Annotated in this window: 52 protein-coding genes (2 of these 52 running past the window's edge); 27 read left to right on the plus strand and 25 right to left on the minus strand. The window is 61.8% G+C overall.

Annotated elements, in window-relative coordinates; translation table 11 throughout:
* The 9 genes from P3R38_RS04630 to P3R38_RS04670 all read right to left on the minus strand — a co-directional run.
* Positions 1 to 838, minus strand: partial view of a diiron oxygenase gene (locus tag P3R38_RS04630; protein WP_277686866.1) — the 5' portion only. Its footprint begins 89 nt before the window's first position; 838 of the gene's 927 nt are visible here — the first part of the coding sequence; its start codon is at positions 836 to 838; its stop codon lies off the left edge, out of view.
* Positions 839 to 860: 22 nt separating this feature from the next.
* On the minus strand, positions 861 to 1,904 hold the full coding sequence (locus tag P3R38_RS04635) for a SagB/ThcOx family dehydrogenase (RefSeq protein WP_277686867.1): 1,044 nt from the start codon (positions 1,902 to 1,904) through the stop codon (positions 861 to 863).
* A gap of 520 nt (positions 1,905 to 2,424) precedes the next feature.
* On the minus strand, positions 2,425 to 5,469 hold the full coding sequence (locus tag P3R38_RS04640) for a multidrug efflux RND transporter permease subunit (RefSeq protein WP_277686868.1): 3,045 nt from the start codon (positions 5,467 to 5,469) through the stop codon (positions 2,425 to 2,427).
* A 13-nt stretch (positions 5,470 to 5,482) separates the two neighbouring features.
* Complete coding sequence (locus tag P3R38_RS04645) at positions 5,483 to 6,631, minus strand: efflux RND transporter periplasmic adaptor subunit (RefSeq protein WP_186598805.1); 1,149 nt, start codon at positions 6,629 to 6,631, stop codon at positions 5,483 to 5,485.
* A gap of 187 nt (positions 6,632 to 6,818) precedes the next feature.
* On the minus strand, positions 6,819 to 7,916 hold the full coding sequence (locus tag P3R38_RS04650) for a DUF1513 domain-containing protein (RefSeq protein ID WP_104882134.1): 1,098 nt from the start codon (positions 7,914 to 7,916) through the stop codon (positions 6,819 to 6,821).
* Between the two features lie 2 nt (positions 7,917 to 7,918).
* On the minus strand, positions 7,919 to 8,983 hold the full coding sequence (locus tag P3R38_RS04655) for an imelysin family protein (RefSeq protein WP_023378868.1): 1,065 nt from the start codon (positions 8,981 to 8,983) through the stop codon (positions 7,919 to 7,921).
* Positions 8,984 to 8,999: 16 nt separating this feature from the next.
* Positions 9,000 to 10,427, minus strand: a complete 1,428-nt coding sequence (locus P3R38_RS04660) for a di-heme oxidoredictase family protein (protein WP_277686869.1) — start codon at positions 10,425 to 10,427, stop codon at positions 9,000 to 9,002.
* Positions 10,428 to 10,577: 150 nt separating this feature from the next.
* A complete protein-coding gene (locus tag P3R38_RS04665) occupies positions 10,578 to 11,915 on the minus strand; it encodes an imelysin family protein (protein ID WP_023378870.1) in 1,338 nt (445 codons plus the stop codon).
* Between the two features lie 159 nt (positions 11,916 to 12,074).
* Positions 12,075 to 14,126: a bifunctional diguanylate cyclase/phosphodiesterase gene (locus tag P3R38_RS04670; protein WP_023378871.1), complete on the minus strand. Its 2,052-nt coding sequence runs from the start codon at positions 14,124 to 14,126 to the stop codon at positions 12,075 to 12,077.
* A 221-nt stretch (positions 14,127 to 14,347) separates the two neighbouring features.
* Between P3R38_RS04670 and P3R38_RS04675 the strand changes: the two genes are divergently transcribed.
* The gene (locus tag P3R38_RS04675) at positions 14,348 to 14,560 is read left to right on the plus strand and encodes a hypothetical protein (protein WP_158664653.1); all 213 of its coding nucleotides are present in this window, start codon (positions 14,348 to 14,350) and stop codon (positions 14,558 to 14,560) included.
* Positions 14,561 to 14,652: 92 nt separating this feature from the next.
* On the opposite strand, the gene P3R38_RS04680 is transcribed toward P3R38_RS04675, so the two are convergent.
* Entirely contained in the window at positions 14,653 to 15,249 is a 597-nt protein-coding gene (locus tag P3R38_RS04680) for a Fe-Mn family superoxide dismutase (protein WP_003255187.1), read from the minus strand.
* 219 nt (positions 15,250 to 15,468) lie between these two features.
* The gene (locus P3R38_RS04685; protein WP_023378872.1) at positions 15,469 to 16,068 is read right to left on the minus strand and encodes a LysE/ArgO family amino acid transporter; all 600 of its coding nucleotides are present in this window, start codon (positions 16,066 to 16,068) and stop codon (positions 15,469 to 15,471) included.
* Between the two features lie 127 nt (positions 16,069 to 16,195).
* On the opposite strand from P3R38_RS04685, the gene P3R38_RS04690 reads away from it, so the two are divergent.
* From P3R38_RS04690 to P3R38_RS04700, 3 genes are all read left to right on the plus strand, one after another.
* Positions 16,196 to 17,086 carry a LysR family transcriptional regulator ArgP gene (locus P3R38_RS04690; RefSeq protein ID WP_023378873.1) on the plus strand — a complete coding sequence of 297 codons (891 nt, stop codon included), beginning with the start codon at positions 16,196 to 16,198 and terminating at the stop codon, positions 17,084 to 17,086.
* 49 nt (positions 17,087 to 17,135) lie between these two features.
* The gene (locus P3R38_RS04695) at positions 17,136 to 18,131 is read left to right on the plus strand and encodes an NAD(P)-dependent oxidoreductase (RefSeq protein ID WP_023378874.1); all 996 of its coding nucleotides are present in this window, start codon (positions 17,136 to 17,138) and stop codon (positions 18,129 to 18,131) included.
* 87 nt (positions 18,132 to 18,218) lie between these two features.
* On the plus strand, positions 18,219 to 19,043 hold the full coding sequence (locus P3R38_RS04700; protein WP_104882916.1) for an ATPase: 825 nt from the start codon (positions 18,219 to 18,221) through the stop codon (positions 19,041 to 19,043).
* Positions 19,044 to 19,091: 48 nt separating this feature from the next.
* Here P3R38_RS04700 and P3R38_RS04705 read toward each other — a convergent pair whose 3' ends face one another.
* Complete coding sequence (locus tag P3R38_RS04705) at positions 19,092 to 20,141, minus strand: alkene reductase (protein WP_027908094.1); 1,050 nt, start codon at positions 20,139 to 20,141, stop codon at positions 19,092 to 19,094.
* Between the two features lie 13 nt (positions 20,142 to 20,154).
* Positions 20,155 to 20,457, minus strand: a complete 303-nt coding sequence (locus P3R38_RS04710) for a helix-turn-helix transcriptional regulator (protein WP_023378877.1) — start codon at positions 20,455 to 20,457, stop codon at positions 20,155 to 20,157.
* 150 nt (positions 20,458 to 20,607) lie between these two features.
* Here P3R38_RS04710 and P3R38_RS04715 point away from each other — a divergent pair, with 150 nt between their 5' ends.
* On the plus strand, positions 20,608 to 21,183 hold the full coding sequence (locus tag P3R38_RS04715) for an ACP phosphodiesterase (RefSeq protein ID WP_023378878.1): 576 nt from the start codon (positions 20,608 to 20,610) through the stop codon (positions 21,181 to 21,183).
* Between the two features lie 23 nt (positions 21,184 to 21,206).
* Here P3R38_RS04715 and P3R38_RS04720 read toward each other — a convergent pair whose 3' ends face one another.
* Positions 21,207 to 21,995: a lysophospholipid acyltransferase family protein gene (locus tag P3R38_RS04720; RefSeq protein WP_023378879.1), complete on the minus strand. Its 789-nt coding sequence runs from the start codon at positions 21,993 to 21,995 to the stop codon at positions 21,207 to 21,209.
* Complete coding sequence (olsB, locus tag P3R38_RS04725) at positions 21,995 to 22,750, minus strand: L-ornithine N(alpha)-acyltransferase (protein WP_104882128.1); 756 nt, start codon at positions 22,748 to 22,750, stop codon at positions 21,995 to 21,997. The genes P3R38_RS04720 and olsB overlap by 1 nt, the downstream gene beginning before the upstream one ends.
* 135 nt (positions 22,751 to 22,885) lie before the next feature.
* Between olsB and P3R38_RS04730 the strand changes: the two genes are divergently transcribed.
* The 6 genes from P3R38_RS04730 (at position 22,886) to P3R38_RS04755 (ending at position 27,702) form a co-directional block, all read left to right on the plus strand.
* Positions 22,886 to 23,773 carry a hypothetical protein gene (locus tag P3R38_RS04730; RefSeq protein ID WP_023378881.1) on the plus strand — a complete coding sequence of 296 codons (888 nt, stop codon included), beginning with the start codon at positions 22,886 to 22,888 and terminating at the stop codon, positions 23,771 to 23,773.
* 103 nt (positions 23,774 to 23,876) lie between these two features.
* The gene (locus P3R38_RS04735; protein WP_023378882.1) at positions 23,877 to 24,965 is read left to right on the plus strand and encodes a serine hydrolase; all 1,089 of its coding nucleotides are present in this window, start codon (positions 23,877 to 23,879) and stop codon (positions 24,963 to 24,965) included.
* The gene (locus tag P3R38_RS04740) at positions 24,962 to 25,258 is read left to right on the plus strand and encodes a hypothetical protein (RefSeq protein ID WP_023378883.1); all 297 of its coding nucleotides are present in this window, start codon (positions 24,962 to 24,964) and stop codon (positions 25,256 to 25,258) included. Before P3R38_RS04735 ends, P3R38_RS04740 begins: the two co-directional genes overlap by 4 nt.
* Before the next feature lie 44 nt (positions 25,259 to 25,302).
* The gene (locus tag P3R38_RS04745; protein ID WP_023378884.1) at positions 25,303 to 25,884 is read left to right on the plus strand and encodes a YceI family protein; all 582 of its coding nucleotides are present in this window, start codon (positions 25,303 to 25,305) and stop codon (positions 25,882 to 25,884) included.
* Position 25,885: 1 nt separating this feature from the next.
* Complete coding sequence (locus tag P3R38_RS04750; protein WP_023378885.1) at positions 25,886 to 27,043, plus strand: phosphatidylserine/phosphatidylglycerophosphate/cardiolipin synthase family protein; 1,158 nt, start codon at positions 25,886 to 25,888, stop codon at positions 27,041 to 27,043.
* A gap of 80 nt (positions 27,044 to 27,123) precedes the next feature.
* Positions 27,124 to 27,702, plus strand: coding sequence for a DJ-1/PfpI family protein (locus P3R38_RS04755; RefSeq protein WP_023378886.1), 579 nt, complete (start codon positions 27,124 to 27,126; stop codon positions 27,700 to 27,702).
* A gap of 78 nt (positions 27,703 to 27,780) precedes the next feature.
* On the opposite strand, the gene P3R38_RS04760 is transcribed toward P3R38_RS04755, so the two are convergent.
* Positions 27,781 to 28,179, minus strand: coding sequence for a nuclear transport factor 2 family protein (locus P3R38_RS04760; protein ID WP_023378887.1), 399 nt, complete (start codon positions 28,177 to 28,179; stop codon positions 27,781 to 27,783).
* 115 nt (positions 28,180 to 28,294) lie between these two features.
* Here P3R38_RS04760 and P3R38_RS04765 point away from each other — a divergent pair, with 115 nt between their 5' ends.
* Complete coding sequence (locus P3R38_RS04765; RefSeq protein ID WP_023378888.1) at positions 28,295 to 28,885, plus strand: GNAT family N-acetyltransferase; 591 nt, start codon at positions 28,295 to 28,297, stop codon at positions 28,883 to 28,885.
* Positions 28,882 to 29,754, plus strand: coding sequence for a carbon-nitrogen hydrolase family protein (locus tag P3R38_RS04770; RefSeq protein WP_277686870.1), 873 nt, complete (start codon positions 28,882 to 28,884; stop codon positions 29,752 to 29,754). Before P3R38_RS04765 ends, P3R38_RS04770 begins: the two co-directional genes overlap by 4 nt.
* Before the next feature lie 72 nt (positions 29,755 to 29,826).
* On the opposite strand, the gene P3R38_RS04775 is transcribed toward P3R38_RS04770, so the two are convergent.
* Positions 29,827 to 31,350 (minus strand): fumarate hydratase, encoded by a 1,524-nt coding sequence (locus P3R38_RS04775; protein ID WP_277686871.1) that lies wholly within the window; start codon positions 31,348 to 31,350, stop codon positions 29,827 to 29,829.
* Positions 31,351 to 31,599: 249 nt separating this feature from the next.
* Between P3R38_RS04775 and P3R38_RS04780 the strand changes: the two genes are divergently transcribed.
* A complete protein-coding gene (locus tag P3R38_RS04780; protein ID WP_104882125.1) occupies positions 31,600 to 32,520 on the plus strand; it encodes an iron-sulfur-binding ferredoxin reductase in 921 nt (306 codons plus the stop codon).
* 80 nt (positions 32,521 to 32,600) lie between these two features.
* On the opposite strand, the gene pyk is transcribed toward P3R38_RS04780, so the two are convergent.
* On the minus strand, positions 32,601 to 34,055 hold the full coding sequence (pyk, locus tag P3R38_RS04785; protein ID WP_023378892.1) for a pyruvate kinase: 1,455 nt from the start codon (positions 34,053 to 34,055) through the stop codon (positions 32,601 to 32,603).
* Between the two features lie 180 nt (positions 34,056 to 34,235).
* On the opposite strand from pyk, the gene P3R38_RS04790 reads away from it, so the two are divergent.
* The 3 genes from P3R38_RS04790 (at position 34,236) to sbcB (ending at position 36,589) form a co-directional block, all read left to right on the plus strand.
* On the plus strand, positions 34,236 to 34,622 hold the full coding sequence (locus P3R38_RS04790; protein WP_023378893.1) for a hypothetical protein: 387 nt from the start codon (positions 34,236 to 34,238) through the stop codon (positions 34,620 to 34,622).
* Between the two features lie 124 nt (positions 34,623 to 34,746).
* Entirely contained in the window at positions 34,747 to 35,106 is a 360-nt protein-coding gene (locus P3R38_RS04795) for a PilZ domain-containing protein (RefSeq protein WP_027908098.1), read from the plus strand.
* Positions 35,107 to 35,152: 46 nt separating this feature from the next.
* Complete coding sequence (gene sbcB / locus P3R38_RS04800) at positions 35,153 to 36,589, plus strand: exodeoxyribonuclease I (RefSeq protein WP_023378895.1); 1,437 nt, start codon at positions 35,153 to 35,155, stop codon at positions 36,587 to 36,589.
* A gap of 70 nt (positions 36,590 to 36,659) precedes the next feature.
* Here the strand turns inward: sbcB and mvaT are convergent, their stop codons facing one another.
* The gene (mvaT, locus tag P3R38_RS04805; RefSeq protein WP_023378896.1) at positions 36,660 to 37,037 is read right to left on the minus strand and encodes a histone-like nucleoid-structuring protein MvaT; all 378 of its coding nucleotides are present in this window, start codon (positions 37,035 to 37,037) and stop codon (positions 36,660 to 36,662) included.
* A gap of 278 nt (positions 37,038 to 37,315) precedes the next feature.
* Between mvaT and purU the strand changes: the two genes are divergently transcribed.
* Entirely contained in the window at positions 37,316 to 38,167 is an 852-nt protein-coding gene (gene purU, locus P3R38_RS04810; RefSeq protein WP_023378897.1) for a formyltetrahydrofolate deformylase, read from the plus strand.
* Positions 38,168 to 38,181: 14 nt separating this feature from the next.
* Entirely contained in the window at positions 38,182 to 38,415 is a 234-nt protein-coding gene (locus tag P3R38_RS04815; RefSeq protein ID WP_081669750.1) for a hypothetical protein, read from the plus strand.
* Here P3R38_RS04815 and P3R38_RS04820 read toward each other — a convergent pair.
* The 4 genes from P3R38_RS04820 to P3R38_RS04835 form a co-directional block, all read right to left on the minus strand.
* Positions 38,321 to 39,313 carry a lysylphosphatidylglycerol synthase transmembrane domain-containing protein gene (locus P3R38_RS04820; RefSeq protein WP_277686872.1) on the minus strand — a complete coding sequence of 331 codons (993 nt, stop codon included), beginning with the start codon at positions 39,311 to 39,313 and terminating at the stop codon, positions 38,321 to 38,323. The two genes, P3R38_RS04815 and P3R38_RS04820, sit on opposite strands and share 95 nt — an antisense overlap.
* Positions 39,310 to 40,074, minus strand: a complete 765-nt coding sequence (locus P3R38_RS04825) for a DUF2334 domain-containing protein (RefSeq protein ID WP_023378900.1) — start codon at positions 40,072 to 40,074, stop codon at positions 39,310 to 39,312. Before P3R38_RS04825 ends, P3R38_RS04820 begins: the two co-directional genes overlap by 4 nt.
* The gene (locus tag P3R38_RS04830) at positions 40,067 to 41,188 is read right to left on the minus strand and encodes a glycosyltransferase family 1 protein (RefSeq protein ID WP_277686873.1); all 1,122 of its coding nucleotides are present in this window, start codon (positions 41,186 to 41,188) and stop codon (positions 40,067 to 40,069) included. Before P3R38_RS04830 ends, P3R38_RS04825 begins: the two co-directional genes overlap by 8 nt.
* Before the next feature lie 171 nt (positions 41,189 to 41,359).
* Positions 41,360 to 43,234, minus strand: a complete 1,875-nt coding sequence (locus P3R38_RS04835) for a methyl-accepting chemotaxis protein (protein WP_277686874.1) — start codon at positions 43,232 to 43,234, stop codon at positions 41,360 to 41,362.
* 168 nt (positions 43,235 to 43,402) lie between these two features.
* Between P3R38_RS04835 and P3R38_RS04840 the strand changes: the two genes are divergently transcribed.
* Complete coding sequence (locus tag P3R38_RS04840) at positions 43,403 to 44,878, plus strand: helicase HerA-like domain-containing protein (protein ID WP_023378903.1); 1,476 nt, start codon at positions 43,403 to 43,405, stop codon at positions 44,876 to 44,878.
* Between the two features lie 109 nt (positions 44,879 to 44,987).
* On the opposite strand, the gene P3R38_RS04845 is transcribed toward P3R38_RS04840, so the two are convergent.
* Positions 44,988 to 46,460: an inorganic phosphate transporter gene (locus tag P3R38_RS04845; protein ID WP_023378904.1), complete on the minus strand. Its 1,473-nt coding sequence runs from the start codon at positions 46,458 to 46,460 to the stop codon at positions 44,988 to 44,990.
* 313 nt (positions 46,461 to 46,773) lie between these two features.
* Complete coding sequence (locus P3R38_RS04850; RefSeq protein WP_023378905.1) at positions 46,774 to 46,974, minus strand: hypothetical protein; 201 nt, start codon at positions 46,972 to 46,974, stop codon at positions 46,774 to 46,776.
* Between the two features lie 536 nt (positions 46,975 to 47,510).
* Here P3R38_RS04850 and pcaR point away from each other — a divergent pair.
* The 7 genes from pcaR to P3R38_RS04885 form a co-directional block, all read left to right on the plus strand.
* Complete coding sequence (gene pcaR, locus P3R38_RS04855) at positions 47,511 to 48,386, plus strand: pca regulon transcriptional regulator PcaR (protein WP_238346466.1); 876 nt, start codon at positions 47,511 to 47,513, stop codon at positions 48,384 to 48,386.
* Positions 48,387 to 48,680: 294 nt separating this feature from the next.
* Complete coding sequence (locus tag P3R38_RS04860) at positions 48,681 to 50,024, plus strand: MFS transporter (RefSeq protein ID WP_023378908.1); 1,344 nt, start codon at positions 48,681 to 48,683, stop codon at positions 50,022 to 50,024.
* Positions 50,025 to 50,226: 202 nt separating this feature from the next.
* Positions 50,227 to 51,087, plus strand: a complete 861-nt coding sequence (locus P3R38_RS04865) for a CoA transferase subunit A (protein WP_027908101.1) — start codon at positions 50,227 to 50,229, stop codon at positions 51,085 to 51,087.
* Complete coding sequence (locus P3R38_RS04870; RefSeq protein ID WP_023378910.1) at positions 51,084 to 51,863, plus strand: CoA-transferase subunit beta; 780 nt, start codon at positions 51,084 to 51,086, stop codon at positions 51,861 to 51,863. Before P3R38_RS04865 ends, P3R38_RS04870 begins: the two co-directional genes overlap by 4 nt.
* Complete coding sequence (gene pcaF / locus P3R38_RS04875) at positions 51,860 to 53,065, plus strand: 3-oxoadipyl-CoA thiolase (RefSeq protein WP_277687195.1); 1,206 nt, start codon at positions 51,860 to 51,862, stop codon at positions 53,063 to 53,065. The genes P3R38_RS04870 and pcaF overlap by 4 nt, the downstream gene beginning before the upstream one ends.
* Positions 53,066 to 53,249: 184 nt before the next feature.
* On the plus strand, positions 53,250 to 54,539 hold the full coding sequence (locus P3R38_RS04880) for an MFS family transporter (protein WP_023378912.1): 1,290 nt from the start codon (positions 53,250 to 53,252) through the stop codon (positions 54,537 to 54,539).
* Between the two features lie 9 nt (positions 54,540 to 54,548).
* A protein-coding gene (locus tag P3R38_RS04885; RefSeq protein ID WP_023378913.1) for a 3-carboxy-cis,cis-muconate cycloisomerase crosses the window boundary here: on the plus strand, positions 54,549 to 55,755 show its 5' portion. 146 nt of this gene lie beyond the right edge of the window; only the first 1,207 of its 1,353 coding nucleotides appear in the window; the start codon lies at positions 54,549 to 54,551; the stop codon falls past the right edge of the window.

Here is a 55,755-nt window from a genome sequence, read left to right on the forward strand (position 1 = left end):
TGGAAATTGCGGGTATTCGAAGCGTCCAGTTGGATGTTATGTCGTTGATAATGACTTTTGCAATGGATGGGTGCTTTTTGAAAATTGACTGTAAGAATGGCTCGTCGGGTTGGCAGAAAGCGCGGAGCGCTTTCAGTAAAGTAGGAATTAGATAATCCTTCTGAGAGATTGATAGCTGATGCCAGAGTTGTGCGAAACAGTCTGAGAAAAAAATGGCATGGCGCCCTTCATCATGAAGGTGGTCAATCAGCATGTTTGCCACAGGCGTGACAAGTGAATCGCGAGTCAAATTGTACAGTTCGTTGGTTATTATTGTTTCAGAAACAAAGGCGATGCAAAAGCGGGTAATCCAGTTGAGCGATTGGGGGCTATTTTGTAATAATTGGTCAAGGCTATTAATGCGCGCAGAATTTATTCGTTCAAGGCAAAAATGGTTCGCTACTGGGTCCGCAATTTCTTTAGAAAAAAGCGCGTGATACGCCTCGTCGGTATAAAGTTTTAACGCATTAAGTTGCACGTCTTTATCAAAGAAATGTTTTAAGTCGCCAGAAATGATGCAGTGCACGGTTTCATTGATGTGACCCATTTCAAGTCGTGTCGTGTAGTCCATGAAGTGGATGAGGTGGTAGGCGTGCAGTACTAGCAAATCTTTTTTTGAAAGCTGTTTGGCCGAATCATGAGCCAACGCTGGACTTAACGCCCTAGGAAACCACAGGTCGGGTTCGGACTGTGTAAAATCTTCTACGGAAAAATGGTAGGCATAAGGGCGCGAGCGTACAGCACTCGTGATGTGCCAGCTTTTAAATACAGTACTGCTACGGGTTGTAATTTTTTCCATGCGTGTGTCTCGCGCCAGTACTTTACGATATCAGAGCCCTTAAGGAACGAGGTGTCGCATTTCCGTTGCTATAGCCACATGCGACGAAAAAAAGGACGTGTTCACTTGGGTTGTCGAACATGAGTAGAGGCTCGATGCTCGTTTCGTTTAATGCGCCGGTGAGCCAAGTATTCATGCCTCTGTCGGTTGCGGCGAGTTGGAAGGTCTGTGCGGCATGACCAACTTCTATTAGTGCCATTCGATAGGCGCGCGAATGCTCGTATTTCCACCACAATTTGTCGAATCTGGAGCTCAAGAACAATCCAGCGGGTATGTCATTGGCGAAGTGATGGCCCGATAATAAATCACCCAGGGCACAAGGCAGTGGGCTTCGCCAATGAAGCTCATGTCGCCGTGGGTCGTAGTAATAAATTCCGGCTTCCAGGCTGTCTACGTTGTTTACATATACATAGCCTTCAGTAGCGTTCAGCCCGCCTACTGAGGGGGTGGCGCGGCGTCTTGAGTATTCATTTTCTTCCTCTTTGACGTAATTAATGGTTCTGCTTCCAATAAAGCCTAAGGTATGGTGTAAAATTTCGGCAAGATCAGCTAAGGAGATCGGTATTCGCTGGAAGTCTCTAACGGTTGCTCGGTTTTTGAATGCCTTGTCAACTGCAAATGTACTTCTTGGTATAGGCAGTGAAATGCCGCTTTCGCTGGTGCGGGAATTATCAGGCTGTATATTCTTGTTTAGTACGGAGTTGCAGTGTTCAAGGTACTGCAGTGCCCACTCCTCCTCGCTTGAAGGGTGATTTTCTATAGGGATGTCTTTAGTGCCGTAATGGAATATTCTTGAGAGTACATCCCAGCCCCAGTCAGAATTGTCGTCGGCATCGTCCATGAAAACGTTGCAGCATTTCAGATCGGCGGTTAGATCGTCATTTAACTCTTTGTGATCTTTCTCGTAAATGAGATGGATTAGCCGGTTTGCGTGGTCTCTGGATAACTGGTACTGTTTGTGGTTTTTGAAACCCCAACAAATCAGGGAGTTATTCATGGCGATAAAGAAGCAATTTTTACTTATCATGCTCCCTCCTTTAACAACTGAAGGGCAGGCCGGCACTGCTCTTCAGTATTTATGGGTTAAGGCTTATTTGGTTTTTTTTGACCAAGTGCGCCATGTTCGCCAATTTGGTGCATTCCATCTTAATGGTTTTCATATTGTTCTCTCCATTTTGGTGTCGCGTCATTGTGACGTTTTTGATAATAGCGGTAAGTTCAAGATGTACAAGTAGAAGAGGGTGGCGAAAATTCTGATGTGGTTGTAGGAATTTTTACCATGGCCACTTTAAAGAGCGGATTTGTTTCTCTGTAAGGCGTCTAGAATGCGGGTGCCCTAGCATCTCCATGCTGACTGTTATCATGCGAATTAGATGCAGGAATTGCTCTGTCTTTCACTGATAACCAGCAAGATCAGGCGTGAATGGATGATGTGAGAGCCTGGGAGCGGTAATTTTTAGATTGTGTTGCGGAGCAGCGCTTTTCTATTGGGGATTTTGTATCTGGCTTTTCGGCCTCTTCGCGGGCGAGCCTGCGAAGAGGCCGGATCAGGTTAATGCGGGCTCGTTGGCCTTCGCCTTGTGCGCCAACAAGGTGTAGATACAAGGCAACACAAACAAGGTAAACAGCGTGCCAATCGACATCCCGGTGGCAATCACCGTACCGATGTCAAAACGGCTTACCGCCCCGGCTCCGGTCGCCAGAATCAGCGGCACCATGCCGAACACCATCGCCGCCGTGGTCATCAGCACTGGCCGCAGTCGAATGGCCGCCGCTTCCTCGATGGCCTCACGCACGCTCAAGCCGCGTTCCTCACGCAACTGGTTGGCGAATTCGACGATCAGGATGCCGTGTTTGCTGATTAGCCCGATCAAGGTCACCAGCCCGACCTGGGTGTAGATGTTCATGCTCGAAATACCCAGGAATAGCGGCAGCAACGCCCCGCAGATCGATAACGGTACCGTTACCAGGATCACCAGCGGGTCGCGGAAACTCTCGAACTGTGCAGCCAACACCAGGAAGATGATTGCCAGCGCCAAGCCAAAGGTAACCCATAGTGCGCTGCCTTCCTGGACGAACTGCCTGGCCTGCCCGGCGTAGTCGAAGGCGAAACCGTCCGGTGCTTCTTCACGGGCGATATCCTGCATCGTCTTGAGCGCTTCCCCCATGCTGACCATCGGGACGCCCTGAATGATCGCCGAGTTCAACTGCTGGAACTGGTTGAGCTGGCGTGGGCGGGCGCGGTCGCTCAGGGTGATCAAGGTCGACAGCGGCAGCATCTGGCCCTGTTCGTTCTTTACGTAGTAACTGTTCAACCAGCCAAGGTTGTCGCGGTAGGGCCGCTCGACCTGGGCGATCACCTTGTAGCTGCGGCCTTCGAGGGTGAATCGATTGATTTCCGCCTCACCCAGCAGGGTCGCCAGGGTACCGCCGAGGGTCTCCATGGAAACACCCATTTGAGCCGCCTTCGCCCGGTCGATGTCGACCAGCACTTCAGGCTTGTCGAAGGCCAGGTCGATATCGAGGAAGGCGAATTTTCCCGAGGCCTGAGCGCGAGTCTTGACCCGTTCGGCAACCTCCAGCAGGGCAGGGTAGTCACCGGCTGTGTTGATCACGAACTGGAACGGCAAGCCTTCGCCGGTGCCGGGCAGCGACGGCAGGTTGAAGCCGAAGATCTGCAAGCCACCAATCTCTTCGAGCTTGGCTTGTACCAGCGGCAGCAACTCCATCTGGGTGCGCTCGCGTTCGTTCCAGGGTTTGAGCAGGAAGCCGCCGATGCCGGTCTGCACGCCGTTGAAGCCATTGATCTGGAATGACGAGTAATACTCGGGGAAGGTCTTGAAGATTGGCGTGAAACTATCGGTGTACGCATTGAGGTAGTCGAGGTTGGCCGGTTGCGGCGAGCTGCTCATCATGAATATCACCCCCTGGTCCTCGTTGGGGGCCAGTTCGCTCTGGGTGAATTTGAGCAGCACCGGAATCAGGCACAGGATGATCACCGCGAACACCAGTACCACGGGCCGACTGTCGAGGGTGGCATGCAACATTCGCTGGTAGCGGACTTTCAGACGCTCGAACAGGGCGTCCAGCCGGTGGGCCAGGCCGCTGGGGTTTGCATCGGCGCGCAGCAGCAGCGCGCACATCATCGGTGACAGGGTCAGGGCGACGATGCCCGAGATGATCACCGCACCGGCCAGGGTCAGGGCGAACTCCTTGAACAGTGCCCCGGTCAGCCCGGTCAGAAAGCCGATGGGGGCATAGACGGCAGCCAGGGTGATGGTCATCGACACCACCGGCAGGGCGATCTCGCGTGCGCCTTCTATCGCCGCATTGAACGGTGACTTGCCTTCCTCGATGTGTCGGTGGATGTTTTCCACCACGACGATGGCATCGTCCACCACCAGCCCGATGGCCAGCACCATCGCCAGCAGGGTCAGCAGGTTGAGCGAGTAGCCCATCATCTGCATGAAGAACAGTACGCCGATCATCGACAGTGGGATGGTCACCACGGGGATCAGCACCGAGCGCAAGGCACCGAGGAACAGGAACACCACCACGATGACGATCAGCACTGCCTCGCCAAGGGTCTTGATCACTTCGTCGATCGAGGCCTGGATGAACAGCGTTGCGTCGTAGGCAATCGACACTTTCAACGCCGAAGGTAACTGGCTCTCCAGCTCGGGCATGATGCGACGCACTTCCTTGATCACGTCCAACGGGTTGGCAGCGGGGGTGGCCTTGATACCGATGTACACCGACGGGGTGCCGTCGAACGAGCTGACCGTATCGTAGTTTTCCGCACCCATCTCGACCCGCGCCACATCCCCCAGCAGCACCCGGCTGTCGCCGTTGGTCTTCACCGGCAGGGCGGCGAACGCCTCGGCTGACTTCAACTCGGTGCTGGCGTTGATGCTGGTGACCACGTATTCGCCCTTCACTTCGCCGGCAGCGGAGAGGAAGTTGTAGCGGCGCACGGCGTCGGTCACGTCAGTGGCCGACAGGCCGAAACCGGCAAGCTTCACAGGGTCGAGCCAGATTCGCATGGCAAACACCTGGTTACCGAGGATCTCCGCTTCGGCCATGCCTGGCAGGGTGGCGAGCTTGGGCTGGATGACCCGTGACAGGTAGTCGGTGATCTGCGGGTTGCTCATCTCCTTGCTGTAGAAGCTGATGTACATCAGCGCGGAAGCATCGGCGGCTTCCTTGCTCAGCACCGGGTCTTCGGCGTCTTGTGGCAGTTTGTTGCGCACTTCGTTGGCTTTGGCCAGCAACTCGGTGAACAAGCGGTCGCTGTCGGCACCAATGCGCGCGTAGATGGAGATGACCGAAAAATTCTGCCGGCTGACCGAGGTCATGTAATCGATGCCCTCGGCACTGGCGAGGCTCTGCTGCAGGGGCTGGGTGATGTAGCCCTGGATGGTTTCGGCGTTGGCCCCGGGGTAGGCGGTGGTCACCGTGATCAGGGCATTCTCCATTTGAGGATACTGGCGGATCTGCAGTTTGCTCCAGGCCTGGAAACCCAACAGCAGAATTAGCAGGCTGACCACGCAGGCCAGTACCGGGCGGCGGATGAACGGGTCGGTGAATGCCATGCCTGACTCCTGTTCAGTCCGCGGGCGGGGCGCTTTGGGCGGGACGCAGCGCGGTGTCCTGGCCGATGCGGATGGCCGCACCAGGCGTGAGCTTGAGCTGCCCGGCGGTGACCACCTGCTCCCCGGCCGCAAGGCCTTTGCTGACCACCACCACGCCGTCGCGACGCTCGCCGGTTTGCACGGTGCGTTGCTCGGCAGTCAGTTGCGGGTGGCCTTGTGCATCGTGCTCGATCTTGCCGTCCTTGTCCTTCTTCGGGGTGGCTACATACACCGAGTTGCCGTAGAGGGTGTAGGTGATGGCGCTTTCAGGCACCACTACCTGGAGTTGTGGGTTGGGCAACAACACCAGCAGGTTGGCGAACATGCCCGGTAGCAGCTTGCCGTCCGGGTTGGCCATGGTGGCGCGCACCAGCAGGTTGCGGGTGTCCTCATCGACCTTGGGGTTGATCGCGCTTAGGCTGGCGGGGAAGGTCTGGCCTGGGTACGCCGCCACCTGTACCAGCACCTGCTGGCCCAGGCTCAGTTGCGGTAAAGCTTGCTCGGGCACGTTGAAGTCGACGTAGAGGCTGCTCAGGTCTTGCAGGGTAGCGATCACCGTGCCGCTGGCCAGGTAGTCACCGACATCGACCTGGCGAATGCCGATGGTGCCACTGAAGGGGGCGTTGATGCTCTTTTTCGCCAGGGAGGCCTTGAGTTGGTCGACCACTGCCTGGTTGCGCCGGTACTGGGCCGTCAGGCGGTCGAACTCGCCCCGAGAGATGGCTGAGTCGCCCACCAGCTGGCTGCCGCGTCCGTAATCAACCTTGGCCAGGGCCAGGTCAGCCTGAGCCGTGCCCAGCAGAGCGGCTTCCTGGTCGCTGTCCAGTTGCAGCAGGAGTTGCCCTGCCTTGACCTGCTGGCCGGAGTCGAAGTGCAAGGCCTTGACCGTACCGGACTGCTCCAGGCTCAGCTCGACTCCCTGCCATGCCTTGAGGCTGCCCACAGCAGGCAGGCGTGTCTGCCACTGGCGCTCTTCCGCCAGGGTGGCAGCCACGGTGATCGGTGGCCTGGGCGCAGAGAACACCTGGATCTGTTGATAGATCGAGTACGCCTTGATGCCCCCCAAGGCCAGCACGATCAGCACAACGACGGCCAACATGATAAGCATGCGGCGGCGCAGCATAGGTCCACTTCCTTGGATAGGTGGTTGTTATTCGCTTTGACACGACAACGGGCGATCCTGCCCACGTGCGATGGGGGAAGTATTGACTGTTTTCGACGGGCGGGGAAGGGGAGTGTCGTGGCTGTGCCGCCCCCATCGCCACGGTGGGTCTTGGCGACCAACCGTGGCGATGGGGGCAGCACAGGTATCAAGCCAGGTGCAGATGGTTGTCCCAGAAGCCCGAAGGCAGGTTCATCGGCTGCCCGATCAGTTCCGCTTTGCGGCAATCATAGAACCTGCAACGGCCCTGTCCGGAGGTCACGACGAAACCGTCCTGCACCGCACCCACACCGGCGCAATCGGGCATCGGCGCATCGAGCTTGACCGCGCCGCTGTCCAGGTCCCAGATGAACAGCCGGTTGGCCCGAGGCGCGGTCAACGCCACCAGGCGCAGGTCGCTATGGATGGCCACGCTGGCGGTGTATTGGGCCATTGACTGGAGTTGGCGTTCCGGCACCGGGAAGGCCTTGAACGGCTCGCCCGGACGCTTGATCGCCAGCAGCTCGGCGGTCTCGGTGGCATCGCCCATGAACTGTTGGCAGGCGGCAATGGTACCGTCGCTGCCCACCGCCAGGTGGCGCACGCTGTTCATCTGTTGGGCGAGGGTTTCCTTGCTCAGCAGGGTGCCGTCACGCTGCATCAGCACCAGGCTGGGCTCCATGGCATCAAGGTTCATCTCGACCCGGCTCTCGGCTTCGGTGCGGATGCCGCCGTTGGCCACGACCAGGGTTTCGCCATCTGGCAGCCAGGCCACCTCATGCGGGCCGATGCCATGGGTCGGGATCTCGCCGGTATGCACTAGGCGCTCGCCCTCGAAGCGATAGATACCCAGCACGCCCCGACCTGGGTCGGTGGTGTCGTTTTCCGTCGCGTACAACCATTGGCCATCCTTGTGAATGACTGCATGGCCATAGAAGTGACGGTTCGGCTGTGAGGTGACGGTCTGCAACAGACGCCCGTCGCGCAGGTCGACCAGGTAGCTTTCGGTACCAGGACGCCGGGCGACGAAAAGCGCTATCGGCAACTCGGGGTGGTTGATGATGGCATGGCAACGCTGGGCGACCTGGGTGCTGAACACCTGGGTGCCATCCAGGCGAAACCCGACGGCATAGTGCTTGCCGTCGCCATCGTCACGCGCCGAGAGCAGCAGGGGCTCGCTGCCTTTGTTGCGCAGCAGGCTCCAACCGCCCAGGGTAAGGGCGCTGAGCAATACGCTACCGAGTTTGAGTGCCTGGCGTCGCAGCATGATCAGTCACCGTCGTTGGCATTGAAGCCAAGCTGGATGTTCAACGCCTTGGCCAGCTCGCCTTCGTGCAGGCGGTGGACGACGTTGAGGCTGTCGTAGATCTGGTTGAGGGTCTGTTGGCCAGCTTCGTCGGCAAGCAGCTCACCCAGTGTCTTGTGATTGTCGGCCAGCAATTTGAGCGACGTCGCGTAGGCGTCGTCGATCTTTTCCACCAGCGCTTTCTGATCGCTGCCCAGCAGACCGCGCAGGCCCTGGTTGTCGACCCCGACCCAGACCGCTTGGGCAGCTTTCAGGCTGGCTTCCAGGCTCTTGAGCGAGGAGTGGCTACGCCAGGCTTCGGCTTGCAACGGCTGGGCGATACCCTTGCTCTGACGGCCCATCGGTGCGCCGAGCTTTTTCTTCAGAGTGTCCAGGGCGGTGACCTGGGCGCGCAGCAGGTCGGCGATGGCCTCGTGGGAGTCGGCATAGCGCTGGTTGGGGAACTTGGTCATCTGCGACAGCATCCCGTCGGTGCTGTTCCAGGTCTTGAGGATCTCCTCGGCCAACACCTTCTGGTGTTCGCCGATGGCCACCAGCAGTGGGCAGTAGCGGGCTTTCTGCTCGGCCGTGGCGATGTCCGGCTTGCTGTCGAACAGAATGTATTCGTAAGCCGACAGGCCACGGACCACGACGCTGGCCTTGCTCAGGGCTTCGGCGTCGACCGGCTTGTCGCCACTGAGCAATTGCTCGACCTGGCGACCGACCAGGTTCTTCTTGTCTGGCCAGAACTGCACTTGCCAGGCCCGGTTGCCCTCGGCCAGCGGGCCGACGAGCAGCGGCTGCAGTTCGGCCCATGCCTTCTGCGCATTGAGGAAGTCGGCGCGGGCGGCCTCCAGGGACTGCTTGCCTTCGCAATAGGCCAGGGCGCTGGCAGCCAGCTGGCGGTCGGCTTCGACCCAGCGGCTGTAGGTGGGCAGGATCACTTGCTTGGCGATCGCGGCGGAGGTGATTGCCTGCGGATCCTGCGGCGAGCAGGCGCCCAGGGCGAGTGCGGCGAGGCTGGTGAACAACAGTTTGGGTCGGAACATGCCGGGTCCTTACGCGTTAAAGTGAATTCAGGAAAGCCAACAGCGCAGCGCGCTGTTCGGCATTGAAGGTGAGCACTTGGTTGCGTGCCGCCTCGGCTTCGCCACCGTGCCAGAGCACGGCCTCGAGCAGGTTTCGGGCACGACCATCGTGCAGGAACTGGGTGTGGCCGCTGACCGTTTCGGTCAGGCCGATGCCCCAGAGCGGCGGCGTGCGCCAATCCTGGCCGTTAGCGGCGAACTCGGTGCGCTCGTCGGCAAGGCCGGGGCCCATGTCGTGTAGCAGCAGGTCGCTGTAGGGGCGGATGACCTGGCCCGACAGTTCCGGCTCGGCAGCATTGGTGGCTGTGGTGAACTGAGGGGTGTGGCAGCCTTGGCAACCGGCTTGGAAGAACAGGTTCTTGCCGGCCAGTACCTGCGGCGCATCCACGTTGCGTCGGGCTGGCACGCCGAGGTTGCGGGTATAGAACGTGACCAGTCGCAGAATGTTGTCGCTGACTTCCTTTTCGCCATTGGCGCTGTCGCCATTGGGCGCAGACAAGCAGGCGGTTTGCGCCGAGGTACAGTCGTCCTTCGGTTGCAAGGTGCTGGTCAGGCCCATGTCGCCAGCAAAGGCGTGCACATTTTGCTGGTTGACGTTGGGCTGGCCGGCTTTCCAGCCGAAACGGCCAAGCACCGGTTTGCCCTGTGCGTCGTCCCAGACCCGGTTGCCGCGGCCACGGATGCCGTCGCGGTTGCGGTCATCGGGGTCTTCATTGGCCAGGATGTCGGCTTCGGGGATGGCTTCGAGCAGGCCGAGGCCGATCATGGGCGGCGCTACACGGGCGGAGAAGCGTGTATCGGGGTGCATCGGCCCATAGCCAAGCTGGGTGATCTGCAAGGTCGGCTTGCGCAGTTCGACCTGGTGGCCGTCCTCGAAGGTCACGGTCTGGCGGTCGTAGCTCACGCGCACCTTGCCTTCTGGTGCCACGCCGGGGATGGCCATGTCCTGCAACTGGGTGCCATAGACTGGCTCGGGCACCACGCCCAGGCGTTCGATTTCCTTGGCCAGGTAGGGTTGGTCGGGAATCGACAGGCGCACGAGCATCGACACCGCATTGCTGTCATCCGGGCCGGGCGGGTGGCCGCGTCCGTCACGGACATGGCAGTTCTGGCAGGCATTGGTGTTGAACAGCGGGCCCAAACCATCACGTGCGGTGGTGGTGGAGGGAGCGATCACCCAGGGGTTGCGGAAGAAACTGTTGCCGACGCTGAAGTCCAGGCGCCGCTCGGGCGACAGGTTTGCCGACGGCATCGAAAAGGCGTTGCGGTCGCTACGCTGCACGGTCGCTTGACCCGCGGACAGCGCTTCGCCGGGCTCGGCCTGGGTAAAGCGCGGGGCGTCGTCACAGGCGGTGAGCGCGAAGGCCAGCAGCAGAGGGGAAAGTCGGGACAGCGTCAAGGACATCGAGAATCCTGGGCGTGAGCGAAAAACCGGCGTGCAAGCTTAGCAAACCAGGGAAGTTTGAATAAGAGCAATTTGCAATTGCCAGATGAAATGGGTGTGAACGAAAAAGGCGACCCGAAGGCCGCCTCTTCCCACATTGCCACTGCTGAATCAGAACTCGTGATCAGCGGTATCCGGGTTCAGGTTGGCAATACCCAGCTTGCCAGCGGCCTGTTCGATCGCACCGGTCTGCTTGACCAGCGAGGCGATGGCGTCGCGCACGATCTGGTTGCCGGCAGCATTGTCGGCGGCGATCAGTTGGTCGTAGTGCTCGCCTTTGAGGGCATGGTCGACGATGACCTGAATCTTCGCCTCGGTGGCCTCCAGATCGGCCTTGAGGGTGGCGTCGGCAGCCGGATCGACCTTGGCCACCAGTTCCGACAGGCTTGGGCCGGTCAGCTTGGTGCCGTCGGGACGGGTGTACTCGCCCAGGTAGACGTTGCGGATGCCCTTGGCGTCATAGAAGTGCGAGTAGTGGGTGTTGTCGCTGAAGCAGTCCTGCTCGTCTTCAGGGGAGTTGGCTTCCAGGGAAACCTTCATGCGCTCGCCCGCCAGTTCACCCAGCGACAGGCTGCCCATGCCGAACAGCATCTTGCGCAGACCGTCGTTGACAGGCTCGGCTTCTAGCTTGGCGCGGTAGTTGTCGGCGACGTTCGGCGCCCAGTTGCCGACCATCTCTTCGAGGTCTTTGACCAGCAGTTCGGTGACGGCCTTCAGGTAGGCGCGGCGACGCTCGTTATGGCCGCCAGTGGCGCCTTTGCCTTCCAGGTAGTCGGAGGCTGGACGGTTGCCAGCGCCTGGGCCGGTGCCGTTGAGGTCCTGGCCCCAGAGCAGGAATTCGATGGCGTGGTAGCCAGTGGCGACGTTGGCTTCGGAGCCGCCCAGCTCATTCAGGCTGGCCAGTTTCTCCGGGGTGATGTCCTTGACGTCGACCTTCTCTTCGCCCACCTGGATCTGGGTGTTGGCGATGATGTTGGCGCTGGCGGCCGGGTTGCCCAGGGCGTGTTCGTAGCTCTTGTCGACATAGTCGATCAGGCCTTCGTCCAGGGGCCAGGCGTTAACCTGGCCTTCCCAATCGTCGATGATGGTGTTGCCGAAGCGGAAGGCTTCGCTCTGCAGGTACGGAACGCGCGCGGCGGCCCAGGCAGCCTTGGCGGCTTTGAGGGTTTCGTCGTTGGGCTTGGCCAGGAATGCCTCGACGGCGGTCTGCAGGGCCTTGGCGGTGCTCAACGAGTCGCTGTACACGGCGTAGACCATCTCGGTGTAATGCTTGACCACGGCCTTGCCGGCCGCTTCGTCGACAGCCCCCGGCGCTGCTGCAGCGGTGCTGGCGGCAGCAGGTGCCTGAGCTTGCGGAGCGGCAGCCTTGTCATCCTTGCCTTCACCGCAACCGGCGAGAGCGATGGCGATGGCCAGCAGACTGGCGGAGGCCAGAGGCATTCGAATCATTGTTGGTTTCCTGCGTCGTGGAGTTGGACCATGGGTTAGGCCGTGTGCCGTGGCACGCGAAAGCGTAACATCATGCGAAAGATTTGCATTTGCTGTAAAGAGGCCAGCATGCAATTCATGTAAATGCAGGTCACGGCCTGTAACCAGAGGGGAGCGGTGTTACAGCGCCGATACGTGGTTGCGCTGCGCCTGCTTGAGGAAACTCACCAGTTCACGCGCGGACAGCGGTTTGCTGTAGTGGTAGCCCTGGCCCTCATGGCAGCCCTGGGCAATGATGTAGCTTTCCTGCTCGGCGGTTTCCACGCCTTCGGCAATCACCTGCATGCCCAGGCTCTTGCCCAACTGGATGATGGCGCGAACGATGGTGGCATCGTCGTCATCGTCCAGCAGGTCCTGGACGAAGCTCTTGTCGATCTTGATCTTGTCCAGCGGTAGCGACTTCAGATAGCTGAGCGAGGAGTAGCCGGTGCCGAAATCGTCGATGGCGATCATCGCGCCGGAACGACGCAGGCTCAGCAGGTGCTGGGCAGCGGTGCTGATGTCTTCCATCAGGCCGGTCTCGGTGACTTCCAGCTCCAGGCTGCGCGGCGGCAGGCGGTAGGCCTGCAGCAGGTTGTTGACCACCCGTGGCAGTTCATTGTGGTGCAGTTGCACGGTGGACAGGTTCACCGCCATGCGCAGATCGCTGAAGCCCATGTCGTGCCATTCGCGTAATTGGCGACAGGCCTGGTCGAGCACCCATTCGCCGATGGCGATGATGTTGCCGTTCTGCTCGGCCAAGGGGATGAACTGGTCCGGTGGGACCATGCCCAGCTCGGGGTGATGCCAGCGCAGCAGCGCTTCCACACCCACCACCCGGTTGTCGCGGTAGCTGATCTGCGGCTGGTACACCAGGTACAGCTGGTTACGCGACAGGGCTTCGCGCAGGTCTTTTTCCAGTTCGCGGCGTCGGCGCATCTCGCTGTCGACGCTGGCGATGTAGAACTGGTAACGGTTGCGCGAGCGTGCCTTGGCCAGGGTCATGGTCTGTTCGGCTTTTTGCAGCAGTTTTTCGGTGCTGTCGCCATCCTCAGGGAACAGAGTGATGCCAATGGTGGCGCGCAGGCGGATTTCCTGATGGTCGAGGGCGAACGGCACTTCCAGGTCGTCGAGGATGCTCTGCGCCAGCTCGGCCGCCTCATAGGGCTGCTCGATATTGGCCTGGACCAGGGCGAACTGGTCGCCGCCCAAGCGCGCCAGGGCACCGAGACGGCCGCTATGGGCGCGCAGACGGTCGGCCAGGGCCAGCAGCAGTTGGTCGCCCGCCTGGTAGCTGAATTGCTCGTTGATGCCCTTGAAGTCATCCAGTCCCACGCACAGTACCGCTACGCGGTGCTGCAGGCGGCCGCCGTCGACGAGGATCTTGTCCAGCTGTTCCTGTAGTTGCTGGCGGTTGGGCAGGCCGGTGAGGAAGTCGTACTGGGCCATGCGCTGCAGGCTGTTCTCGGCTTCATGGCGCAGGTGGGTATTGCGCTCGATGGAGGCCAGCAGCTGGTTGGCAGTGTTGACCCAGATGCCCAGTTCGTTCTTTTCGTGGCCCTTGAGCAGCGGTATCTGGTGCTGGCTGGGGCGGTCGGGGTTGATCTGGGTCAGGTGGTCGATGATCTTCGACAATGGCTTGGTGAGCAGCCAGTGGTAGACCAGGTACAGTACCAGGCCCATGGCCAGGGCGCGCAGTACGCCGGAAATGAAGATGATCACCGCATTGATCAGGAAGTCTTCGCCATAGGCGGCGGTGTCGAGGGTGATGCTCAGGTCGCCGTAGTACTCGCTGTAGGGGCCGCGGCCAACCAGTTGGGTGGTGTAGGTGCGTTCCTGGCCGAGGATCAGGTCGGTCAGCCAGCGCATCGACATGTCGCGCAGTGGGCGGGATTTTTCGGCCAGCATGGTTTCGTTGGGGTGGCCGATCGAGGCCATGCGCACCGACTCGTCCTGGAACAACCCCTCCATGACCTGCATGCCCATTTCCCGGTCGAGGCTGTACACCGCCTGGGTCGATGGATCGCGGAACATGTCGAGGATCCGCTGGGCATCGCTGTTCACGGCCTGGCGGGTCTTGTAGGTGTCGTAGACGATCTGCGCGCAGCTGAGAACCACGCCGACCGCCAACGCCGACAGCAGCACGACCCTGAGCAACTTGACCGACAAGCTGTTCCGCAATTCCAGCTTCAATGGGGTTTCCTTAATCCATGCGCATGGCATCATTTTGCCATCAACGTTGGCAATACACTATCGGCCGGTTGCCACGGGCAGTTCGCGAGTCGCGGCGGCTCATTGCGGGTTCCGTCCTGAGCAGTGTATCGGTTGCGCTGCCATGCGACTTGAGTGCGCTGCATCAACATTCCAGACGTTTGATGTTAGCGCGCTATGCGAGGGGAGCAAGAGGGGGAGGCATGTATTCGGACATGAGGGAAAATGCGAGCGGTTATGAGATCGAGCGCCGCCCGCGCGATGCGTCGCGTAAGCGGCGCTCGATCCTGCACCGGCCCCATATCGGCGAACAAAAAAGCATCGCGAGCAAGGCTCGCTCCTACCTTGATTGGCGTGAAACAACCGTAGGAGCGAGCCTTGCTCGCGATGCACCGCGCGGGTGGTGCTCGATCTGACATGCCCCGCACCACTCACGGCATGCATCGAAGTCAACGCTGAGCCCAATAAAAAACCCGGCGCTGGGCCGGGTTTTTCGGACAAGCCTGAATCAGGCCTTGAAGGTCTTGCCTTCGAACTGCTCGGCAACGAAGGCCCAGTTGACCAGGTTCCAGAACGCCTCGACGTACTTCGGACGCAGGTTGCGGTAGTCGATGTAGTAGGCGTGCTCCCAGACGTCGCAGGTCAGCAGCGGGGTGTCGCCGCTGGTCAGCGGGCAGCCAGCGCCGATGGTGCTGGCCAGGGCCAGGGAGCCGTCGGCCTTCTTCACCAGCCAGCCCCAACCGGAACCGAAGGTGCCGACGGAAGTCTTGGTGAACTCTTCCTTGAACTTGTCGAAGGAACCGAAGGCGGCGTTGATGGCGTCAGCCAGGGCGCCGGTCGGTTGGCCACCGCCGTTTGGCGACAGGCAGTTCCAGTAGAAGGTGTGGTTCCAGACTTGAGCGGCGTTGTTGAAGATGCCGCCCGAAGAGCTCTTGACGATCTCTTCCAGGGTCTTGCCTTCAAATTCGGTGCCTGGGACCAGGTTGTTCAGGTTCACGACATAGGTGTTGTGGTGCTTGTCGTGGTGATACTCCAGGGTTTCCTTGGAGATGTGCGGCTGCAGGGCATCATGGGCGTACGGCAGCGGCGGCAATTCAAAAGCCATGGTGGATCTCCTGATTCAGGTCTAGTTCGCGGTTTGCGCAAGGCCGATCACGGGCGGCCCGGTAGGCGTCAGCGAGTATGTACTCTTTGCGACGCGAGGGCAGGATCATAGCACCAGCCCCCGCGCATAACCACGCGACAAAGATAGGGAATAGAGGTTCCAGAGCGGTTGCCAGCACCGGCCTCATCACTGGCACGCCAGGTCCTGCAGGCGCTGGGCTCAGTTGAAGATCAACTGCGCCGCCACCGCGAACATCATCACCGCTACCATCAGGTCTAGCAGGCGCCAGGTTGTTGGGCGTGCCAGCCAGGGGGCCAGCCAGGCCGCGCCCAGGGCCAGGGTCGAGAACCACACCAGTGAAGCACTGGCCGCACCGGCCACGTAGGCGCCTGGCACAGTTTGCTGGGCACCGAGCGAACCGATCAGCAGTACGGTGTCAAGGTACACGTGTGGGTTGAGCAGCGTTACCGCCAAGGCACTGAGCAACACCGCTCGGCGCGAGCGCATACCCTGGCCTTCCTGATGTTGCAGGCTCTGCTTCGAGCAGGCGCTGCGCAGCGCCTTGGCGCCATACCAGAGCAGGAACAGCGCGCCACCCCAGCGGGCAATCGCCAGCAGCGTCGGATTGTGCGCCAGCACCGTGGCCAGGCCGAACACACCGGCGGCGACCAGGATCGCATCGCACACGATGCACAGCGCCGCCACCGGCAGGTGATGCTCCCGGCGCAGGCTCTGGGCCAGGACGAACGCATTCTGCGCGCCGATGGCCATGATCAGGCCGAAGGCCACCAACATACCGTTCAAATAGCTTTGCCACATGGCGGGAACACTCCACTGACACCCACGAAGCCGTGGGTGCTGATGACTGAAAGAAGTTGCTGGCCATTGTGGGGAACAGCGCTGTATAAGAAAAACAAATAACGCTGATCCGTCATTAGGGAAATTGATGTTCGACTACAAATTGCTCTCTGCGCTCGCCGCCGTGATCGAGCAAGGCGGCTTCGAACGGGCGGCACAGGCGCTGGGGTTGTCGCAATCGGCGATATCGCAACGCATCAAGTTGCTTGAGGCGCGAGTCGGCCAACCGGTGCTGGTGCGGGCTGCACCACCGAGTCCGACCGAGGTCGGTCGGCAGTTGCTCAACCATGTGCAGCAGGTGCGTCTGCTTGAGCGCGACTTGCAGCGCCAGGTACCGGCGCTGGACGAGGAGGGCTTGCCCGAGCGCTTGCGCATCGCGCTTAACGCCGACAGCCTGGCGACCTGGTGGGCGCGCGCGGTGGGGGCGTTCTGTGCCGAGCAACAAGTGCTGACCGACCTGGTGGTGGAAGACCAGGAGGTTGGCCTCAAACGCATGCGCGCCGGTGAAGTGGCGGCCTGCCTGTGCGGCAGCGAACGGCCGGTGGCCGGTGCGCGCAGCCTGGCGCTGGGGGCGATGCGCTACCGGGCGCTGGCCAGTCCGGCATTCATGGCGCGTTATTTCCCCAAGGGTTTCGATGCCAAGCGGCTGGCGCGCTCCCCGGCCATCGTCTACGGGCCGGACGATTTCCTCCAGCACCGCTACCTGGCATCACTCGGCATACAGGACGGCTTCCTGCACCACCTTTGCCCATCGTCTGAGGGTTTTCTGCGCATGACCGAAGCCGGCCTGGGCTGGGGACTGGTTCCCGAATTGCAGGCCCGCGAGCAACTGGCCAACGGTCAGTTGGTGGAAATCTGCGTAGATACTCCTATCGATGTCCCGTTGTACTGGCATCATTGGCGCAATGGCGGGCACCTGCTCGCGCAACTGACCGATCACTTGCGGCACAGCGCACGGCAATGGCTGGTGCCCTTGTAGTCGCGGCTGGCGTCAGTTGCATCTGAAATCTGGCAAGACGGGGTCTTACATGCGAATTCTGGTCACCGGCGCGAGTGGCTTCATCGGCGGACGCTTTGCGCGTTTCGCCCTGGAGCAAGGCCTGGACGTGCGGGTCAGCGGTCGGCGTGCCGAAGGTGTCGAGCATCTGGTCAAGCGCGGTGCGCAGTTCATCCCGGGCGACCTGGGCGATGCCGAGCTGGCGCGTCGTCTGTGCCAAGGGGTCGAGGCGGTGGTGCACTGCGCCGGAGCTGTGGGCAACTGGGGGCGTTACCAGGATTTCCACCAAGGCAATGTGGTGGTCACCGAGAACGTCGTAGAGGGCTGCCTGAAAGAGCATGTGCGGCGCCTGGTGCACTTGTCGTCGCCGTCGATCTACTTCAATGGCCGCTCGCGTCTGGACGTTCGTGAAGACCAGATACCCCGGCGTTTCCACGACCACTACGCGCAGACCAAGTACCTGGCCGAACAGAAGGTCTTCGGCGCCCAGGAGTTCGGCCTGGAAGTGTTGGCCCTGCGCCCACGGTTCGTCACGGGCGCAGGGGATGCCAGCATTTTCCCGCGCTTGATGAACATGCAGCGCAAGGGCCGGGTAGCCATCATTGGCAATGGCCTGAACAAGGTCGACTTCACCAGTGTGCACAACCTCAACGAGGCGCTGCTCAGTGCCCTGTTCGCCGAAGACCGTGCCCTTGGCCAGGCCTACAACATCAGTAACGGGCACCCGCTGCCGTTGTGGGACGTGGTCAACTATGTGATGCGCCAGATGCAGTTGCCGCAAGTCACCCGCTACCGCTCCTATGGGCTGGCCTACAGTCTCGCGGCCATCAACGAGGCGGCCTGCCTGCTCTGGCCCGGTCGACCGCAGCCAACGTTGTCACGCCTGGGGATGCAGGTGATGAGCCGCGATTTCACCCTGGATATCAGCCGCGCGCGGCACTACTTGGACTACCAGCCCAAGGTGAGCCTGTGGACGGCGCTGGATGAATTCTGTGCGTGGTGGAAGCACTTGCCGGCTGGCCAGTGAACCTGGCGTGCCGATGATGGTCATCAGTGCGCCGCGCGAGCGGTTTATAATCATGCCTCTTTGCTACTACTGCGGTTGAATGCACCCATGCGTAACGATTCCCACGACGACTTCGATGACGGGCCGACCCTGCGGGCCGGCACCCCTGATGATGACGAACTGCTGCCCGCGCACGTGGCGCGCAGCCGGCACAAGGCTGCTCGCCCGGCCAGCACCGGCCCGCTGTGGGCCTTGCTCGGGGCTTCGGTCATCGCGCTGGCAGGCCTCGGTTGGTGGAGCTTCCAGCAGATCACGCTGATGGAGCAGCAACTGGTAGCTACCCAGGAAAGCTTCGCCCGCATCAGCGAGGAAGCTGCTGGGCGACTGCAGGCGATCAGCGGCAAAGTGGCGGCCACGGAGTCCACTGCCAACACCGGGAGCGAGGCTTTGAAGCTGCAGATTCGTCAGTTGCAGGCCAGTCTGGCCGAGCAGGGCAAGCAGCAACAGGGTGTGGCCGGGCAGGCGGGAGACTTGGGCAAGCGTCTGGAGCAAGTGCTGGCTGACACCCGCGAACAGCAGAAGGCGGTCACCGAGCTGCAAAGCCAGCTGCAGGCGCAGTTGAAGGCAGTGAACGCTGAACTGGCGGCACTGAAGTCGGGGCAGGTGGACGGTGGCAAGCTCGATGGCCAGCTGAAGAACCTGAGCGAAGAAGTGGCAGCGCTGAAAAAGCAGGGCAACCCCAACGCCGCGATCGAGAGCCTGGAGCAAGATGTGCTGGTATTGAAGAGCCAGGCGGACAACCGACCGGCAGCGGCCTCTGGTGGGGCTTCGGTCCAGGAGTTCGATGCGTTTCGTGGGCAGACCACTCGTAGCATCAATACCCTGCAAAGTCAGATCCAGAACCTGCAACAGCAGATCAACGCGCGGCCCTGAGAACCGTTGCACCCCTGATCGCCGGGTTGCCGGCGACCAGGGCTGCGATTACATCCGCGGATAGTCGATGTAGCCGACCGGCCCCTTGGCGTAGAAGGTTTCAGGGTGCGCCTGGTTCAGCGGCGCATCCGCAGCCAGGCGTGCAGGCAAGTCAGGGTTGGCGATGAATGGCACACCAAAGGCCACTGCATCCGCCCTGCCACTGGCCAGTGCCGCGTTCGCGCTGGTCTTGTCGAAACGTTCGTTGACGATGTAAGGGCCTGCGAACGCTTCCTTGATCAGCGGGCCGATGCTGTCATCGGCTTCCTTCTCGCGCGAGCAGATGAACGCAATGCCGCGCTTGCCCAGTTCACGGGCGACATAGGTGAACGTTTCGGCACGATTGTCGTCGCCCATGTCATGGGAGTCGGCACGTGGCGCCAGGTGAACGCCGACGCGGCCAGGGCCCCATACTTCGATTGCCGCATCGGTCACTTCCAGCAGCAGACGCGCACGGTTTTCCAGCGAGCCACCATAACGGTCGGTGCGCTGGTTGGTGCTGCTCTGCAAGAACTGGTCAAGCAGGTAGCCGTTGGCGCCGTGAATCTCGACGCCGTCGAAACCGGCGGCCTTGGCATTTTCCGCACCTACCCGGTAAGCCTCGACGATGTCGGCAATCTCTTCGGTCTCCAGGGCACGCGGGGTAGGGTAGTCGGCAAGGGGCCGCACCAGGCTCACGTGGCCCTTGGGCTTGATCGCGCTCGGTGCTACCGGCAATTCACCATTGAGGTAGCTGGGGTGCGAGATACGGCCAACGTGCCACAACTGCAGGAACATGCGACCGCCTGCGGCGTGCACTGCCTTGGTCACGTTGTTCCAGCCGCGTACCTGGTCGTCGGACCAGATGCCGGGGGTGTCGGGGTAGCCGACGCCCATGGGCGTCACTGAAGTCGCCTCGCTCAGGATCAGCCCGGCGCTAGCACGCTGCACGTAGTACTCGGCCATCAGTGCATTGGGCACGCGGCCTTCGTCGGCGCGGCAGCGGGTGAGAGGGGCCATGATGATGCGGTTGGGCAATTGCAGGTCGCCGAGGGTGATCGGATCGAAAAGGGTGGTCATGTCGTGGTCCTTGTCAGAGCTCTTGGCTCATCTGCGCGAGGAACGCCTTGATGGTGTCCTCGTTACGTTTGAAAAAATGCCACTGGCCGATCTTCTGGCTGCTGATGAGGCCGGCGCGTTGCAAGGTGGCCAGGTGGGCGGAGACCGTCGACTGCGACAGGCCGCAGCGTTGGTCGATCTGCCCGGCACAGACGCCGTGCTCGGTGCTGTGGTACTGGTCAGGGAATTGCGCTGCCGGGTCCTTCAGCCAGGTGAGGATTTCTCGCCGGACCGGATGGGCCAAGGCTTTGATGATTTCGTCGAGATCGAGAGGCATGGTTAGGCTCGTGGTGTAGCGGTATATCGCGATGAAGCGAAATGTAGATCGTTAGTTCGCGATATACAAATATGAAGTCGTTCTGAGCTGAGCACGAATCGCTATATCGCGTTATAACGATATGCCCGGGGACGGTGCTAGACTGCGTCCATGAACTATCTCGCGCATCTGCACTTGGGGGGGCCGGCGCCACAGCAACTGCTGGGCAGTCTCTACGGCGACTTCGTCAAAGGCGCCTTGGAAGGGCGCTTCCCGCCAGCCCTTGAGGCTGCCATTCGGCTGCACCGTCACATTGACAGCTACACCGACCGCCATCCCCTGGTGTTGGCCGCGTTGGCGCGTTTTCCCCAGGAGCGGCGGCGTTATGCCGGGATCATCCTGGACGTGTTCTTCGACCATTGCCTGGCACGTCATTGGGGCGACTACGCCGATCAACCACTGGCGGCGTTCACGCAGGACTTCTATCGCGTGCTGCTGGCCGAGCCCGAGCTGCCAGGGCGACTGGCGCATATCGCGCCGTTCATGGCTGCGGATGACTGGCTTGGGGCCTATGGCGATTTCGCGACCCTGGAGCAGGTATTCAGGGGTATTGGCCGGCGGTTGTCGCGCCCTGAGGGAATGGCCGGTGTCATGGACGAGCTGGAGCGGTTGTACGAGCCATTGCTGGCGGATTTTCGTGCGTTCTATCCGCAGTTGCAGGCATTCGCCGCAGCGGGGCGTGTTTGAACCAGGGATCCCCCGCGAAAGCTTCAGGCCGCCCGAGGCTGCCGACGGGTTACCACCTCGTCCTCCCTGACCCCGAACAGCGTCAGGTGGATCGCCTGCTGCGCCTGAAATGCCAGGGCCGCTCGCTCTTTTTCCACGCTGCAGATAGGCGCCAGCAAGTGGATGTGCACCTCGCCTGGCGGCTGACCAAACAATCGCATCAAATGCGATACGAGGTCGTCCTCGCCAATGAACGGTGCAAAGGGGTCGGTTTCGCCTTCACGCAGGTACTGGATGGCCACTGGTTGCACCGGTATGCCGCGATCGATGGCGCCCGCCAGCAAGCGGCCGTGGAAGGTGCGCAGTTGCCGGCCATCGGTGGTAGTGCCTTCCGGGAAGATCAGCAGCGGCTGCGCCTGGCCCAACCGCTCGCTGATCTGCTCGCGCAGGCGCTGGGCGTCGCCACCGCCACGGCGAATGAACAGCGTGCCGGCCTTCTCTGCCAGCCAGCCGGCCAGCGGCCAATGGCGCACTTCGGCTTTGGACAGGAACGACAACGGCATCAGCATGCCCAGCAGTGGAATATCGGTCCAGGACACGTGGTTGCTGACCCACAGCATCGGTTTTGGCGGCAGCTCGCCGAATACCCGGATCTCGAAGGGCAAGGCGGCGACCAGCCGTTTCATGAACAGGCAAGTCCAGCGCTGGCGGCGTTCGGAGGACGCCTTCAACCCCAGGCGTTCGCCGAGGGCGATGACGCTGGCCATCAGCACGCCTAGCAGCAATACCAGCATCAGTCGTGTCAGGCGGGCGAGTACCCGCACTTTCGGCATCAGACGGCCGCCTTGAAGTGGCGGGCGTACCGCGGGCAGAGGTCGTCCCGCTTGAGCAGGATGAACACGTCGGCAACCTGGAAGTCTTCGTCCCAGCATGGCTCGCCGCAGATTTTCGCCCCCAGGCGCATGTAGGCCTTGAGCAGGGGCGGCAGCTGGGCAATGACGTTGTTCGGCAGCGGCAGGCTCGGCAGGGGTTTCTTCGGTTCGGCACGCAGGTGTTCGGTGCACAGGTAGCGTTCGCGCAGGCGCTGCATGATGGCGTGGGCCTGGACGCCGCCGTCCTGCATCGGAATGCTGGCGCAGCCCATCAGGTAGCTGTAGCGGCCTTCGTTGAGCACTTCGGCCAGTTCGCCCCAGAGCACGGCGATGGTGCCGCCATTGCGGTAGGCGGGGTCGACGCAGGTGCGCCCCAATTCCAGGAGCGGCCCTTGCAATTGCAGCAGACCGTGCAGGCTGAATTCTTCTTCGCTGTAGAAACGACCCAGGCTACTGGCAGCCTGGTGATCGAGCAGGCGTGTGGTGGCTACCAGTTCGCCGGTGCTCAGGTCGCGCACGCCGATATGACGGCAGTGCACGTCGTAGTCGTCCATGTCCAGACCCTGTTCGGCACCTTTGAGCTTGGCCTTGAATTCTGCGCTGAACACTTTGTAGCGCAAGGCCTGGGCTTCCTGCAGGGCCGTGGCGCCGACCAGGCGTTCGGCTTGCAGACGGCGTTCAGTGCTATTGTCGCCAGAGCGAGCGATCCGAGTCATACGAGTCTCCATAAGCCAGCCATGAAGGGTTGCGGCCGGTCGGCTTTGTTGTGCAAAGTCAGCCTAGGTAGGTGCGGTGTCACCCCCGTGAATCTTTGGTGATGCTTGCGTGACAACCCCTCGGAGGAGCCTGTGATGCCCTGGTTGCAACGACTCAACGACCCCTATCGCCAGCCGCTGGCGGGCACCCTGGGCGAGGTATACACCGCACAGCTGGAGCGCCTGGGTGCGGCTGCTCCGTTCGAGCTGGCCGTGCTCGGGGGGCGTGCCATGGCCACGCCGGGCCTGGCATTTCTGATCGGTTACCAGGCGGCGCTGCGCGTGCTCTGGCCCAGCGCGCCTGCCAGCCTTGGCGCCTTGTGCGCGACCGAACGGCGTAGCGTGCGGCCGGCGGACATGCATACACGGCTGGACGGGCTGCGCCTGAGTGGTAGCAAGGACTTCGTCACCGCCGGGCTCGATGCCGAGTGGCTGCTGGTGGCTGCGCGCAGCGAAGCGCCAGGTGAGGCGCCGAGGTTGCAACTGGCGGTGGTGTATCCAGGCGAGCCGGGCGTGACGCTGGAAGCGTTACCAACCTTGCCGCTGATGCCGGAGGTCGGCCATGGCCGATTGGTATTGCAGCAGGCTGCCTGCGAGTTGTTGGCGGGGGATGGCTGGGATGCCTACGTCAAGCCGTTCCGTTCGCTGGAAGACCTTTATGTGCTCGCGGCGCTGACGGCATGGCTGTATGGCGTCGGTCAGGAATGCGCTTGGCCGCAGGAATTGCGCTTGCGGCTCCTGGGAGTGCTGGCGGGTTGCGCCGAGGGCAGTCGTCAATGTGCCGACAGCGTGGGTTGTCATCTGCTGCTGGGCGGACTGTTCGCCCAGTTCCAGGCATTGCGGGGGGATATCGACAAGGCCCTGAAAGCTGGGCCGGCGCATTGGGCGCAATTGTGGCAACGGGATCAGGGCGTCCTGGCGCTGGCAGCTGCGGCGCGGGATAAACGCCTGGCCAAAGCCTGGGAGACAGCGGGATTGTCATGAACGTCAGGCAGGCTTCGGAGATCTGACGAGCCTTGGGGCCGCTTTGCGGCCCTTTCGCGACGCAGGGCCGTAGCCCCCAGGACCGCACTGATCGTTGAATCCCATGACCCTCCTCAGGCAATTGCTGCTCGTGTCCGGTATGACGTTAGCCACAGCCTGGGCCGAGGAGTGGCCCGAGCCGGATTGGCGGCTCGAAAACACCCCTGTCGACTGGCACTCCGTCGACACTTACGCCTTCGCCGAACGCAGCCCCACCGAGCGCAGCGGCGTGCGCACCGATGCGCTGTTGATCATCCACGATGGGCGCATCATCCACGAGCGTTACGCAGCCCCCACCACGGCCAGCACGGCGCACCTGACCTGGTCGGTCAGCAAAAGCGTGCTGGCCACGCTGCTGGGGGTGGCCCACGGCGAAGGACGTTTTCAACTTCAGGACCCGGTGGCCCGCTTCTACCCGCCCATGCAGGCACACCCGGACGTGCGCCTGGCCGATCTGCTGCACTGGGCCAGCGGGCTGGACTGGCAGGAAGACTATGAATACGCGCCGTTGAAGTCTTCCGTGGTGGCCATGCTGTATACCCGTGGGCGTAACGACATGGCCGCCTATACCGCCTCGCGTGGCGCCAGCGAGCGGCCAGGCCAGCGCTTTTTCTACTCCAGCGGCGACAGCAATGTGCTGGCGGCAGCCCTGCACGGTATGGTCGAGCCGGAGACGTACGCCGACTATCCCTGGCAGGCGTTGTTCACTCCTCTGGGCATAGAAAGCGCAGTCTGGGAGCGTGATGGCGCAGGCACCTACGTCGGCTCTTCCTATCTGTACCTCAGCGCCCGGGACCTCGCGCGTATCGGCCTGCTGATGCTGCGCGAAGGCCGCTGGCGTGAGCGGCAACTGCTGCCTGCGCAGTGGGTCAGCTTCAACCGTACGCTGTTCGACGAGGCCCAGGCCGTACCCGGCGAAGCCAACCCAGGCGGCCATTGGTGGCTCAACCAGCCACTGCCCGGCCATGCCCCGCCGTGGCCGGATGTACCGCCACAGGCCTATGCCGCGCTTGGCCACTGGGGCCAGGCACTGTATGTGCTGCCGGCGCAGAAACTGGTGGTCGTCCGCTACGCCGATGACCGTGACGGCCGCTACAGCCACAACGAGTTGCTCAAGCGAGTGTTGGCGGCCGTGGTCAAGGAGGGGGGATGAAACCCGTGCTGTTGCTGGTGTTGGTGATACTGCTGGCCTGGGCGTGGCAGGAGCGTCAGGCGCTGGCGGATTTTCCCGCGATACTGTCAGCGTATTCTGCCAAGGAGTATTGCTCTTGCCGGTTCGTCATGGGCTTCGACCGGGCCTATTGCCGCGGTTACGTGAAGCAATACCTGCCGTTGAGCCTGCTACAAGAGGACCCCATGCAACGCCTGGTCACCGCCGAAGGCCTGGGCCAGCGCAACCAGGCGCTCTGGCAGGGCGAGCGCGAGGGCTGCCGCTTGCTGCCTTGAAAGCGGGCGGGTAAGGTTGGCGGTCAAGTTTCACGAGATCTGTCATGTTCAAGCTGCCCCGTCTTCTACCCGCATTGCTCCTGGCCATGTGCCTGCCCGCCCACGCCAACTGGCACCTCGATGGCGAGTCTTCGCGCCTCTCGTTCGTCACTGGCAAGAACGGCGACACGGCCGAGATCCATCGCTTTCTGGTCTTGCATGGCACAGTCGACCGCAAAGGTGCAGCGGCACTGCGTATCGAGATGGATTCGGTGAGCAGCGGTATTCCGTTGCGTGACGAGCGCATGCGTGAAGACTTGTTCGACGTCGACCAATTCGCCGAAGCGACGGTCAAAGCGCAGATCGACCTGCGGCCCATCAACGACCTGGCCAACGGAGCGCAAATTGAACTGCGCTTGCCGCTCACCGTTACCCTGCACGGTCGCTCCCACAGCTACAACGCCTTGCTGTTGGCCACTCGGCTGGATGAGCGGCGGTTTCAGGTAGTAACGCTCGAACCCCTGATTCTGCGCGCCGAGGACTATGGTCTGCTGCCTGGCCTGCAGCGTCTGCGCAAGTTCGCCAAGCTCAAGTCCATCAACCCTACGGTGCCGGTTAATGCGGTGCTGATCTTCAACGCCCGCTGACATGCCGGGGCCGGTATTCCCTTGGAGGGATGGCAATCAGTTCGAGCTGCTGATCGACGGCCCTGAGTTCTTTCCGCGCATGCTGCAGGCCATTGCGCGGGCCGAGTTCCAAGTCGATCTGGAGTTGTACCTGGTCGAAGCGGGCGCCTGTGCCGAGGCGGTGGTCGAAGCGCTGGAGCAGGCCGCCGGGCGCGGCGTGCGGGTACGCTGCCTGTTCGATGACTACGGCTCGCTCGCCTTTACGTCCGTTTTGCGCCAACGCTTGCTGGACGCCGGGGTGTACCTGCGCTGGTACAACCGCCTGCGCTGGCGTCGGGGGCTGCGAAACCTCTACCGCGATCACCGTAAGTTGCTGTTGGTGGACGAAAGCTGGGCAGCGGTCGGCGGTACGGGCGTCACCGACGAGTTCTGGACACCGGGCCACGAAACCAGCGAATGGCATGAGGTCATGGTGCAGATGAGCGGGGCTGTGGTGTCCGACTGGCAAATGCTTTTCGATCGCCAATGGCAGGCCAACAACCGGCGCACGGCCTGGCGTCCTGCCGAGGGCTTTGGCCTGCCGCGCCTGCCCAAGGTTCCGGTGCAAGGGCAAGGCATGGGCAGGGTGGCATACGCGGACGCCCGTCAGCATCAGGATATCCTGCACTCGCTGGTACGCGCGCTGAACAGCGGGCAGAAGCGCATATGGCTGGCGACGCCATACTTCCTGCCGACCTGGAGTGTGCGCCGGTCGTTGCGACGGGCGGCCGGCAAAGGGGTCGATGTCCGCCTTCTGCTGACCGGACCACGCACGGATCACCCCTCGGTGCGTTATGCCGGGCATCGGTATTACCCCCGTCTGCTGCGCGCCGGTGTACGGATCTATGAATACCAGCCTTGCTTCCTGCACCTGAAAATGGCGTTGGTGGATGACTGGGTCAGCATTGGCTCGTGCAACTTCGACCATTGGAACTTGCGCTTCAATCTCGAAGCCAACGTCGAAGCCCTGGATCCCTCGCTCACGGCCGCTGTGGCGGCAAGCTTCGAGCGTGATTTTGCCCTGAGCGAAGTCGTCGACCTCGACCATTGGAATGCCAGGCCACTCTGGCGGCGGGTGAAGCAGCGGGTGTGGGGTTGGCTCGATCGACTGGTGGTGAACTTCCTCGACCGCCGCGATTGAGACTGGCGGCGCATATCCAGAGGCGCATAACCCGTCTATCGTGCAGTGACTGTTCCCCTACAACGGAAGGAGTGGATGCGATGACGGCGAAGAAGATTCTCATGCTGGTGGGCGACTACGTCGAAGATTACGAAGCGATGGTGCCATTCCAGGCCCTGCGCATGGTCGGTCATACCGTGCATGCGGTGTGCCCGGAAAAGGTCGCCGGGCAGACCGTGCGCACGGCGATTCACGATTTCGAGGGCGAGCAGACCTACAGCGAAAAGCCTGGGCACAACTTTGCGCTGAACTACGACTTCGTGCAGGTCCGCGCTGAGCGCTATGACGCGCTGCTGATTCCAGGAGGGCGCGCACCGGAGTATCTGCGCCTGAATGAAAAGGTACTGGCGCTGGTCAAGGCATTCGATGATGCAGGTAAACCCATTGCAGCTGTGTGTCATGGCGCGCAGTTGCTGGCGGCGGCCGGGGTGCTCGAGGGGCGCGAGTGCAGTGCCTATCCGGCGTGCGCACCCGAGGTGCGACTGGCGGGTGGTAAATTCATCGATATTGCAGTGGACCAGGCGCATGTGGAAGGCAACCTGGTGACTGCGCCTGCCTGGCCGGCGCATCCGGCGTGGCTGGCGGCATTTCTGAAGGTACTGGGCACGCGTATCGCCTGACCGGGGCACGATCGCCAGCAAGCCGGCTCCTGCAGAATCGGTGGAGGAGCCGGCTTGCCGGTGATAGCGCGATTCGCTTCAGGCCACCTGCTCAACCCAGTCATTGAGGTTGTAGTAGTTGGTCACTCGGGCGATCTTGCCGCAATGAATATAGAAGAACGCCCCGGCCGGCAGCACATAGGTCTGTCCATTGGCCGGCGGCAAGCCCTCGTCATCGGCCAGATACGCCCCATGCACGGTGAACTCCGCTGCAGCCCGGCTGCCGTCGGCGTTCTGCATTACCACGATATCGGCCAGGCGCTCGCGGTAGCAACGGTTCATCTTGTCCATGAACGCGGCAAAGGCCGCCTTGCCCATCTGCCGCTCGCCCTGGTTGATGTCGTGGATCACATCTTCGCTGAGCAAGGCGAGAAAGGCCGGCATGTCGCCGGCATTGAAGGCGGCGTAGTAGGCGTTGACGAGTTCGGTAGCGGTCATGGCAATGTTCCTGTCGTGTACGGGAAAGGGATCGACGTTGGCCCGATGATAGGGTTTCCCCTCAAGCCCGGCTTAGCCGAGCACGTCATCCACATCGACAAAACGACCGCCAAGCATGGAAATCCGCCTGTTGCACGGCGCCGCCAGCGCGCCTTACATCGATGACCTCGCTCGCCTACGCCTTACAGTGTTCCGCGAGTTTCCCTACCTCTACGACGGCGACATGGAATACGAAGCCGATTACCTCGACACCTACGCGCGTTCCGGACGTAGCCTGGTCGTGCTGGCGCTCGATGACGGCAAGGTGGTCGGTGCCTCGACCGGCCTGCCGTTGGTCGATGTGGCCACGCAGTTCCAGCAGCCGTTCCTGGCCCAGGGGCGCGATCCTGCCAGCGTCTATTATTTTGGCGAGTCCGTGGTGCTTCCGGCTTATCGGGGGCGAGGCCTGGGTGTGCGATTCTTCATTGAACGTGAGTCCTACGCGCACAAACTGGCTGAGTTCGATCACTGTGCATTCTGTGCGGTCGAGCGCCCAGGCGCGCACCCGCGCAGGCCCGCCGACTACAAGCCCCTGCACGGCTTTTGGCGAAACCGCGGGTTCCTGCATGACCCCTCGCTGCGGACCACCTATGCCTGGCGCGACCTGGATGAGCAGGAGGAATCTGCCAAGCTGATGTCGTTCTGGGTCAAGGAACTGCCGATATGATTCGCCTGGCGGCTTGCCAGTACGCCATCGAGTTGCATGAAACCTGGGAAGCCTATGCCGGGCACTTACAGAGGCTGTGTGCGGCAGCGGTGGCCGAGGGCGCTCAATTGCTGCTGTTGCCGGAATACGCAGGGCTGGTACTGAGCGGGCAGTTACCGACGGAGCAGCGTGGCGACCTGAGAGCGTCCATCGCTGGCATCCAGCCCCTGGTGGAGCGTTGGCTGGCGTTGTGTGAAGGCATCGCTCGGCAATGGGGCGTTTACCTGCAGCCCGGCAGCTTGCCGGTGCTCGACAGTGATGGGCAGTACCGCAACCGCGCCTGGTTGTTCGGCCCGCAGGGGATGATGGGTTATCAGGACAAGCTGATGATGACCCGTTTCGAACGTGAGCAATGGAACATCGCAGCGGGGCAGGGGTTGCAGGTATTCGACACCCCTTGGGGGCGACTGGGCATTCTGATCTGTTATGACAATGAGTTTCCGATATTGGCCAGGCGTTTGGCGGAGCAAGGGGCCGACCTGATTCTGGCACCTAGCTGCACCGATACCGAAGCGGGTTTTCATCGGGTACGCATCGGCGCTCAGGCGCGAGCCCTGGAGAACCAGATCGCCGTTTTGCAAAGCCCTACGGTGGGCCTGGCGCCTTGGTCACCGGCCTTGGACGAAAACATTGGGCGGGCAGGGCTGTTCGTGCCACCCGATTTCGGGATGCCCAGCGATGGTGTGATTGCCCAGAGCGAGCAACTGAATCCGGCGAGCAGCCAGTGGTTGGTGTGCGAGGTGGACCTGGAGACCGTGCGACGGGTGAGGCGAGAAGGGCAGGTGTTTACCCGTAGGGACTGGCCGGAGCAGTTCGAGAGGGTCGGCTAGGCTCGTACGGACCCATTGTCGGCAAGCCGGCACCTACAGGTTTTGTAGGGGCCGGCGCCGGTTACTACAGCCTTACTTCACTTCAACCGCCAGGCTTTCGGCGATTTTGCTCTGCCACAGGGCTGGGCCAGTGATGTGGACCGATTCGCCTTGGCTGTCCACGGCGACGGTCACTGGCATGTCCTTGACCTCGAACTCGTAGATCGCTTCCATGCCCAGCTCGGCGAAGGCCAGAACCTTCGACTTGCGAATCGCCTGGGCCACCAGGTAGGCGGCGCCGCCGACGGCCATCAGGTAGACGGCTTTGTTGTCCTTGATCGCTTCGATGGCAGCAGGGCCGCGCTCGGATTTACCGATCATGCCCAACAGGCCGGTCTGCTCGAGGATCTGGCGGGTGAACTTGTCCATGCGGGTGGCGGTGGTCGGGCCGGCTGGGCCTACCACTTCGTTACCGACCGGGTCGACCGGGCCGACGTAGTAGATGAAGCGGCCTTTGAGGTCGACCGGCAGCTCTTCACCACGGTTGAGCATCTCGACCATGCGCTTGTGCGCAGCGTCGCGGCCGGTCAGCATCTTGCCGTTGAGCAGGATGGTCTCGCCCGGTTTCCAGCTGGCGACTTCTTCCGGCGTGATGTCGTCGAGGTTGACGCGACGGGCGCTCGGGCCGGCTTCCCAGACGATTTCCGGGTAGGCGTCCAGCGATGGCGCTTCCAGCTCGGCCGGGCCGGAGCCATCGAGCACGAAGTGCGCGTGACGGGTGGCGGCGCAGTTCGGGATCATGCACACCGGCAAGGAGGCGGCGTGGGTCGGGTAATCCATGATCTTGACGTCGAGCACGGTGGTCAGACCGCCCAGGCCCTGGGCGCCGATGCCCAGTTGGTTGACCTTCTCGAACAGCTCCAGGCGGATCTCTTCGAGGCGGTTCTGTGGGCCGCGTGCTTTCAGTTCATGAATGTCGATGGACTCCATCAACACTTCCTTGGCCATGACCGCGGCTTTCTCGGCGGTGCCGCCGATGCCGATGCCGAGCATGCCAGGCGGGCACCAGCCTGCGCCCATGGTCGGGACGGTCTTCAGGACCCAGTCGACGATCGAGTCGGACGGGTTGAGCATGGCCATCTTCGACTTGTTCTCGGAGCCGCCGCCCTTGGCCGCGACATCGACTTCGACCTTGTCGCCAGGGACGATCGAGTAGTGGATGACAGCCGGGGTGTTGTCCTTGGTGTTCTTGCGGGCACCGGCCGGGTCGGCCAGGATCGAGGCGCGCAGGACGTTCTCAGGCAGGTTGTAGGCGCGACGCACACCTTCGTTGATCATGTCGTCGACGCTCATGGTGGCGCCGTCCCAGCGCACGTCCATGCCCACGCGGATGAACACGGTGACGATACCGGTGTCCTGGCAGATCGGGCGGTGGCCGGTGGCGCACATGCGCGAGTTGATCAGGATCTGGGCGATGGAGTCGCGCGCAGCAGGCGACTCTTCACGCAGGTAGGCCTCGTGCATCGCCTGGATGAAATCGACGGGGTGGTAGTACGAGATGAATTGCAGGGCGTCGGCGACGCTCTGAATCAGGTCGTCTTGCTTGATCACGGTCATGCAGCGCGCTCCTCTTAAAGACGGGAACATTCAAAAAGACGCTCGACGGTGCCGACCAGCGTGTCGAAGCGCCTTGCAAGGCGCCGGCTGGTCAGGCCGACGGAAAAAGGCGCGGCAGTATAGCGCGCCTGTGGCGATGAAACACCTGCGACTGGTCTGGACCATGGTCGGCAGCGCTTGGGCATCTTTTTTGCTGCCGTTGCGCCCTTGACTTACAGTGCAAGCGTGACTTTTGGAGAAACACCCACCATGCCCGAACTTTGCGTGGGCGAGCACCGCTGGGCGGTGCCGACCGGCAGTAACTTGCTCGATGCCCTCAACGAGGCAGGGTTCAACGTGCCTTTCAGTTGCCGGGCAGGCAGTTGCCATGCCTGCCTGGTGCATTGCCTGGATGGGCAGCCGGTGGATGCCTTGCCCGAGGCATTGGCGCTGGAAAAGCACGCCCAGGGTTGGCGCCTGGCCTGTCAGTGCCGCGTGGTCGAGGATTTGCGCGTGGCGGTATTCGATCCGCTGCACGATGGCATTGCCGCGCAGGTCTGCGCGGTGGACTGGTTTGGCGAAGTGCTGCGTCTTCGTCTGCGGCCGGAGCGGACGTTGCGTTACCAGGCCGGGCAGCATGTGGTGCTGTGGAACGGCTCGCTGGCGCGGCCTTACTCCGTGGCAAGCCTGCCCGGCGAAGATGACTTTCTTGAGTTTCATATCGACTGCCAACGGCCAGGCGCCTTTTGCGACAAGGCGCGCGTGCTGCAGGTCGGTGACGTGCTGCGCGTGGGGGAGATTCGAGGCGGAGCGTTGCATTACGACCCAGACTGGCAAGCGCGACCGCTCTGGTTGCTGGCAGCGGGTACGGGGCTGGCGCCATTGTGGGGCATCTTGCGCGAGGCGTTACGGCAGGGGCACCAAGGGGAAATCAGGGTGGTGCATGTCACGCGCGATGACCTTGGGCACTACCTGGCGGGTCCGTTGCGGGAAATGGAGGGTGTTCAGGCCGAGCTGGTACTGGCGGAGCATATGGAGGAGGCGCTGGCAGGGTTGCGGCCGTCATCGCGGCAGACCGTCGCGCTGGTGTGCGGGGCGCCGGGGAGCGTCGAGCGGTTCGCGCGGCGGTTGTTCATAGCCGGCGTGCCGAGGAATCAGGTGTTTGCCGACGTGTTCGTCGAGCATGCATGAGGCAGTTGCGACTGATCGCCAGTCAAGCCGGCTCCTGCAATCCTGTAGGAGCCGGCCTGCCGGCGATTGGGCCGGGGCTATCAGCCGACCAGCGGATCACCAACGTGCAGGATCTTCATGCCGTTGGTGCCACCGATGGTGTGGTAGCTGTCGCCCTTGGTCAGGATCACCCAGTCACCTTGCTCTACCAGGCCGCGCTTGAGCAGCTCGTCGACGGCCGCCTGGCTGACCTTGTCGGCTGGCAATGCCGCCGGGTCGAAGGCGATCGGGTAGACGCCGCGGAACATCGAGGCGCGAGCCTGGGTAGCGCGGTGTGGCGACAGGGCGAAGATCGGCACGTGCGAACGCAGACGCGACATGATCAGCGGGGTGTAGCCACTTTCGGTCAGCGCGATGATCGCCTTGACGCCTGGGAAGTGGTTGGCGGTGTACATGGCCGCCAGGGCGATGCTCTCGTCGCAGCGCTCGAACGTGGTGTGCAGGCGGTGGCTGGACTTCTGGCTGGTCGGGTGCTTCTCGGCGCCCAGGCAGATGCGGGCCATGGCCTGAACCGCTTCGATCGGGTAGGCACCGGCGGCGCTTTCGGCCGACAGCATCACCGCGTCGGTGTTGTCCAGCACGGCGTTGGCCACGTCCGACACTTCGGCACGGGTCGGCATCGGGTTCTGGATCATCGACTCCATCATCTGGGTCGCCACGATCACCGCCTTGTTGTTGCGGCGGGCGTGCTGGATGATCTTCTTCTGGATGGCGATCAGCTCGGCGTCGCCGATTTCCACGCCCAGGTCGCCACGGGCAACCATCACCGCGTCGGAAGCGGCGATCAGGCCGTCGAGGGTTTCATCGTCGGCCACTGCCTCGGCGCGCTCGATCTTGGCCACCAGCCAGGCGCTGCCACCCGCTTCGTCCCGTAGCTTGCGGGCGTATTCCATATCTTTGGCGTCGCGTGGGAAGGACACGGCCAGGTAGTCCAGGTCCATTTCCGCGGCCAGCTTGATGTCTGCCTTGTCTTTTTCGGTCAGGGCTGGAGCGGTAAGGCCGCCACCTTTGCGATTGATGCCTTTGTGGTCCGACAGCGGGCCACCGACGATCACCACGCAGTGCAGGGCGTCGGCAGTGGCGGTTTCGACCCGCATCACCACGCGACCGTCGTCGAGCAGCAGTTCGTCACCGACGCCGCAGTCCTTGACCAGATCGGGGTAATCGATACCGACGATGTCCTGGTTGCCTTCGGTCAGCGGGTGGGCGGTGGAGAAAGTGAATTTGTCACCGACTTTCAGTTCGATGCGCTTGTTGCTGAATTTGGCGATGCGGATCTTCGGACCCTGCAGGTCGCCCAGCAGTGCGACATGGCGGCCGTTCTTGGCGGCGATGTCACGGATCAGGCGGGCGCGCGCCTTGTGCTCGTCCGGGGTGCCGTGGGAGAAGTTCAGGCGTGCCACGTCCAGGCCGGCGAGGATCAGCTGTTCGATCACTTCCGGCGAATTGCTGGCGGGGCCAAGGGTGGCGACGATTTTGGTACGGCGGATGGTCATGCACAGACTCCTATAGTGAAGCGCAGCGAAAGGCTACTCCTGAATCTCGCTGTAGTCATTGTTCCGTTGCACTACCTGCAACCAAGGCAGGGTGGCATTTGAACGGGCGGGGTATCCTTGCAAAAGGGTGTGAAGATTTGCGTGCAAAGGCCGATAATCTGGCATCAAAGGAGATTCCCCATGCGAGCCCTGATCGTTTTAGCCCTGGCGGCCAGCACCGTCGGTTGCACCCGCTGGTCCATGGACCATCATTTGAACAATGCCTACCGTGCCTATGACCGTGGCGATTGCCAGCGGGTCATGCTCGAACTGTCGCAGGTTGACCGAACCAGCCGTGCCCGGCCGTTCATCCATCCCGAAGTGTCCCTGCTGCGCGGCCAGTGCCTGGAGCGCCAGAAGCTGTTCGTCGATGCGGCGCAGACCTACGAGTACCTGATCCAGCAGTATCCAGGCAACGAGTACGCCTATCGCGCTAAGGCACGCCTGCAAACGCTGGAGAAGACCGGTCATTATCGGGTGGGAGACACGGCAGTGGCGAACCCGGTCAACACCACTCCTTGGCGTTAACACCAACGTGTCAACTAATTCACGGGATTTGCCGCGAGTGTTGAGCTAACCTGTTAATTGGATGTAACAACCACTCGCCAGTCTCTTGCATTCCTGGCATCGGGTACGGACTGCAATAGCGATCATGTACAACCAACGCCATATCGAACGCCATCAGCTGCCTTGTGTGCTCAAGGTCTACAACCGCTTCACCGAGCAGCAGATCGGCTTTCTGGGTAATGCCTCGGAAGATGGCTTGATGTTGATCAGCCAGCTGCCGGTGCTGGTCGGCCCGGATTTCGAGTTGCAGCTGCGCCTGCCACTGGCCGGTGGCGGCTTGCAGTTCATCAACGTGACAGCCAGTTGCCTGTGGTGCCGTGAGGACCAGACCCCCGGCCACTACGATTCTGGTTTCATGCTCTTGCAAGCCCCCCGCGAGTACGACGATTTCGTCCGTTCATTGCGAGACTATTTCAGTTTTAACCCTGCCAACGCTTCCGCCTGAAGCTCGGTCCGCTAGAATCGGGACGACCTCGATACAGGACGACCCCGTGAGCTCCAGCATTTTCTGGCACGACTACGAAACCACCGGCATCAACCCACGCTGCGACCGACCGCTGCAGGTTGCCGGTGTGCGTACCGACCTCGATCTGAATGAGATCGAAGCGCCTATCAACCTCTATTGCCGCCCCTCCGACGACATCCTGCCGCACCCGGCCGCGTGCCTGGTAACCGGTATCACGCCCGAACAGTTGGCGACCCAGGGCCTGTGCGAAGCCGAATTCATGACCCGGGTTCACGAGCAGCTTGCGCGCCCGGGAACCTGTGGCGCGGGCTACAACACCTTGCGTTTCGATGACGAGGTCACGCGTTACAGCCTGTATCGCAACTTCTTCGACCCCTATGCCCGTGAGTGGCAGGGCGGTAACAGTCGTTGGGACCTGATCGACGTCGTGCGCACGGCTTACGCGCTACGCCCTGAGGGCATCGTCTGGCCCCAGCAGGAGGGCCGTACCAGCTTGCGCCTGGAGTTGCTCAGCCAGGCCAATGGCATTGTCCATGGGCATGCCCATGAAGCACTTTCCGACGTGCGGGCGACCATTGGGTTGGCCCGTCTGATTCGCCAGAAACAACCTAAGTTGTATGACTGGTTGTTCAACCTTCGCAGTAAGCACAAAGTGCTGGAACAGATTCGCTTGTTGCAGCCGCTGGTGCACATATCCGGACGTTTCTCGGCCGCGCGTCATTATCTGGGCGTGGTGTTGCCACTGGCCTGGCACCCGCGCAATCGCAATGCACTGATTGTGTGCGACCTGCATCAGGAAACCCTACCGTTATTAAGGGAAAGTGCCGAAGTCCTGCGAGCGCGCTTGTACACTCGGCATGAACATTTATCTGAGGGGCAACTACCGGTACCGCTGAAGTTGGTGCAAATCAACCGCTGCCCGGTAGTGGCTCCGCTATCGGTATTGCGCCCTGCAGATCAACAACGCCTTGGGCTGGACATGGCATTGTTGCAATCGCGCGGTGAGGCCTTGGCCACGCAACAGTCGGTTTGGCAAGACAAGCTTGAACACATCTATGGCACGGAAGATTTCACCCCCAGCGAAGACCCTGAACAGCAGTTGTATGACGGTTTCCTGGGAGAGCGTGACCGTCGTCTATGTGAACAAGTGCGTACCCTGGAACCAGCGCAATTAGGGCATGGCCACTGGATGTTCGATGACCCACGAATGCCTGAGTTGCTGTTCCGGTATCGTGCGCGAAACTTCCCCGAGACCTTGAACCCCCAGGAGCGTCAGCGCTGGTTCGCGTTCTGCCAGCAGCGTTTGAGCGACCCTTTGCACGGCGCCCCGAACACGCTGGCGGGCTTCGAGCAGGCCCGGCAGGGGGCTTGGGCCGATGCCGATGAAGCGGGGCGCAAGGTGCTGGACGCCTGGCAGGCCCATGCCGGGCAATTACAGGCACGGTTCGAATTGCACCCGTGAATGAGCCAACAAAAACGCCGGCATTAAGCCGGCGTTCGTGTTTGCAAAAGCGAGGAAACAGTGCGGACTATTAGTCCAGCAGAGTCGCCCAGCCTTCAACCACATCACCACCCCACTTGGCTTTCCATTCTTTCAGGGTCTTGTGGTTACCGCCTTTGGTTTCGATCACTTCACCGTTGTGCGGGTTTTTGTATTGCTTGACTTTGCGTGCACGCTTGGTGGTAGTGGTTTTAGCCACGGCGCGCGGGCCTTTGCTCAGTTTCGACTCTGGGTCGAGCAGGGCGATCACGTCGCGCAGCGACTTGGAGTATTCACCCATCAGTGCGCGCAGTTTGCCTTCGAACTCCAGTTCTTGTTTCAGCTTGTCATCCTGCGACAGGTTGGCCAGGCGGGCCTGAAGTTCCTTGATGGCTTCTTCGGTAGCGCGGTACTCGTTGATCAGGGACATGGAGTGTTCCTTAGTGCGTGTTCAGAAATGTGTGTGCCAATAATAGACAGGCGATACTCTCAAGTAAACATATAAATAAGCAATAAACTGTTAATTAGGTTGCGACAACATATTTCTTCGGTTAAGAAAAATTCACAAAACTCTCGATCCCGAGGTGGTAGTGCCAGGGACAGTGGCATAAGGCTGGCGCTGGCGGTGCGGGCGCACACGATCAATACTGCGTTTTTGCTGGTGTGCCGCTAGAATGAGCGCCTTTGCGAAGTTTTGGAGTCTTATTCATGCGCACCTATCGTCTGGTGATCGCCTGCCCCGACCGTGTAGGCATCGTGGCGAAAGTCAGTAATTTCCTGGCCTTGTACAACGGCTGGATCAACGAGGCCAGCCACCACTCCGACGAGCAAAGTGGCTGGTTCTTCATGCGCCATGAAATCCGTGCCGAGTCGCTGCCGTTCGGTATCGAAGCCTTCCGCGAGGCGTTCGCGCCCATCGCCGAAGAGTTCTCCATGACCTGGCGCATCACCGACTCTGCGCAGAAGAAGCGCGTGGTGTTGATGGCCAGCCGCGAATCCCATTGCCTGGCCGATCTGCTGCACCGCTGGCACACCGACGAGCTGGACTGTGAGATTCCTTGCGTGATTTCCAACCACAACGACCTGCGCAGCATGGTCGAGTGGCACGGGATCCCGTTCTTCCATGTGCCGGTGGACCCCAAGGACAAGGCCCCGGCCTTTGCCGAAGTGTCGCGCCTGGTTCAGGAGCATGCGGCCGACGTGGTGGTGCTGGCCCGCTACATGCAGATCCTGCCGCCGCAACTGTGCCAGGACTACGCTGAAAAAGTGATCAACATCCACCACAGCTTCCTGCCCTCGTTCGTTGGCGCCAAGCCTTACCACCAGGCTGCGCTGCGTGGCGTGAAGCTGATCGGCGCAACTTGCCACTACGTGACCGAAGAGCTCGATGCCGGCCCGATCATCGAACAGGACGTGGTCCGCGTGAGCCACGCCGACAGCATCGAAGATATGGTTCGCTTCGGCCGTGACGTCGAGAAGATGGTGTTGGCCCGTGGTCTGCGCTATCACTTGGAAGACCGTGTACTGGTCCACGGCAACAAAACGGTGGTCTTCGACTGATAGCGAGGTGGCCTGTGGCAGATCCGCGTGACAAGGCGGGTGCCTCGGCACCTGCGACCCTCGGCGAGGGCTGTCTGGCCCGCTTCGATCCCGAAGCGCTGAGCGACGACGACGGCACCGAGTTTTCCGGTGCCGCCGAACTCTGGCAGCAGCTCAATGCGCCTGACCCCGCCAGCGCGCCAGCAACGGACGCGCCAGCAGGCACACGAACACCGGCCCTCCGGCAAGCAGATAGAAGTAGTAAGTGACTGCCCGCCAGATCAGCACTGCCGCCGCTGCGGTCGAGCTGCCGACCAAGGGGGTCAGCAAGCTCGCCGACGTCAGTTCTGCGGCGCCTGCACCACCTGGCAGCAAGCTGAACTGACCGGCGCTCAGCGAAAGCATCTGCACCAGAAAGCTCGGTATCCACGAAAGCTCCACACCCAATCCCCGCAGTACCAGGAACAACACGCTGTAGCGTAGGCTCCAGTGCGCGCAGGTGAGGGTGAATACCAGCGCCAGCGTGCGTTTGGGCAGGCGCCAGGTTTGCGCCAGGGCATGGATGAAGTGCAGCAGCTTGCGAGCCCAGCGTTGTCGACGTTGCCGGGCAACGCCAAGGCGCCTTAGCAGCCGCCCGATGAACCGCATCACCCGGCGTCGGCAGCGTAGTAAACCAACCACCAGCGCCAGCGCCACGCACAGCAGCGACGCGCTGCCCAGCAGCATGCTTTCCTGGCTTTGCCCGAGGCTGTGAAACGCGGCATAGCCGGCGATAGCCAGCAGGGCACAGAAGAAAAACACCAAGTCGTTCAGTTGGTCCATGGCAAACACCGCCCCGCTGCGCGCTGGGCCGATGCGATCATGGGCCAGCAGCGCCATCAAGGTCAGCGGTCCGCCGCTACCCCCCGGGGTGGTGCAGATTGCGAACTCGGTGGCCATCACCACGCCCAGGCTGCGTACCCGGCTAATCTTCTGCGCCTGCTGGCCGAGCAGCAGGCGCAGGCGAACGGCGTTGATGACCCAGCACAGCATGATCATCCCCAGCAGCGACATCATCAGTGTCGGTGCGAAGGCGCGTAGCCTGGGTAGCAGTTCGCTGCCGCCCAGCAGCGTCGGCACCAACACCGCCAAGAGCAAGGCCAGGACCAGCCAGCCCAGGCGGCTCATGCGATCACCTGGCGCTCCAGCCAGCTTGACTTGGTCAAGGGCTCGCGGCCTTCTGCCAGTAGGGTCTGGAGGGTGCGCAACCAGTACTGTCGTGAGTCGCGATGACGCATGTCCACCGGGTGCAGCCCCAGGCGCAGTGTCTCTGCCTCGCGCCAACGTCGGCATTGCCAGTCACAGAGCAGCCGAGACAGTCCCCGACGCCAGGCACTGCGGGCGCTCCATACCAAACCTGGGGCTGGGATGGCGGTGAACTCGGGCAGGCGGTACAGGTGCTGGGCTGTGCTGGTGTAGCGCAAGGGCAGATGGCGCAGCGCCTGTCGGGTGCCTTCGCTCATCAACCAGGCCGGTGCGACGAAGCCTGCTACCGGCCAGCCTTGCCGCTCGAATAGCGCCAGGCCGCTTTCCAGGCGTTGCAGGGCTTGCTGGCGGTCCAGCCGGTAGAATTCGCCTTCATGGGTCAAGACACGGCGCATGAAGTATTCGCCAGGGCTGCGTGGTGGCGGCTCGTCATCGGCATGGTAGAAGCCATGCAAGGCAAGTTCGTCTCCCCGCGCCAAACGGTGTTCGAGCATGCGGCAGAAGGTGGGCGAGCGTGACAGCAGGTTGCGGTGATGGAAGTCCGGCACCACCAACCAGGTCATCGGCACATTGCCCAGTTGGTCGACGGCCTCGACGAACGGCTGGTAGTCGGGCCAGGTTTCGGGCGCGATGTCGTGCAGCACCAGCATCAGGCTGCGCGGCTTGCCGCTGTTTTCAACCATGGGCACGTACCTGCGGTGCGTGGCCGAGCACGGCCTGATAGTGCCCCAGCAAGCCGCTTACCACGCTGTCCCACGAGTAGTGTTGCTCTGCCTGGCAACGGGCTTGGACGCCTAGGTCGTGAATGCCTTCTTCGAACACCTCACGCACGGCGGTGGCCATGGCCTGGCCATCGTTGGGGCGGCACAGGCGCCCGCACCGGTCGTTGATGATCTCGCTGAACGCCCCGGCCCGCACCGCGACCACCGGGGTTGCGCTGGCCATCGCTTCGAGGATGACCAGGCCGAAGGTTTCCTGGTCGCCTGCGTGAACCAGCAGGTCGGCACTGGCCATCAGCCTGGCGACCTCATCGGGTGGGCAGAATCGATCGATCACGGTGACGTTGGCTGGCACATTGGCTGGCATGTTCGAGCCAACCAGCAACAGGTGATACGGTCGGCCCAGGCGCTCTATGCAGTCAAGCAGAACGGGCAGGTTCTTTTCCCGCGAACCGCGACCTGCGTAGATCAGCAGGCGGCTGGTGTCGGGAATCCCCAGTCTGGCTTTCAGATGCGGATCACGGTGCCCAGGGTGGAAGGTCGACAGGTCGACGCCCAGAGGCTGTACATGAACTTGTTTAACCCCCAGGCGGCGCAGTTTGTCGGCCATGACTTGGCTGGGAGCCAGCACCCGGTCGAAGTTGCCATACAGCTTGCTGACATAGGCTTCGACATTGGGGGTGAACCAGTTGCCCATCCGATTGCTGACCAGCAAGGGGAGATCGGAATGATAGAAACCGATCACCGGCACGTTGAGCTTGCGCCGCGCTTCCAGGGCTGCCCAGGCGGTCAGGTAGGGGTCGCCCACCTCGATCAGGTCGGGCTTGAGGCGGCGAAGCACGTTGCACCAAGGGGCCAGGCGCACCGGGAAGCGGTAGCCGTTGCCAAACGGCAGGGGAGGAGCGGGCACCTGATAGATGCCGTTGTCGTGGCTGGCGCTGGCGCCGGGGATCAAGAGACTGTGGCGCACGCCTGCAATGGCGTCGAGTCGATGGTGTTTGGCATCAAGATAGGTACGTACGCCGCCGCTGGCCGGGGCGTAGAACATGGTGATGTCAGCAATGTGCACGATCAGCATCCCTCCGGGATCGTCTTCGGGTCTGTCATCCGGCTGCAACGGGCCGGCGATGACGCGCCTAAAGGTTGACCTTCCTGAAGAATAGTTTGTTCGATCGGGGTAGGGGGCTTGGCGGGATAGCTTCGAACGACAGGAGCAGGCAGGCGGACTGCCTGCTCCTGTGGCGTGCGGTCAGATGCGGAACGTGCCGACCAGATGCTTGAGGCGGCTCGCTTGCTGCTCCAGGTCAGAGCATGCACGCAGGGTGGCCTGGAGGTTTTCGACGCCTTCCTGGTTGAGCATGTTGATTTCGTTGATGTCCATGTTGATCGAATCGACCACGGCGGTCTGTTCCTCGGTGGCAGTGGCCACCGACTGGTTCATGCCGTCGATCTCGCTGATGCGCACGGTCACGCTGTCCAGACGCTCGCCGGCCTGGTTGGCGATCTCCATGCTGTCCTGGCTGTGGCGCTGGCTTTGGCCCATGGTCTCCACCGATTCGCGGGCACCGATCTGCAGTTCCTCGATCATGGTCTGGACCTGCTGCGCCGATTCCTGCGTGCGGTGGGCCAGGTTGCGCACTTCATCGGCTACCACGGCAAAGCCTCGGCCAGCCTCGCCGGCGCGGGCAGCCTCGATCGCGGCGTTGAGTGCCAGCAGGTTGGTCTGCTGGGAGATACTGGTGATGACTTCGAGAATCTGGCCGATGTTGACGGTCTTGCTGTTGAGGGTCTCGATGTGCGCGCTGGAGCTGACGATCAGGTCGGACAGGCGGTTCATCGCCTCGATGTTGCGCTCCACTACTTGCTGGCCTTCCTCGGCCAGCAGGCGAGCCGAGCTGGCGTGTTGCGAGGCTTGGGCCGCATTGCCAGCGATCTCCTGGGCGGCAGCACCCAGTTCGTTGATGGCGGCGGCGACGCTGTTGGTGCGGTTGGACTGTTCGTCGGAGTTGGCCATCGACGAGTTCGATGCGCTGATGACCCGAAGGGCTACTTCATTGACCTGCTCGGTGGCCGAGGACACTTCGCGGATCGAGCTGTGGATACGCTCGACGAAGCGGTTGAAGGCGGTACCCAGAATACCGAACTCGTCGTGGCTGTGGATTTTCAGCCGCTTGGTCAGGTCGCCTTCGCCTTCGGCGATGTCTTCCATCGCTCGGGTCATGGTGTGCAGCGGCTGCATGAGTGCGCGGATCAGCAGGCCGAGCAGACCGATGATGATCACCACGGCAACGACCGTGGCGATGACCGCCGAGGTGCGGAAAGTGCTCAGCATGGCGAAGGCTTTTTGCTTGTCCACCGACAGGCCGATGTACCAGTTGGCCGATGGCAGGCCTTTGATCGGCGTGAAGGTCAGCAAGCGCGCCTGACCGTCGGTATCGACTTCGGTCAGTTCACCGGACAGCTTGGGGGTCTTTTGCGGGAACAGGTCCGACAGCGACTTCATCACCAGCTCTTTGTCCGGGTGAACCAGGATCTTGCCTTGATCGTTGACCAGGAAGGCATAACCCATGCCGCCGAAGTTCAGCGAGTTGACGATCCGTACCAGGCCGTCGAGGTCCAGGTCGCCGCCGACCACGCCGACGGAGCCGGAAACCTTGTTGATGATGCCGATGACCATCTTGTTGGTGGCCATGTCGATGTACGGTTCGGTAAGCGTCACGCCGGAGGCGTTCATGCCGTCCTTATACCAAGGGCGGGTACGTGGATCGTAGCCATCGGGCATCTTGGTGTTGGGGCGGACACTGAAACCACCATCGACCTTGCCCAGGTACACGGTCAGGAAGCTGGAGGTCAGGGCATTCTGGCCCATCAAGGTCTCAGCCTTGGCGGGTTCCTGGGCAATGTTCTGTGCCAGATTCTCCACCAGTTTTATGCGACCTTCGAACAGGTTGCGAATGTTGGTCGAAGTGGATTCGCCCATTTCAGCCAGATAATTCTCCAGATTTTCCCGGATCGCATTACGCTGGAGGTAATCGTTGTAGAGGGTGAACAAACTGAAGGCGAGTATCACGATCAGTGAGGCTGCCAATAGGATCTTATGGCTGAAACGAAGGCTTTTGTTCATGGCGTAATCGGTTCCGCTAAGGTTTTTATCGGGCGTTCGCACGAATACAGCAGTCAAACAGTGCAACATCCCGGAAAGTCCTTTTTCGGTTGTTCCTGCTTTGAAGGCGAATATCACATGGGTGTATCGGCCGATTCAGGGTGAAGCTTGAGTAGAGGAAGAGAGAACATGTCGGATTCTTCGCAATTAGTTGTCGGCGCAGGTTTGGATGGCCAGCCCGTCACCCAAGCCATGCGCCTGGCCAACCGTCATGGTTTGGTCGCCGGGGCCACGGGGACGGGTAAAACCGTCACACTTCAGCACCTTGCGGAAGCTTTCAGCGATGCGGGGGTGGCGGTATTCGCGGCCGATGTCAAAGGTGACCTGTGTGGCCTGGGGGCGATGGGGGCCCCGCAAGGCAAGGTAGCCGAGCGGATTGCCGGCATGCCCTGGTTGGGACACACGCCACAGGCTTATCCGACCAGCCTCTGGGATATCGCTGGCCAGTCCGGTCACCCGCTGCGTACCACCCTCAGCGAAATGGGGCCGCTGTTGCTGGGCAACTTGCTTGAACTGACCGACAGCCAACAGGCCGCGCTGTATGCCGCGTTCAAGGTGGCGGACCGCGAAGGCCTGTTGCTGCTGGATCTGAAGGACCTCAAGGCTCTGCTAGGGCATTTGAAGGACAACCCACAATTGCTCGGCGAAGACAGCGCTCTGATGACTGGCGCCTCGACCCAGGCACTGTTGCGTCGGCTGGCCACCTTGGAGCAGCAAGGCGCCGAGGCCCTGTTCGGCGAGCCAGCCTTGCAGCTCGAAGATCTGCTGCGCCCTGACCACGACGGGCGTGGGCGCATTCACCTGCTCGATGCCAGCCGCCTGGTGCATGAGGCGCCGAAGGTGTATGCGACCTTCCTGCTATGGCTGCTGGCTGAGCTGTTCGAGCAACTGCCGGAGCGTGGGGATGCCGACAAGCCTGTGCTGGCGCTGTTCTTCGATGAAGCCCACTTGTTGTTCAACGATACGCCCAAGGCTTTGCAGGACCGGCTGGAGCAGGTGGTGCGGCTGATCCGCTCAAAAGGAGTGGGGGTTTATTTCGTCACTCAGTCACCGGGCGATCTGCCGGATGCCGTGCTGGCTCAACTGGGATTGCGCATCCAGCATGGTCTGCGGGCATTCACCGCCAAGGAGCAGAAGTCGCTACGGGCGGTGGCTGATGGTTTTCGGCCGAATCCTGCGTTCGATACCTTGGCTGTGCTGACCGAGCTGGGTATCGGCGAGGCCTTGGTGGGAACACTGGAGGAGAAGGGCACGCCAGCGATGGTCCAGCGCGTGCTGATCGCCCCGCCGCAGTCGCGGATCGGGCCGCTCACGGCAGCCGAGCGAAGTGCCTTGATCGCCGGCTCACCGTTGCTAGGACGCTATGACAAGCCGGTCGACCGCGAGTCGGCGTACGAGATGTTGAGTCAACGCAAAGGTGAGCCGGTGGAGCCTGCGCCGGTGCCCAAGGTGGATGAAGACAGTTTTGCCGACAAGGCCGGGGAGTTCTTGCAGAGTGCGGCAGGGCAGGCAATCAAGTCGGCGGTGCGGCAAGCGGCCAACCAGTTGGGGCGCCAGCTGGTGCGGGGGTTGATGGGGTCGTTGTTGGGAGGCAGGAAGCGGTAGTGAACCTGCGCCGACCCTTGCGCGGGTAATCCCGCTCTTACTAAGCAGGGGCGGAGAGCAGATATGAAAAGGGCGCCCGAAGGCGCCCCTTTCACATGTGCGGTATCACTTAGCCAATGGCTTTCGACGCCAGCCAGAACAGGCCGGCCGCGAGGCCCATCGAGGCCGGCAGGGTCAGGACCCAGGCCAGCAGGATGGTTTTCACGGTACCGCCTTGCAGGCCGCTCTTGTTGGCAACCATGGTACCGGCGACGCCGGATGACAGGACGTGGGTGGTCGACACCGGCAGGCTGAACACGTTGGCCATACCAATGGCGCAGGCTGCGGTGATCTGTGCCGACATGCCTTGGGCGTAGGTCATGCCCTGTTTGCCGATTTTCTCGCCAACGGTCAGTACCACGCGTTTCCAGCCGACCATGGTGCCCAGGCCCAATGCCAGCGCAACGGCAACGATCACCCAGAACGGAGCGTACTCGGTGGTGGCGGTGAGGTCCTTGCGCAGTTTTTCCAGGTCGGCCTTCTCACGGGCTTCCAGGCCTGGCAGCTTGCCGACCTTCTTGGCCGTGTCATCCAGGCAGAGCAGGTAGCGACGTACTTCCACGCGTTTTTCCGCGCTCAGGTCGCGGTAGTCGGTCACGCCTTGCAGCGAGGTCTGCAGTGCCGCGATGGTGGGTTCGGTCTGCTGGGGGTTGCAGCTGAACTGTTCCGGCAGGTCGCTGGCCTTGGCCTTGCCCAGCGCCAGGAATTCGCCCAGGGTCGCGGCGTTGCGCTGGTAGAACTGGCTCATGTGCAGGGTGGCGTCGCGGGTACGCTCGATCTGGTAGGTCGTGCTGTTCAGGTCGAGGACGAATTTGGCCGGGACGATACCGATCAGGACCAGCATGATCAGGCCAATGCCTTTCTGGCCGTCGTTGGAACCGTGCACGAAGCTCACGCCCATGGCCGAAATAACCAGCACCAGGCGGTTCCAGAAGGGGGGGTGTTTCTTGTCGTCGAGCTTGCGACGCTGCTCGGGCGTCTTGTGCATCTTCGACAGCGGGCGCCACCATTTCAGTCCGATCAGGACCAGGGCTGCCACGGCGAAGCCCGCCATGGGCGAGACCACCAGGGACATGGCGATGTCGATCGCCTTCTGCCAGTTGACGCCGTCACCCAGCGGAATGTCGTTGATCAAGGCATTGGCCAGGCCCACACCGAGGATCGAGCCGATCAGCGTGTGCGAGCTGGAGGCGGGGATGCCGAAATACCAGGTGCCGAGGTTCCAGGTGATGGCCGCAGCCAACAGCGAGAAAACCATGGCCAGGCCATGCCCGGTGTTCACATTGATCAGCAATTCGACTGGCAGCAGGTGCACGATGGCATAGGCCACCCCGACTCCGCCGAGCAAAACGCCGAGGAAGTTGAACACGCCGGAGAAGAATACGGCGAGGTGCGGCGGCATGGCTTTGGTATAGATGACGGTGGCTACCGCGTTGGCGGTGTCATGAAAGCCATTGATGAACTCGAATGCGAGCACGAATGTCAGCGCGAGCAGCAAGCTCACCAACACCCAGGCATCCAGTCCGCTGAATAAATCGATCATGAAGGTTGTCTGGCGGTCAAAGGGGGCGCGATTATGCCAGAAAACCTTGGCAATCGATGCACCTGCTGCTGACCGATGGCAGTCATTCTCGACCTGGGTTCGGACGCCGAAGCCGTATTCCAGGCAGATTAATGGCGCCTAAAAGTCGTGAAAACCCTGTAATTTCGGCAAATTATCAAAAAAAGCAGTGCGGCCTCCCGGTTCAAACGGTCGTATGAAATTTGTGTAATTCCATTTCATCCCCGATCTCCCGGTAAAGATCGCCCGCGCCCTGGCCTTTCAGCCTGCGGCGCGGATGCCAAGGATCGGACGCTCAGGATTTCTCGCTGCGCAGTTCCTTTTCCATCTTTTCCAGTTCATGGCTGAAGGCTTGGTCTTGCACGGTGGCTCGTTTACGCCAGGGTTTGCGTTCCGGATCCGGTTGGGCGGCGTAGGTTGTAACTTCCCCGCCGTAAACTTCCTTGTAACGTTCAGCCTGGCGCTCGAGTTCCGCGCGCAGTTCATCTTTCGTCACAGTAATACCTGAATGAGTTGGTTACCTGTTTGTTGTTTGCCAGGTGCGTTGCGTCCACGCGGGTATCGCCTGTCGACGCTCTGGGTATTCGCCGAAAGCGCATGGAACAGCGGAAGGCGTGAATCAGCAGCCTGAGTGCTGGCGATTGGATAAGCATGACCCCGGTGAAGTCCATGACCGCGTCTCGATCCGGGCCAGCAGAATCGATTATAGCAACCGTTAATTCGTCGAACAGGGTTATTTACCCAATACTGACATCGCCTACGCAAGTTGTTGTCGCGTTCGCCACGAAGTGCCGGGGTTCGATGTTGGAACAACAGAAGCGGAAGTCGGTGTTGCAAGAGGATAATGAAAAACGGCCTCGCGCGAGGCGAGGCCGTTGCCTGGGGACTTCTACGGTGGGTACCTGACCAGTCTCTCCAAAGAAGCCACATGTGGCAGGAGAAAGGTATAAGCAAAAGTGTCAGCGGTCAATTGCGATTATCGGCCGTTCGTTCGATAATCGCACGAGCGAGCGATTTTTTTAGAGGTGTGCGATGAGCGATGAAACCCTGGTCAATGAGTCTGCCCACGCAGAGCCGGTGCGTGGTGCCGCTCCCTCGTTGGCACCACCGATCGTGGCTTCACCGGCCAAGCGGATCCAGGCGTTCACGGGCGACCCTGACTTCATGACCTCACTGGCGCGGGGACTTGCAGTGATCCAGGCGTTCCAGGAGCGCAAGCGCCACCTGACCATCGCCCAGATCAGCCACCGTACCGAGATTCCACGGGCTGCCGTTCGGCGTTGCCTGCATACCTTGATCAAGCTGGGGTATGCGACCACCGACGGGCGCACGTATTCATTGCTGCCCAAAGTGCTCACCCTTGGGCATGCCTACCTGTCTTCGACGCCGCTGGCCGTTTCGGCGCAGCCTTATCTGGACCGCATCAGTGACCAACTGCATGAGGCGGCCAACATGGCCACGCTCGAAGGTGACGACATTCTTTATATCGCGCGTTCGGCAACGGTCGAGCGGCTGATCTCGGTCGATCTGTCGGTAGGTGGGCGGTTGCCGGCCTATTGCACGTCGATGGGCCGCATCCTGCTGGCTGCGCTGGACGACGCCAGCCTCAGGGAGTACCTGGAACGGGCGGACCTCAAGGCGCGTACCAGTCGCACATTGCATGACCCCGATTCATTGTTCGCCTGCATCCAGCAAGTGCGTGCCCAGGGCTGGTGTGTGGTGGATCAGGAGCTGGAACAAGGGCTGCGATCGATTGCAGTACCCATCTATGACGCATCGGGTCAGGTGCTGGCTGCCTTGAATGTCAGCACCCACGTGGGCCGCGTCAGTCGCAGCGAGCTGGAGCAGCGGTTCCTGCCGATTCTGTTGGCCGCCAGCCAAGACCTGTGCCACCAGCTTTTTGGCTGAGGCGAGGCGTGGCAGCGTTTCCTGTTCGATAAACGCACAGTGTCGTTGCTGGTCAATTGCGCAGTCCCAAGGCGCTGATTAATGTCTCTCGCAACGGTCGGCTTTGCCGACCGAACAAAAACAACACGAGAGATACCTTGATCATGAACACTGTCGCTTCGCTGCTGCGGCCGCACCCGCACGCAGTGCCCTCGTATCCAGGCTGATTCCAGCCGCACTCCACCGACTTTCGAATACGTTGCTCGTGCCTCGCGTGCAGTGGTTTGTCCGTGCCCATCATTCTGGATAACAACAATGAATCAACCGCAATCTGTCGGGAACAGCCTCGACGTCCAGTCGTTCATCAATGAACAGCCTCTGTCCCGCTTTCAGTGGCGGGTGGTGATCCTCTGCTTCCTTATTGTCTTCCTTGACGGCCTGGATACAGCCGCCATGGGTTTCATCGCGCCGGCCTTGTCCCAGGAGTGGGGCATCGACCGCGCCAGCCTTGGCCCGGTGATGAGTGCGGCGCTTATCGGCATGGTGTTCGGGGCCCTCGGCTCGGGGCCTTTGGCTGACCGCTTCGGTCGTAAAGGTGTACTGGTGGGGGCCGTGCTGGTGTTCGGCGGCTTCAGCCTGGCTTCGGCCTACGCCACCAATGTCGATCAGTTGCTGGTGCTGCGCTTCCTGACCGGCCTGGGTCTGGGGGCAGGCATGCCCAACGCCACCACCTTGCTGTCCGAGTACACCCCCGAGCGCCTGAAGTCGCTGCTGGTGACCAGCATGTTCTGTGGCTTCAACCTGGGCATGGCGGGTGGTGGTTTCATTTCCGCCAAGATGATCCCGGCCTACGGCTGGCACAGTCTGCTGGTGGTGGGTGGTGTGCTGCCTCTGCTGCTGGCCTTGGTGCTGATGATCTGGCTGCCGGAGTCGGCGCGTTTTCTGGTGGTGCGTAACCGGGGCACCGACAAAGTGCGCAAGACCCTGGCACCGATCGCCCCTGCGGTGATCGCTCAGGCGGCCAGCTTCAGTGTGCCCGAACAAAAAGCGGTAGCTGCTCGCAACGTGTTTGCAGTGATCTTCTCCGGTACCTATGGCGTCGGCACTTTGCTGCTGTGGCTGACCTATTTCATGGGCCTGGTGATCGTGTACCTGCTGACCAGCTGGCTGCCCACACTGATGCGTGACAGCGGTGCCAGCATGGAACAGGCGGCCTTCATTGGTGCTTTGTTCCAGTTCGGCGGCGTGCTCAGTGCGGTCGGGGTGGGTTGGGCCATGGACCGCTTCAACCCGCACAAGGTCATTGGCATCTTCTACCTGCTGGCCGGCGTGTTTGCCTACGCAGTGGGGCAGAGCCTGGGCAACATTACCTTGCTGGCCACACTGGTGCTGATCGCAGGTATGTGCGTGAACGGTGCGCAGTCGGCGATGCCCTCGCTGGCGGCGCGCTTCTACCCGACCCAAGGCCGTGCCACCGGGGTTTCGTGGATGCTGGGCATCGGCCGTTTCGGCGCGATTCTGGGTGCCTGGAGCGGTGCGACCCTGCTGGGCCTGGGCTGGAGCTTCGAGCAGGTACTGACTGCCTTGCTGGTGCCCGCAGCGCTGGCGACGGTGGGTGTAATCGTCAAAGGGTGGGTGAGCCACGCGGACGCGACCTGATCCTGGCCGGCAAGCGGGTGTCTGCGGGGCGTTGCAAGCCCCGCGTGAGCCCGGCTTGCTGGCGATGAGGTCTTGAGAGACAGAAGGTTAGCCTGGCAACAAATTGTTCGATAACCGCACAAATAGTCGATTATCGGATTGTGGCCACCCACCAGTCTCCTTAATCTGAGTTCAACGTAGCACCCTGACCAGGAGTCTCCCCATGGCTGCAATCCTCCCGCTTCACGAAGCTGTGAAGCAGTTCATTCAAGACGGCGATACCGTCGCGCTCGAAGGCTTCACCCACCTGATCCCGACCGCCGCTGGCCACGAGATCATCCGTCAGGGCAAGCGCGACCTTACCCTCGTGCGCATGACCCCGGACCTGATCTACGACCAGCTGATCGGCGCCGGCTGCGCCAAGAAGATCATCTTCTCGTGGGGCGGCAACCCAGGTGTCGGTTCGCTGCACCGTCTGCGTGACGCGGTCGAGAAGCAGTGGCCGCACGCGATCGAAATCGAAGAGCACAGCCACGCCGACCTCGCCAACGCTTACGTCGCTGGTGCTTCCGGCCTGCCATTCGCGGTGCTGCGTGCCTACGCCGGTTCCGACCTGCCGAAGGTCAACCCGCTGATCAAGAGCGTTACCTGCCCGTTCACCGGCGAAGTCCTCGCCGCGGTACCGTCGGTGCGTCCGGACGTCACCGTGATTCACGCGCAGAAGGCCGACCGTAAAGGTAACGTGTTGCTGTGGGGCATCCTCGGCGTCCAGAAAGAAGCCGCCCTGGCCGCCAAGCGTTGCATCGTCACCGTCGAAGAAATCGTCGATGACCTGCAGGCACCGATGAACGCCTGTGTCCTGCCGACTTGGGCGCTGAGCGCAGTCTGCCTGGTACCGGGTGGCGCACACCCGTCCTATGCCCATGGTTACTACGAGCGTGACAACCGCTTCTACCAGGATTGGGACCCGATTGCGCGCAACCGCGAGTCGTTCAGCGCCTGGATCGACACTTATATCCGTGGCACCGCTGACTTCAACGAATACAAGGCCAAGCTGGCCAGCTCCTCGGAGGCTGCACAATGAGCTACTCCACCTCTGAAATGATGACCGTCGCCGCTGCCCGTCGCCTGCGCAACGGCGCTGTCTGCTTCGTCGGCATTGGCCTGCCATCCAAGGCTGCCAACCTGGCTCGGCTGACCTCCTCGCCAGACGTGGTGCTGATCTACGAGTCTGGCCCGATCGGTGCCAAACCGAGCGTACTGCCGCTGTCGATCGGTGACGGCGAGCTGGCCGAAACCGCCGATACCGTGGTGCCGACCGGCGAGATCTTCCGCTACTGGCTGCAGGGTGGTCGTATCGACGTGGGCTTCCTCGGTGCCGCCCAGGTGGACCGCTTCGGCAACATCAACACCACCGTGGTGGGTGACTACCATGCACCCAAGACCCGTCTGCCGGGTGCGGGTGGCGCGCCGGAAATTGCAGGTTCCGCCAAGCAAGTACTGATCATCCTCAAGCAGTCGACCCGTGCCTTCGTCGACAAGCTGGACTTCATCACCTCGGTCGGTCACGGCGAGGGTGGCGATTCGCGCAAGCGCCTGGGCCTGCCAGGTGACGGCCCTGTCGGGATCATCACCGACCTGTGCATCATGGAGCCTGAAGCTGGCACCAACGAGTTCGTGGTCACCTCGATTCACCCTGGCGTCACCCGCGAGCAGATCGTTGCCGCCACCGGCTGGGCGATCCGTTTCGCCGACGATGTGCAGACCACCAGCGCACCGACCGAAGTCGAACTGACCGCTCTGCGCGACCTTGAAGCCCGTACCGCCGTGGCCCATGGCCAGGTGGCAGGAGAAGCCTGATGCGTGACGTATTCATCTGTGACGCCATCCGCACCCCGATCGGCCGCTTCGGCGGTGCCCTGGCCGGTGTGCGTGCCGACGACCTCGCCGCAGTGCCGCTCAAGGCGCTGATCGAGCGCAACCCGTCGGTACAGTGGGACCAGGTCGATGAGGTGTTCTTCGGCTGCGCCAACCAGGCTGGCGAAGACAACCGCAACGTGGCGCGCATGGCGCTGCTGCTCGCGGGCCTGCCCGAGAGCATTCCCGGCGTCACCCTCAACCGTCTGTGTGCTTCGGGCATGGACGCTATCGGCACCGCCTTCCGCGCCATCGCCAGCGGCGAAATGGAGCTGGCTATTGCTGGCGGCGTCGAGTCGATGTCGCGTGCCCCGTTCGTCATGGGTAAGGCCGAGAGCGCTTACTCGCGCAACATGAAGCTCGAAGACACCACCATCGGCTGGCGTTTCATCAACCCGCTGATGAAGAGCCAGTACGGCGTGGACTCGATGCCCGAGACCGCCGACAACGTCGCCGACGACTACCAGGTATCGCGTGCCGACCAGGATGCGTTTGCCTTGCGTAGCCAGCAGAAGGCCGCAGCGGCCCAGGCTGCCGGCTTCTTCGCCGAGGAAATCGTCCCCGTCCGCATCACCCACAAGAAGGGTGAGACCCTGGTCGAGCAGGATGAACATCTGCGTCCGGAGACCACTTTGGAAGCGCTGACCAAGCTCAAACCGGTCAATGGCCCGGACAAGACCGTCACCGCTGGCAACGCGTCGGGTGTCAACGACGGCGCCGCAGCCCTGATCCTGGCGTCGGCCGAGGCAGTGAAGAAACATAGCCTGACCCCACGTGCTCGAGTGCTCGGCATGGCCAGCGCCGGTGTGGCGCCCCGTGTCATGGGCATTGGCCCGGTACCGGCAGTGCGCAAGCTCACCGAGCGTCTGGGTGTGGCGGTTGGCGACTTCGATGTCATCGAGCTCAATGAAGCGTTCGCCAGCCAAGGCCTGGCGGTGCTGCGCGAGCTGGGTGTGGCCGATGACGCGCCGCAGGTCAACCCCAATGGCGGCGCCATCGCCCTGGGCCACCCGCTGGGCATGAGTGGTGCGCGTCTGGTCCTGACTGCGCTTCACCAGTTGGAGAAGAGCGGTGGGCGTAAAGGCCTGGCGACCATGTGCGTGGGTGTAGGCCAAGGTCTCGCCCTGGCCATCGAACGGGTCTGACCCGTACCGGCGCTATTGCCGGCAAGTCGGCTCCTGCAGGGAACCACGCAATCCTTGTGGGTGCCGGCCTGCCGGCAATAGGGCCGGTAGCTACGACACAAGGCCAATTGCCAGCCTCCGTGCGGAACGAGTGTGTTACTAGGTATGTCTAGAATACCTATGACCCTCCAGGAGTAAACACACCATGACCTCAGCCTATTACACCGGCGAAGAGCGCAGTAAACGCATCTTTGCCATTGTCGGTGCCTCTTCGGGCAACCTGGTGGAGTGGTTCGACTTTTACGTCTACGCCTTCTGCGCGATCTACTTCGCGCCGGCTTTCTTTCCCTCCGATGACCCCACCGTGCAGCTGCTGAACACCGCTGGCGTGTTCGCTGCCGGCTTTTTGATGCGGCCCATCGGTGGCTGGATCTTCGGCCGCCTGGCCGATCGTCATGGCCGCAAGAACTCCCTGATGATTTCGGTGCTGATGATGTGCGCCGGTTCGTTGATGATCGCCTGCCTGCCCACATACGCCAGCATCGGCACCTGGGCGCCGGCGCTGCTGTTGCTCGCGCGCCTGATCCAGGGCCTGTCGGTGGGTGGCGAATACGGCACCACTGCCACCTACATGAGTGAAGTGGCGCTACGAGGCCAGCGTGGTTTCTTCGCCTCGTTCCAATACGTAACGCTGATTGGTGGCCAACTGCTGGCGGTGCTGGTAGTGGTCATCCTGCAGCAACTGCTGAGCGAGGATGAACTGCGTGCGTGGGGCTGGCGCATTCCGTTCGTGGTCGGTGCCATTGCCGCCCTGGTCTCGCTGATGTTGCGCCGTTCGCTGGAGGAAACCAGCAGCGCCGAAACCCGCAAGGACAAAGACGCCGGTACCATCGCTGGGTTGTTCCGCAACCACACCGCAGCGTTCATCACCGTGCTGGGCTACACCGCCGGTGGTTCGCTGATCTTCTATACCTTCACCACGTACATGCAGAAATACCTGGTCAACACGGCGGGGATGAACGCCAAGAGCGCAAGCTTCGTGATGACCGGCGCGTTGTTCCTGTTCATGATCCTACAGCCGTTCTTCGGCATGCTCTCCGACCGAATCGGTCGACGTAACTCGATGCTGCTGTTCGGCGCTTTGGGCACCCTGTTCACCGTCCCGCTGCTGATGGCGCTCAAGACCGTGACCAGCCCGTTCGTGGCCTTCGTGCTGGTGACGCTGGCCCTGTGCATCGTCAGTTTCTACACCTCGATCAGCGGCCTGGTGAAGGCCGAAATGTTCCCGCCGCAGGTGCGTGCGCTGGGTGTGGGCCTGGCCTATGCGGTGGCCAACGCCATGTTCGGCGGTTCCGCCGAATACGTTGCCCTGGGCTTGAAAACCATGGGCATGGAGAACACCTTCTACTGGTACGTGACGGCCATGATGGCAGTTGCCTTCCTGTTCAGCCTACGACTGCCGAAGCAGGCAGCGTACCTGCATCACGATCATTAAGGACGTTGCATGAGCAATCTGCTGTTCGACGCTTATTTCACCGCACCGGCCATGCGTGAGATTTTCTCCGACCGTGGCCGGCTGCAGGGCATGCTCGATTTCGAAGCCGCCTTGGCCCGTGCCGAAGCCAGCGCCGGGCTGGTACCGCACAGTGCGGTGGCCGCCATCGAGGCGGCCTGCCACGCCGAGCGCTACGATGCCCGCGCCTTGGCCGATGCCATCGCCACTGCCGGCAACTCGGCTATCCCCTTGGTGAAGGCGTTGGGCAAGGTCATCGCCAGTGGTGTGCCTGAAGCCGAGCGCTATGTGCACCTGGGCGCCACCAGCCAGGATGCCATGGACACGGGTTTGGTCCTGCAACTTCGCGATGCGCTCGACATGATCGAAGCGGACCTCGGCAAGCTTGCCGAGACCCTGGCGCACCAGGCTTTGCAGCACGCCGACACCCCGCTGGTGGGCCGCACCTGGCTGCAGCACGCCACGCCGGTGACCCTGGGCATGAAGCTGGCCGGCGTACTCGGTGCTCTGACCCGTCACCGCCAGCGCCTCAAGGAGCTGCGTCCGCGTCTGCTGGTGCTGCAGTTCGGTGGCGCGTCCGGCAGCCTCGCGGCCTTGGGCAATAAAGCGATGCCGGTCGCAGAGGCCCTGGCTGAACAACTCAAGTTGACCTTGCCCGAGCAACCCTGGCACACCCAGCGTGATCGCCTGGTGGAATTCGCCTCGGTGCTGGGCCTCATCGCTGGCAGCCTGGGCAAGTTCGGGCGGGATATCAGCCTGTTGATGCAGACCGAGGCGGGGGAAGTGTTCGAGCCTTCCGCGCCGGGCAAGGGCGGCTCTTCGACCATGCCGCACAAGCGTAATCCGGTGGGCGCGGCGGTACTGATCGGTGCTGCCACTCGTGTGCCGGGCCTGCTGGCGACCATGTTCGCGGCCATGCCTCAAGAGCACGAGCGCAGCCTTGGCCTGTGGCATGCCGAATGGGAGACCCTGCCAGACATCTGCTGCCTGGTCTCTGGCGCGCTGCGCCAGGCCCAGGTGATTGCCGAGGGGATGGAAGTCGATGGTGAACGCATGCGCCGCAACCTCGACCTGACCCAAGGCCTGGTGCTGGCCGAAGCCGTGAGTATCGTGCTTGCCCAACGCCTGGGCCGTGACCATGCCCACCACCTGCTGGAGCAATGCTGCCAGCGTGCCGTGGCCGAGCAGCGCCACCTGC

The organism is Pseudomonas sp. NyZ480, from assembly GCF_029537255.1.
GTDB classification, from domain to species: Bacteria; Pseudomonadota; Gammaproteobacteria; order Pseudomonadales; family Pseudomonadaceae; genus Aquipseudomonas; species Aquipseudomonas taiwanensis.

What these genes read in the sequence shown, in the direction of transcription:
- P3R38_RS04780 (WP_104882125.1), top strand. Translation starts at nt 31,600, where the DNA reads ATGCCCGAACTTTGCGTGGGCGAGCACCGCTGGGCGGTGCCGACCGGC.
- P3R38_RS04665 (WP_023378870.1), bottom strand. Translation starts at nt 11,915, where the DNA reads ATGATTCGAATGCCTCTGGCCTCCGCCAGTCTGCTGGCCATCGCCATC.
- P3R38_RS04660 (WP_277686869.1), bottom strand. Translation starts at nt 10,427, where the DNA reads ATGTCCTTGACGCTGTCCCGACTTTCCCCTCTGCTGCTGGCCTTCGCG.
- P3R38_RS04745 (WP_023378884.1), top strand. Translation starts at nt 25,303, where the DNA reads ATGTTCAAGCTGCCCCGTCTTCTACCCGCATTGCTCCTGGCCATGTGC.
- P3R38_RS04770 (WP_277686870.1), top strand. Translation starts at nt 28,882, where the DNA reads ATGATTCGCCTGGCGGCTTGCCAGTACGCCATCGAGTTGCATGAAACC.
- P3R38_RS04735 (WP_023378882.1), top strand. Translation starts at nt 23,877, where the DNA reads ATGACCCTCCTCAGGCAATTGCTGCTCGTGTCCGGTATGACGTTAGCC.
- P3R38_RS04640 (WP_277686868.1), bottom strand. Translation starts at nt 5,469, where the DNA reads ATGGCATTCACCGACCCGTTCATCCGCCGCCCGGTACTGGCCTGCGTG.
- P3R38_RS04655 (WP_023378868.1), bottom strand. Translation starts at nt 8,983, where the DNA reads ATGTTCCGACCCAAACTGTTGTTCACCAGCCTCGCCGCACTCGCCCTG.
- P3R38_RS04750 (WP_023378885.1), top strand. Translation starts at nt 25,886, where the DNA reads ATGCCGGGGCCGGTATTCCCTTGGAGGGATGGCAATCAGTTCGAGCTG.
- P3R38_RS04740 (WP_023378883.1), top strand. Translation starts at nt 24,962, where the DNA reads ATGAAACCCGTGCTGTTGCTGGTGTTGGTGATACTGCTGGCCTGGGCG.
- P3R38_RS04635 (WP_277686867.1), bottom strand. Translation starts at nt 1,904, where the DNA reads ATGATAAGTAAAAATTGCTTCTTTATCGCCATGAATAACTCCCTGATT.
- P3R38_RS04845 (WP_023378904.1), bottom strand. Translation starts at nt 46,460, where the DNA reads ATGATCGATTTATTCAGCGGACTGGATGCCTGGGTGTTGGTGAGCTTG.
- P3R38_RS04775 (WP_277686871.1), bottom strand. Translation starts at nt 31,350, where the DNA reads ATGACCGTGATCAAGCAAGACGACCTGATTCAGAGCGTCGCCGACGCC.
- P3R38_RS04825 (WP_023378900.1), bottom strand. Translation starts at nt 40,074, where the DNA reads ATGGTTGAAAACAGCGGCAAGCCGCGCAGCCTGATGCTGGTGCTGCAC.
- olsB (WP_104882128.1), bottom strand. Translation starts at nt 22,750, where the DNA reads ATGACTCGGATCGCTCGCTCTGGCGACAATAGCACTGAACGCCGTCTG.
- P3R38_RS04865 (WP_027908101.1), top strand. Translation starts at nt 50,227, where the DNA reads ATGGCTGCAATCCTCCCGCTTCACGAAGCTGTGAAGCAGTTCATTCAA.
- P3R38_RS04760 (WP_023378887.1), bottom strand. Translation starts at nt 28,179, where the DNA reads ATGACCGCTACCGAACTCGTCAACGCCTACTACGCCGCCTTCAATGCC.
- P3R38_RS04685 (WP_023378872.1), bottom strand. Translation starts at nt 16,068, where the DNA reads ATGTGGCAAAGCTATTTGAACGGTATGTTGGTGGCCTTCGGCCTGATC.
- P3R38_RS04840 (WP_023378903.1), top strand. Translation starts at nt 43,403, where the DNA reads ATGTCGGATTCTTCGCAATTAGTTGTCGGCGCAGGTTTGGATGGCCAG.
- pyk (WP_023378892.1), bottom strand. Translation starts at nt 34,055, where the DNA reads ATGACCATCCGCCGTACCAAAATCGTCGCCACCCTTGGCCCCGCCAGC.
- P3R38_RS04790 (WP_023378893.1), top strand. Translation starts at nt 34,236, where the DNA reads ATGCGAGCCCTGATCGTTTTAGCCCTGGCGGCCAGCACCGTCGGTTGC.
- P3R38_RS04730 (WP_023378881.1), top strand. Translation starts at nt 22,886, where the DNA reads ATGCCCTGGTTGCAACGACTCAACGACCCCTATCGCCAGCCGCTGGCG.
- P3R38_RS04680 (WP_003255187.1), bottom strand. Translation starts at nt 15,249, where the DNA reads ATGGCTTTTGAATTGCCGCCGCTGCCGTACGCCCATGATGCCCTGCAG.
- P3R38_RS04795 (WP_027908098.1), top strand. Translation starts at nt 34,747, where the DNA reads ATGTACAACCAACGCCATATCGAACGCCATCAGCTGCCTTGTGTGCTC.
- P3R38_RS04765 (WP_023378888.1), top strand. Translation starts at nt 28,295, where the DNA reads ATGGAAATCCGCCTGTTGCACGGCGCCGCCAGCGCGCCTTACATCGAT.
- P3R38_RS04645 (WP_186598805.1), bottom strand. Translation starts at nt 6,631, where the DNA reads ATGCTGCGCCGCCGCATGCTTATCATGTTGGCCGTCGTTGTGCTGATC.
- P3R38_RS04715 (WP_023378878.1), top strand. Translation starts at nt 20,608, where the DNA reads ATGAACTATCTCGCGCATCTGCACTTGGGGGGGCCGGCGCCACAGCAA.
- mvaT (WP_023378896.1), bottom strand. Translation starts at nt 37,037, where the DNA reads ATGTCCCTGATCAACGAGTACCGCGCTACCGAAGAAGCCATCAAGGAA.
- P3R38_RS04720 (WP_023378879.1), bottom strand. Translation starts at nt 21,995, where the DNA reads ATGCCGAAAGTGCGGGTACTCGCCCGCCTGACACGACTGATGCTGGTA.
- P3R38_RS04705 (WP_027908094.1), bottom strand. Translation starts at nt 20,141, where the DNA reads ATGACCACCCTTTTCGATCCGATCACCCTCGGCGACCTGCAATTGCCC.
- P3R38_RS04860 (WP_023378908.1), top strand. Translation starts at nt 48,681, where the DNA reads ATGAATCAACCGCAATCTGTCGGGAACAGCCTCGACGTCCAGTCGTTC.
- P3R38_RS04870 (WP_023378910.1), top strand. Translation starts at nt 51,084, where the DNA reads ATGAGCTACTCCACCTCTGAAATGATGACCGTCGCCGCTGCCCGTCGC.
- P3R38_RS04835 (WP_277686874.1), bottom strand. Translation starts at nt 43,234, where the DNA reads ATGAACAAAAGCCTTCGTTTCAGCCATAAGATCCTATTGGCAGCCTCA.
- P3R38_RS04650 (WP_104882134.1), bottom strand. Translation starts at nt 7,916, where the DNA reads ATGCTGCGACGCCAGGCACTCAAACTCGGTAGCGTATTGCTCAGCGCC.
- purU (WP_023378897.1), top strand. Translation starts at nt 37,316, where the DNA reads ATGCGCACCTATCGTCTGGTGATCGCCTGCCCCGACCGTGTAGGCATC.
- pcaR (WP_238346466.1), top strand. Translation starts at nt 47,511, where the DNA reads ATGAGCGATGAAACCCTGGTCAATGAGTCTGCCCACGCAGAGCCGGTG.
- P3R38_RS04695 (WP_023378874.1), top strand. Translation starts at nt 17,136, where the DNA reads ATGCGAATTCTGGTCACCGGCGCGAGTGGCTTCATCGGCGGACGCTTT.
- P3R38_RS04690 (WP_023378873.1), top strand. Translation starts at nt 16,196, where the DNA reads ATGTTCGACTACAAATTGCTCTCTGCGCTCGCCGCCGTGATCGAGCAA.
- P3R38_RS04710 (WP_023378877.1), bottom strand. Translation starts at nt 20,457, where the DNA reads ATGCCTCTCGATCTCGACGAAATCATCAAAGCCTTGGCCCATCCGGTC.
- P3R38_RS04880 (WP_023378912.1), top strand. Translation starts at nt 53,250, where the DNA reads ATGACCTCAGCCTATTACACCGGCGAAGAGCGCAGTAAACGCATCTTT.
- P3R38_RS04675 (WP_158664653.1), top strand. Translation starts at nt 14,348, where the DNA reads ATGTATTCGGACATGAGGGAAAATGCGAGCGGTTATGAGATCGAGCGC.
- P3R38_RS04755 (WP_023378886.1), top strand. Translation starts at nt 27,124, where the DNA reads ATGACGGCGAAGAAGATTCTCATGCTGGTGGGCGACTACGTCGAAGAT.
- P3R38_RS04830 (WP_277686873.1), bottom strand. Translation starts at nt 41,188, where the DNA reads ATGCTGATCGTGCACATTGCTGACATCACCATGTTCTACGCCCCGGCC.
- P3R38_RS04820 (WP_277686872.1), bottom strand. Translation starts at nt 39,313, where the DNA reads ATGAGCCGCCTGGGCTGGCTGGTCCTGGCCTTGCTCTTGGCGGTGTTG.
- P3R38_RS04700 (WP_104882916.1), top strand. Translation starts at nt 18,219, where the DNA reads ATGCGTAACGATTCCCACGACGACTTCGATGACGGGCCGACCCTGCGG.